General features: G+C 71.0%; 50 protein-coding genes. 17 read left to right on the top strand and 33 right to left on the bottom strand.

Annotated features, from left to right (window positions below; all coding sequences use genetic code 11):
* Positions 1–222, bottom strand: a 222-nt coding sequence (locus FPZ12_RS31260; RefSeq protein ID WP_279537840.1) for an acetyl-coenzyme A synthetase N-terminal domain-containing protein, incomplete at its 3' end; no start/stop codon positions are given.
* A gap of 134 nt (positions 223–356) precedes the next feature.
* On the opposite strand from FPZ12_RS31260, the gene FPZ12_RS31255 reads away from it, so the two are divergent.
* Genes FPZ12_RS31255 through FPZ12_RS31240 form a run of 4 tightly spaced genes read left to right on the top strand, consistent with a single transcriptional unit; the run spans position 357 to position 4,240 of the window.
* Positions 357–1,400 carry a sensor histidine kinase gene (locus FPZ12_RS31255; RefSeq protein ID WP_144757304.1) on the top strand — a complete coding sequence of 348 codons (1,044 nt, stop codon included), beginning with the start codon at positions 357–359 and terminating at the stop codon, positions 1,398–1,400.
* A gap of 22 nt (positions 1,401–1,422) precedes the next feature.
* Positions 1,423–2,187 carry a LytR/AlgR family response regulator transcription factor gene (locus FPZ12_RS31250; protein ID WP_144757306.1) on the top strand — a complete coding sequence of 255 codons (765 nt, stop codon included), beginning with the start codon at positions 1,423–1,425 and terminating at the stop codon, positions 2,185–2,187.
* Complete coding sequence (locus tag FPZ12_RS31245; RefSeq protein WP_144757308.1) at positions 2,184–2,534, top strand: hypothetical protein; 351 nt, start codon at positions 2,184–2,186, stop codon at positions 2,532–2,534. The genes FPZ12_RS31250 and FPZ12_RS31245 overlap by 4 nt, the downstream gene beginning before the upstream one ends.
* The gene (locus tag FPZ12_RS31240) at positions 2,531–4,240 is read left to right on the top strand and encodes a sodium/solute symporter (protein ID WP_144757310.1); all 1,710 of its coding nucleotides are present in this window, start codon (positions 2,531–2,533) and stop codon (positions 4,238–4,240) included. The genes FPZ12_RS31245 and FPZ12_RS31240 overlap by 4 nt, the downstream gene beginning before the upstream one ends.
* A 340-nt stretch (positions 4,241–4,580) precedes the next feature.
* Here the strand turns inward: FPZ12_RS31240 and FPZ12_RS31235 are convergent, their stop codons facing one another.
* Positions 4,581–5,192, bottom strand: coding sequence for a TetR/AcrR family transcriptional regulator (locus tag FPZ12_RS31235; protein ID WP_144757312.1), 612 nt, complete (start codon positions 5,190–5,192; stop codon positions 4,581–4,583).
* 128 nt (positions 5,193–5,320) lie between these two features.
* On the opposite strand from FPZ12_RS31235, the gene FPZ12_RS31230 reads away from it, so the two are divergent.
* The 4 genes from FPZ12_RS31230 (at position 5,321) to FPZ12_RS31215 (ending at position 8,478) form a co-directional block, all read left to right on the top strand.
* A complete protein-coding gene (locus FPZ12_RS31230) occupies positions 5,321–6,073 on the top strand; it encodes an SDR family oxidoreductase (RefSeq protein ID WP_144757313.1) in 753 nt (250 codons plus the stop codon).
* Complete coding sequence (locus FPZ12_RS31225; RefSeq protein ID WP_144757315.1) at positions 6,070–6,855, top strand: SDR family oxidoreductase; 786 nt, start codon at positions 6,070–6,072, stop codon at positions 6,853–6,855. Before FPZ12_RS31230 ends, FPZ12_RS31225 begins: the two co-directional genes overlap by 4 nt.
* A gap of 64 nt (positions 6,856–6,919) precedes the next feature.
* Positions 6,920–8,020: an epoxide hydrolase family protein gene (locus FPZ12_RS31220; protein ID WP_144757318.1), complete on the top strand. Its 1,101-nt coding sequence runs from the start codon at positions 6,920–6,922 to the stop codon at positions 8,018–8,020.
* Between the two features lie 5 nt (positions 8,021–8,025).
* Positions 8,026–8,478, top strand: a complete 453-nt coding sequence (locus FPZ12_RS31215; protein WP_144757320.1) for a nucleoside deaminase — start codon at positions 8,026–8,028, stop codon at positions 8,476–8,478.
* 180 nt (positions 8,479–8,658) lie between these two features.
* On the opposite strand, the gene FPZ12_RS31210 is transcribed toward FPZ12_RS31215, so the two are convergent.
* The 9 genes from FPZ12_RS31210 to FPZ12_RS31170 form a co-directional block, all read right to left on the bottom strand.
* Complete coding sequence (locus FPZ12_RS31210; RefSeq protein ID WP_144757339.1) at positions 8,659–8,868, bottom strand: hypothetical protein; 210 nt, start codon at positions 8,866–8,868, stop codon at positions 8,659–8,661.
* A gap of 114 nt (positions 8,869–8,982) precedes the next feature.
* Positions 8,983–9,636, bottom strand: a complete 654-nt coding sequence (locus tag FPZ12_RS31205; protein ID WP_144757341.1) for a TetR/AcrR family transcriptional regulator — start codon at positions 9,634–9,636, stop codon at positions 8,983–8,985.
* On the bottom strand, positions 9,633–10,463 hold the full coding sequence (locus tag FPZ12_RS31200; RefSeq protein ID WP_144757322.1) for an SDR family oxidoreductase: 831 nt from the start codon (positions 10,461–10,463) through the stop codon (positions 9,633–9,635). Before FPZ12_RS31200 ends, FPZ12_RS31205 begins: the two co-directional genes overlap by 4 nt.
* A gap of 259 nt (positions 10,464–10,722) precedes the next feature.
* A complete protein-coding gene (locus tag FPZ12_RS31195; RefSeq protein ID WP_144757324.1) occupies positions 10,723–11,880 on the bottom strand; it encodes an acyl-CoA dehydrogenase family protein in 1,158 nt (385 codons plus the stop codon).
* Between the two features lie 3 nt (positions 11,881–11,883).
* Complete coding sequence (locus tag FPZ12_RS31190; protein ID WP_144757326.1) at positions 11,884–13,758, bottom strand: acetyl/propionyl/methylcrotonyl-CoA carboxylase subunit alpha; 1,875 nt, start codon at positions 13,756–13,758, stop codon at positions 11,884–11,886.
* Positions 13,759–13,763: 5 nt separating this feature from the next.
* The gene (locus FPZ12_RS31185) at positions 13,764–15,362 is read right to left on the bottom strand and encodes an acyl-CoA carboxylase subunit beta (RefSeq protein ID WP_208026087.1); all 1,599 of its coding nucleotides are present in this window, start codon (positions 15,360–15,362) and stop codon (positions 13,764–13,766) included.
* Positions 15,359–16,498, bottom strand: a complete 1,140-nt coding sequence (locus FPZ12_RS31180; protein ID WP_243770116.1) for an acyl-CoA dehydrogenase family protein — start codon at positions 16,496–16,498, stop codon at positions 15,359–15,361. The genes FPZ12_RS31185 and FPZ12_RS31180 overlap by 4 nt, the downstream gene beginning before the upstream one ends.
* Positions 16,495–18,180: an acyclic terpene utilization AtuA family protein gene (locus FPZ12_RS31175; protein WP_144757330.1), complete on the bottom strand. Its 1,686-nt coding sequence runs from the start codon at positions 18,178–18,180 to the stop codon at positions 16,495–16,497. Before FPZ12_RS31175 ends, FPZ12_RS31180 begins: the two co-directional genes overlap by 4 nt.
* Positions 18,177–18,965: a TIGR03084 family metal-binding protein gene (locus FPZ12_RS31170; protein WP_144757332.1), complete on the bottom strand. Its 789-nt coding sequence runs from the start codon at positions 18,963–18,965 to the stop codon at positions 18,177–18,179. The genes FPZ12_RS31175 and FPZ12_RS31170 overlap by 4 nt, the downstream gene beginning before the upstream one ends.
* Positions 18,966–19,054: 89 nt before the next feature.
* Between FPZ12_RS31170 and FPZ12_RS31165 the strand changes: the two genes are divergently transcribed.
* From FPZ12_RS31165 to FPZ12_RS31150, 4 genes are all read left to right on the top strand, one after another.
* Positions 19,055–19,873, top strand: coding sequence for an enoyl-CoA hydratase-related protein (locus FPZ12_RS31165; protein ID WP_144757334.1), 819 nt, complete (start codon positions 19,055–19,057; stop codon positions 19,871–19,873).
* Positions 19,874–19,937: 64 nt separating this feature from the next.
* Positions 19,938–21,389 (top strand): cytochrome P450, encoded by a 1,452-nt coding sequence (locus FPZ12_RS31160; protein WP_243770115.1) that lies wholly within the window; start codon positions 19,938–19,940, stop codon positions 21,387–21,389.
* Between the two features lie 162 nt (positions 21,390–21,551).
* Complete coding sequence (locus FPZ12_RS31155) at positions 21,552–23,399, top strand: EAL domain-containing protein (RefSeq protein ID WP_243770114.1); 1,848 nt, start codon at positions 21,552–21,554, stop codon at positions 23,397–23,399.
* A 10-nt stretch (positions 23,400–23,409) separates the two neighbouring features.
* Entirely contained in the window at positions 23,410–23,865 is a 456-nt protein-coding gene (locus FPZ12_RS31150; RefSeq protein WP_144757337.1) for a peroxiredoxin, read from the top strand.
* Between the two features lie 143 nt (positions 23,866–24,008).
* Here FPZ12_RS31150 and FPZ12_RS31145 read toward each other — a convergent pair whose 3' ends face one another.
* The 3 genes from FPZ12_RS31145 to FPZ12_RS31135 form a co-directional block, all read right to left on the bottom strand.
* Complete coding sequence (locus tag FPZ12_RS31145; RefSeq protein WP_150980569.1) at positions 24,009–24,551, bottom strand: GNAT family N-acetyltransferase; 543 nt, start codon at positions 24,549–24,551, stop codon at positions 24,009–24,011.
* 100 nt (positions 24,552–24,651) lie between these two features.
* Positions 24,652–25,803, bottom strand: coding sequence for an LCP family protein (locus FPZ12_RS31140; protein ID WP_144755408.1), 1,152 nt, complete (start codon positions 25,801–25,803; stop codon positions 24,652–24,654).
* A gap of 99 nt (positions 25,804–25,902) precedes the next feature.
* Positions 25,903–26,583, bottom strand: coding sequence for an alpha/beta hydrolase (locus FPZ12_RS31135; RefSeq protein WP_144755405.1), 681 nt, complete (start codon positions 26,581–26,583; stop codon positions 25,903–25,905).
* Positions 26,584–26,633: 50 nt separating this feature from the next.
* Between FPZ12_RS31135 and FPZ12_RS31130 the strand changes: the two genes are divergently transcribed.
* The gene (locus tag FPZ12_RS31130) at positions 26,634–27,338 is read left to right on the top strand and encodes a sugar isomerase domain-containing protein (RefSeq protein ID WP_144755402.1); all 705 of its coding nucleotides are present in this window, start codon (positions 26,634–26,636) and stop codon (positions 27,336–27,338) included.
* 1 nt (position 27,339) lies between these two features.
* Here FPZ12_RS31130 and FPZ12_RS31125 read toward each other — a convergent pair whose 3' ends face one another.
* Positions 27,340–29,205, bottom strand: coding sequence for an ABC transporter ATP-binding protein (locus FPZ12_RS31125; RefSeq protein WP_144755399.1), 1,866 nt, complete (start codon positions 29,203–29,205; stop codon positions 27,340–27,342).
* A 146-nt stretch (positions 29,206–29,351) separates the two neighbouring features.
* Here FPZ12_RS31125 and FPZ12_RS31120 point away from each other — a divergent pair, with 146 nt between their 5' ends.
* Positions 29,352–30,659 (top strand): glycosyltransferase 87 family protein, encoded by a 1,308-nt coding sequence (locus FPZ12_RS31120; protein ID WP_144755396.1) that lies wholly within the window; start codon positions 29,352–29,354, stop codon positions 30,657–30,659.
* Here the strand turns inward: FPZ12_RS31120 and FPZ12_RS31115 are convergent.
* The 4 genes from FPZ12_RS31115 to FPZ12_RS31100 form a co-directional block, all read right to left on the bottom strand.
* The gene (locus FPZ12_RS31115; protein ID WP_005437638.1) at positions 30,637–30,846 is read right to left on the bottom strand and encodes a helix-turn-helix domain-containing protein; all 210 of its coding nucleotides are present in this window, start codon (positions 30,844–30,846) and stop codon (positions 30,637–30,639) included. The genes FPZ12_RS31120 and FPZ12_RS31115 overlap by 23 nt on opposite strands.
* 268 nt (positions 30,847–31,114) lie before the next feature.
* A complete protein-coding gene (locus FPZ12_RS31110) occupies positions 31,115–32,743 on the bottom strand; it encodes an ABC-F family ATP-binding cassette domain-containing protein (protein ID WP_144755393.1) in 1,629 nt (542 codons plus the stop codon).
* Between the two features lie 122 nt (positions 32,744–32,865).
* Positions 32,866–33,543, bottom strand: a complete 678-nt coding sequence (locus FPZ12_RS31105) for an acVLRF1 family peptidyl-tRNA hydrolase (protein WP_144755391.1) — start codon at positions 33,541–33,543, stop codon at positions 32,866–32,868.
* Positions 33,540–35,102: a deoxyguanosinetriphosphate triphosphohydrolase family protein gene (locus FPZ12_RS31100; RefSeq protein WP_144755389.1), complete on the bottom strand. Its 1,563-nt coding sequence runs from the start codon at positions 35,100–35,102 to the stop codon at positions 33,540–33,542. The genes FPZ12_RS31105 and FPZ12_RS31100 overlap by 4 nt, the downstream gene beginning before the upstream one ends.
* A gap of 23 nt (positions 35,103–35,125) precedes the next feature.
* On the opposite strand from FPZ12_RS31100, the gene FPZ12_RS31095 reads away from it, so the two are divergent.
* The gene (locus tag FPZ12_RS31095; protein ID WP_144755386.1) at positions 35,126–36,160 is read left to right on the top strand and encodes a lycopene cyclase family protein; all 1,035 of its coding nucleotides are present in this window, start codon (positions 35,126–35,128) and stop codon (positions 36,158–36,160) included.
* A gap of 106 nt (positions 36,161–36,266) precedes the next feature.
* On the top strand, positions 36,267–37,976 hold the full coding sequence (locus tag FPZ12_RS31090) for a GGDEF domain-containing protein (RefSeq protein WP_243770113.1): 1,710 nt from the start codon (positions 36,267–36,269) through the stop codon (positions 37,974–37,976).
* Here the strand turns inward: FPZ12_RS31090 and FPZ12_RS31085 are convergent.
* The 14 genes from FPZ12_RS31085 to pdxS all read right to left on the bottom strand — a co-directional run bounded on the left by FPZ12_RS31085 (position 37,964) and on the right by pdxS (position 51,120).
* Positions 37,964–38,380: a hypothetical protein gene (locus FPZ12_RS31085; RefSeq protein ID WP_144755378.1), complete on the bottom strand. Its 417-nt coding sequence runs from the start codon at positions 38,378–38,380 to the stop codon at positions 37,964–37,966. The genes FPZ12_RS31090 and FPZ12_RS31085 overlap by 13 nt on opposite strands.
* 35 nt (positions 38,381–38,415) lie before the next feature.
* Positions 38,416–39,189, bottom strand: a complete 774-nt coding sequence (locus tag FPZ12_RS31080; RefSeq protein ID WP_144755375.1) for an enoyl-CoA hydratase/isomerase family protein — start codon at positions 39,187–39,189, stop codon at positions 38,416–38,418.
* Between the two features lie 23 nt (positions 39,190–39,212).
* The gene (locus FPZ12_RS31075; RefSeq protein WP_424923660.1) at positions 39,213–41,528 is read right to left on the bottom strand and encodes a RelA/SpoT family protein; all 2,316 of its coding nucleotides are present in this window, start codon (positions 41,526–41,528) and stop codon (positions 39,213–39,215) included.
* A 205-nt stretch (positions 41,529–41,733) separates the two neighbouring features.
* Positions 41,734–42,252, bottom strand: coding sequence for an adenine phosphoribosyltransferase (locus tag FPZ12_RS31070; RefSeq protein ID WP_144755369.1), 519 nt, complete (start codon positions 42,250–42,252; stop codon positions 41,734–41,736).
* A gap of 2 nt (positions 42,253–42,254) precedes the next feature.
* Entirely contained in the window at positions 42,255–43,490 is a 1,236-nt protein-coding gene (gene secF, locus FPZ12_RS31065) for a protein translocase subunit SecF (RefSeq protein ID WP_144755366.1), read from the bottom strand.
* Positions 43,491–43,492: 2 nt separating this feature from the next.
* On the bottom strand, positions 43,493–45,070 hold the full coding sequence (gene secD, locus FPZ12_RS31060) for a protein translocase subunit SecD (RefSeq protein WP_144755363.1): 1,578 nt from the start codon (positions 45,068–45,070) through the stop codon (positions 43,493–43,495).
* Between the two features lie 130 nt (positions 45,071–45,200).
* On the bottom strand, positions 45,201–45,605 hold the full coding sequence (yajC, locus tag FPZ12_RS31055) for a preprotein translocase subunit YajC (RefSeq protein ID WP_144755360.1): 405 nt from the start codon (positions 45,603–45,605) through the stop codon (positions 45,201–45,203).
* Positions 45,606–45,711: 106 nt separating this feature from the next.
* Complete coding sequence (ruvB, locus tag FPZ12_RS31050; protein WP_144755357.1) at positions 45,712–46,773, bottom strand: Holliday junction branch migration DNA helicase RuvB; 1,062 nt, start codon at positions 46,771–46,773, stop codon at positions 45,712–45,714.
* A gap of 9 nt (positions 46,774–46,782) precedes the next feature.
* Entirely contained in the window at positions 46,783–47,379 is a 597-nt protein-coding gene (gene ruvA / locus FPZ12_RS31045) for a Holliday junction branch migration protein RuvA (protein WP_144755355.1), read from the bottom strand.
* Complete coding sequence (ruvC, locus tag FPZ12_RS31040) at positions 47,376–47,960, bottom strand: crossover junction endodeoxyribonuclease RuvC (RefSeq protein WP_144755352.1); 585 nt, start codon at positions 47,958–47,960, stop codon at positions 47,376–47,378. The genes ruvA and ruvC overlap by 4 nt, the downstream gene beginning before the upstream one ends.
* An 89-nt stretch (positions 47,961–48,049) precedes the next feature.
* Entirely contained in the window at positions 48,050–48,574 is a 525-nt protein-coding gene (locus FPZ12_RS31035; RefSeq protein ID WP_144755349.1) for a DUF4262 domain-containing protein, read from the bottom strand.
* An 87-nt stretch (positions 48,575–48,661) separates the two neighbouring features.
* Positions 48,662–49,411 carry a YebC/PmpR family DNA-binding transcriptional regulator gene (locus FPZ12_RS31030; RefSeq protein ID WP_144755346.1) on the bottom strand — a complete coding sequence of 250 codons (750 nt, stop codon included), beginning with the start codon at positions 49,409–49,411 and terminating at the stop codon, positions 48,662–48,664.
* 97 nt (positions 49,412–49,508) lie between these two features.
* Positions 49,509–50,126 (bottom strand): pyridoxal 5'-phosphate synthase glutaminase subunit PdxT, encoded by a 618-nt coding sequence (gene pdxT / locus FPZ12_RS31025; protein ID WP_144755343.1) that lies wholly within the window; start codon positions 50,124–50,126, stop codon positions 49,509–49,511.
* Positions 50,127–50,205: 79 nt separating this feature from the next.
* The gene (gene pdxS, locus FPZ12_RS31020; protein ID WP_144755340.1) at positions 50,206–51,120 is read right to left on the bottom strand and encodes a pyridoxal 5'-phosphate synthase lyase subunit PdxS; all 915 of its coding nucleotides are present in this window, start codon (positions 51,118–51,120) and stop codon (positions 50,206–50,208) included.
* Between the two features lie 220 nt (positions 51,121–51,340).
* Between pdxS and FPZ12_RS31015 the strand changes: the two genes are divergently transcribed.
* Positions 51,341–53,464, top strand: a complete 2,124-nt coding sequence (locus FPZ12_RS31015; protein WP_144755336.1) for an elongation factor G-like protein EF-G2 — start codon at positions 51,341–51,343, stop codon at positions 53,462–53,464.
* The last annotated feature ends 269 nt before the right edge of the window (positions 53,465–53,733 follow it).

Below are 53,733 nucleotides of genomic sequence, written 5' to 3'. Positions count from 1 at the left end.
GCCCACGAACCACTTCGCGAACGGCGCCCCCGACCAATCCAGCACCCGGGACCACTTCGTATCCCACGACAACCGCTCCGCCTGCTCCGCCCAAAACGCCTCACGATCGGCGTCTGCCCGGCCGTACGATTCAGCCTTTTCGTTGGCGTTCGCGGCAAATCCCTCCGGCGGGGGAAACGTCCGGTTTTCCGTCAGCAGGTTCGACAGAGCGTCGTTGGTCATGCGGCGCAAGATAAGCCCGTCTTGTGCCGGTCGTCACGATGTCCACGACGGACGGTAGCCGAACCGGGACGAACGGTTGACGAGCGTCGGCCTACAATCGATGACCGACCGTCGGTGAAGATGAGGTGGGTGGGATGCTGGTCCGCCTGGGCAACCGGACGAAGGACGCGACGCCGCAGGTCCTCGCCGCGGCCCGCCGGATCACCCGGGACCTGCGCGACGGCACGGGTTCGATCCGTGCCCGCCGCGCGCTCCGCCGCATCCGCCGGCTCCTCGGCGCCGACGCCGCCGGTTTCGCCGATCTGTCCGGCACCACCACCTGGATCGGCCCGGTGCCCGACGAGCCGGTCGTCGCCGCGCTCGTCCACGATGCGCTTCATTCCGAGGCGACGCAAGAGAAATCCCCGCTCATCGCGGTGCCGCTGCGGATCAGGGACGAACTGGGCGGGGCGCTGCTGGTGTCCGGCCGGGTCTCCTCCGCCGCGGTGCGCGAGGCGGCGGCGCTCGTCGGGCACGCCGTGGAGCGGGGCAAGCTGGAGGCGTCGGCGGACCAGGCCGCGCAGGCCGAACTCCGCGCGCTGCGGGCGGAAATCTCGCCGCACTTCGTCTACAACGCACTGACCGTGATCTCGTCGCTGGTGACGTCCGAACCGGACAGGGCGCGCGAGCTGATGCTCGATTTCGCCGACTACACCCGTTACAGCCTGGCCAAGCACGGCGAGTACACGATGCTCGCCGAGGAGTTCCACGCCATCGAGACCTACCTGGCCCTGCAGAAGGCGGTGCTCGGCGAACGACTGCACGTCCAGGTGCGGGTGGCGCCCGAGGTGCTCGCCGTCGCGGTGCCGTATCTGGTGCTGGAACCGTTGGTGGAGAACGCGATCCGGCACGGCATCGAGCCGAGGGCGGGCACCGGCACCGTAGGGGTCCGCGGCGAGGCGGAGGGCAACGACTGCGTGATCAGCGTCGAGGACGACGGGGTAGGAATGGATCCCGCGCTCGCGGCCAAGATCCTCGCCGGGGGCGAGTCCGGCGACAGCCTGGGGCTGGCCAATGTGGACCGTCGGCTCCGGACGGTCTACGGCCCCTGGTTCGGCCTGGTGGTCGAAACGGCGCCGGGCGCGGGATGCAAGGTCGTGGTGCGGGTGCCCCGCTTCCAGCCTGGAGTGATGCCGTGAGTGAGCTGGCGAAGGAGGACCGATGAGCCTGCGGGTGCTCGCGGTCGACGACGTGCCGCCCGCGCTGGACGAGCTGACCCGGATGCTGCGCGCGGCCCCGGAGGTCGGTGAGGTGACCGCCGTGCACGACCCGCTCGCGGCGGTGAAGTCGTTGCGGGCGGGCGGGTTCGACGCCGCGTTCCTCGACATCGCGATGCCGGGGCTGGACGGGCTTGAACTGGCGGGGCTGCTGTCGCGGCTGGCTCAGCCGCCCGCGGTGGTGTTCGTCACCGCCTACGACGAGCACGCGGTAAGCGCTTTCGGCGTGGGCGCGGTGGACTACGTGCTCAAGCCGATCCGCACCGAACGGCTCGCCGCCGCGCTGGCGAAGGTGAACCGGATGGTGCTCGCGCTGCGCGCCGAGGCCGCGGGCGTCACACCGTCCACAGTGGACGCCATGCCCGCGCTCGCGGTGGAGTCGGGCGGGCGCACCAGCTACGTGCACCGCGACGACGTCCAGTTCATCGAGGCGCGCGGCGACTACGTGCGGCTGCACACCCGGCGCGAGGTGCACGAGGTGCGGATGCCCATGTCCCGCCTGGAGGAGTACTGGGAGGAACGCGGTTTCGTGCGCAGCCACCGGGGTTTCCTGGTGAACCTGCACGCGGTCCGCGAGCTGCGCAGCGACTCCGTCGGCGGGGTCCTCGCGCACACCGCGGCCGGGGACGTGCCGGTCAGCCGCCGCCACGCCCGCGAGTTGCGCGAGCGCCTGCTGCAGGCGGCGCAGCGCGGAGAGCTCGGCCGGTGACCCGCACCCGCCGCGTGGCTGTCACCAGTCCGCAAACGAGGCTCGCGCACGCGCACCGCCGCGCGGGCGGGCCCTGGCGCGTGCCGCGCATGGAGGCCACGGAAACCGCCCGTGCGTTCGACGCCTACCGCAGGCAACGCCGTCCGGCCCTGATCACGCTGGCCGTCACGGCGTTGCTGTTGTGCGGGCTGCCCGTGGTGTTCCGGCTGCTCCCCGGGCTCGATCACGTGCGGCTGCTGGGTTTCCCGTTGTCGTGGCTGATGCTCGGGGTGCTGCCGTTCCCGGTGATGGTGCTGCTCGCGGTGTGGCAGCTGCGCCGCGCCGAGGAGATCGAGGACGACCGGTGATCGCGGTCATCGCGGTGCTGCCGGTGGTGCTGGCGACCCTGCTCATCGGCGTGCGCGGGGTCGCGGCGATGCGCACCACGTCGGACTTCCTGGTGGCGTCACGGCGGATCTCGCCCGTGCTGAACTCGGCCGCGGTGTCCGGCGAGTACCTCTCCGCCGCCTCTTTCCTCGGCGTGGCCGGGCTGGTCGTCAAGGACGGCATCGGATCCCTCTGGTACACCGTGGGTTTCACCGCCGGGTACCTCGTGATGCTGGCGCTGATCGCGGCCCCGATGCGGCGTTCGGGCGCGCTCACCGTGCCCGGGTTCGCCGAGGCGCGCCTGGCTTCGGCCACGCTGCGCCGGCTGGCCGCGGTCACGGTGCTGGTGATCGGCGTGCTGTACCTGATCCCGCAGTTCCGCACGGCGGGCCTCGTGCTCAGCGCGGTGAGCGGCACGCCGTACTGGGTGGGCGTGGTGATCGCGGGTGCCGCGGTCAGCGTCACGCTCGCGCTCGGCGGGATGCGCGCGGCGACGTACGTGCAGGCGTTCCAGTTCGTGCTGAAGCTGGTGCTGCTGGTGGTTCCCGCGCTGTGGCTGGTGATCACCGTCGGCCCCGCGGTGCGCGCGGAAGCCGTGCACCCGGTGGAGTTTTCGCGGTTCGGCAAGGACACCGCGGTCACCTTCGAGGTCGACGTGACGCTGCGCCTGACCGAGCCGACCCCGATCCGCTCCTCCGACGGCACCCTGCGCGTGTACCCGCCGGGCGAGCTGTCGATGGGCTCCGGCGAGCGCGTCACCTTCCCCGCCGGGGCGCCGGTGCCGACGGCGGACGGCGGGCGGCTGCCGGGCGCGCCGGGGTGGGAGCGGCCGCTGCTGGACATCGGCGGCAGCGGGTACCCGCTGCTGAGCACGCTGGCCGTGCTGATGGCGACCGTGCTCGGCACGATGGGCCTGCCGCACGTGCTGATGCGCTTCCACACCAGCCCGGACGGCCGGGCCGCGAGGCGCACCGCGGCGATCACCATCGGGCTGCTGAGCGTGTTCTACCTCGTGCCCGGCGTGTACGGGCTGCTGGGGAAAGTCCTTGTGCCGCAACTGTATTTGACCGGGGCGACGGACACCGCGGTGGTCGCGCTGCCGAGCCAGGTGGACACCGGGTGGGCGGGCACCACGTTCACCGCGCTGCTCACCGCGGGCGCGTTCGCCGCGTTCCTGGCCACCTCGCTGGGGCTCCTGCTCGTGGTCTCCGGCGCGACGGCGCACGACCTGATGTCCGGCGGCCTGCGCACGCTGCGGACGGCGGTGCTGGTCACCGCCGCCGGGGTCGTGCTGCTCGCGCTGCCCGCCGCCCCGATCGACGCCGACGTGCTCGTCACGTGGGCGTTCACCGTGGCCGCGGCCACCTTCTGTCCCTTGCTGGTGCTGGGAATCTGGTGGTCGAGGCTGACCGCGCCGGGCGCCATCGCGGGCGTGCTGACCGGGCTGGTGTCCGTCTCGGCGTCGATCCTGCTGGCGCTGTCCGGCCCGCCGCTGCACGGCTGGGCGGAGGTGCTCGTCGCCCGGCCGGCGCCGTGGGCGGTGCCGCTGGCTTTCGCCGTGATGGTGCTGGTTTCCCGGCTGGGGCGGCCGCCGTCGTGGTCGCGCGCCGCGATGTTGCGGCTGCACCTCGGGGAAGGCGTGCCCCGGGAAGTCCCCGTGCCCCGGGCGCCACTCGGCCACGGGTGACGCCGGGGCCACGGTGGCCGCCCCGTCCCCATGTCGGCCGCCCGCGGCGGTGTGTTGGCCACCCGCGGCGGTGTCTTGGCCGCCCAGGGCGGTGTCTTGGCCCTCCGCAGCGCGCCACCCCGGACCCGCCGACACGGGATTCGCCACCGCACCGACGGAAACGGCCAACACACGTGCAGAAACAGCCAACACACCAACCGGGGCGGCCAACACGCGCGCGGGAACGGCCAATACACCGACCGGGGCGGCCAACATGCGAGTGGGGTGGGGCGGTCCGCCGGACCACCCCAGGGGAGGTGAGCGACCGCTTAGTATGTGCGGTAGCGTGGGCCTCGTGAGGTCAGGCAGTGGCGCCGAGCATGCGCAGCACGAGCTCGCCGTACTCCTTGGCGAGCGCTTTCGGCGTCTTGCCGATCCGGTCGCTGTACCAGCGCGCCACGTCCACGCCGAGCGAGAGCACCGCGCGGGCCGCCGTGCGCAGGTCGCCCACGGAAAGCTCGCCCTGCTCCACGCCCTCCGCGATCACCTCCCGCATGTGCTGCTCGATGCGCCGCCGCAGGTCCGCGACCACCGCGTACTCCTGTTCGGGCAGCGCCTGCAGCTCGTACTGCACGACGCGCGCCACCGTGTGCCGCCGCGCGTGCCACGAGACGAAGTCCTCCACGATCTTGCGGATCCGCTCCTTCGCGGGCTCGTCCCGCTTGGCCACGCTCTCGACGAGGGTCAGCGTCTGCTCGTGCCCGCTCTTGCTGATCGCGAACAGCAGCGCGGCCTTCGACGGGAAGTGCACGTACAGCGCGGCCGGGCTCATGCCGGCGGCCGCGGCGATGTCCCGGGTGGTCGTGGCGTGGTATCCCCGGCTCGCGAAGGATTCGACCGCGGCCAGCATGAGCCGCCGTGCCGCTTCGGGCTGGACGTCGGGCCAGAGTTCGGCCGACAGCGAGATGGTCATCGCGCGATCCTCCCAAGATCGAACCGCGTAGCGGCGGACTTGCCGCGCCGCTCGTCACCACGGCGGCCGGGCCTTGCACAGTGTAAGCGGGCGCTTAGCCGCGCCGGGCATCGGAGGAGAGAAGCACAGTGAACTCGTTCAAGGACCGCGTCGCGATCGTCACCGGGGCGAGCCGGGGCATCGGCCTCGGCATCGCCCACGAGCTGGTGCAGCGGGGCGCGAAGGTGTGCATCACCGCGCGTAAACCCGAGCCGCTGGCCGAGGCCGTGAACGAGCTCGGCGGGCCGGGCGTGGCGATCGCCGTGCCGGGCAAGGCCGACGACCCGGCGCACCAGCAGGAGACGGTCGCGAAGACCATCGAGACCTTCGGCAGCCTCGACATGCTGGTCAACAACACCGGCATCAACCCGGTGTTCGGCCCGATCGCTGACGTCGACCTCGAGGCCGCGGCGAAGATCCTCGCGGTCAACGTGCTGGCGCCGCTGGCCTGGACCAGGCTCGCGCGCGACGCCTGGCTGGGCGAGCACGGCGGCTCGATCGTGAACGTCGCTTCGATCGCCGGGCTGCGGGCCTCGCCGGGCATCGGCATGTACGGCGTGTCCAAGGCCGCGGTGATCCGGATGACGCAGGAGCTCGCGGTCGACCTGAGCCCGGGCATCCGCGTCAACGCCGTGGCGCCCGCGGTGGTCAAGACCAAGTTCGCCACCGCGCTGTACGAGGGCCGCGAGGCGGAGGTCTCGTCGGCATACCCGCTCAAGCGGCTCGGCGTGCCCGAGGACATCGCGGGCGCGGTCGCCTTCCTGCTCTCCGACGACGCCGGCTGGATCACCGGGCAGACCCTCGTGCTCGACGGCGGCGTGACCCTGGGCGGTGGCCTGTGAGCCTCGAGCTGAAGGGCGCCGGGGTCGTCATCACCGGGGGCGGCGGCGGGATCGGCGGCGCGCTGGCGCGGAAGTTCGCGGCGCGGGGCGCCCGGGTGATCGTGGCCGACCTCGACGAACAGGGCGCGGCCCGCGTCGCCGGGGAGATCGGCGGCAGCTGGATCGCCGTGGACGCGGCGTCCGAGTCCGGGGTGGAGCAGCTGATCACCACGGCCCGCGCCGAGCTGGGCACGATCGATCTGTTCTGCGCCAACGCGGGCGTCGCCCCGCACGGCGGCCCGGAAGCGCCCGAGGACCAGTGGGCGAAGGCGTGGAACGTCAACGTGATGGCCCACGTGCGGGCCGCGAAACTGCTGCTGCCGGACTGGCTGGAGCGCGGGCGCGGGCATTTCCTCGCCACGGTTTCGGCCGCCGGCCTGCTGACGATGCTGGGCTCGGCGCCGTACTCGGTGACGAAGCACGGCGCGCTGGCGTTCGCGGAGTGGCTGCGGGCGACGTACCAGCACCGCGGGATCACGGTGCAGGCCGTGTGCCCGCAGGGCGTGCGCACGAACATGCTCGCCGGCACGGGCACCGGCGGCGAGATGCTGATGGCCGCGTCGGCGATCGAGCCGGAGCAGGTGGCCGACGCCGTGCTGGATTCCTTGTCCGACGGGCGTTTCCTCGTGCTGCCGCATCCGGAGGTCGCGGACTACTACGCGGCGCGCGCGACCGAGCCGGACCGCTGGCTCGGCGGGATGAACAAACTGCAGCGCAAGATCGAAGAGGCCACCGGGGCCTGAAAAGCCGGAACCGGGCCCGGTTTGCGGTCCGGTTCCGGCCGCTAGTGCCCCTAGGGTCGGTGGTATGAGCGAGATCAGCCCGTTCCGCATCGACATCCCGCAGGCCCAGCTCGACGATCTGCACGCGAGGCTGGACCTGACCCGCTGGCCCGACGAGCTGCCCGGCGTCGGCTGGAGCTACGGCGTCCCCAAGGGTTATCTCCAGGGGCTCGCGCGCTACTGGCGCCACGACTACGACTGGCGCGCGCAGGAGCGGCTGCTGAACGGGTTTCCGCAGTACACCACCGAAATCGACGGTCAGCGGGTGCATTTCCTGCACGTCGGGTCCTCGCGCGCGGACGCGCTGCCGCTGATCATCACGCACGGCTGGCCCGGTTCGGTCGCGGAGTTCCTGCGGATCATCGAGCCGCTCGCGGCGGACTTCCACCTCGTGATCCCCTCGATCCCCGGGTACGGATTCTCCGGCCCCACCACCGAAACCGGCTGGAACTCGGCACGCGTGGCCCGCGCCTGGGCCGAGTTGATGCGGCGCCTCGGCTACGAGCGCTACGCGGCGCACGGCGGTGACTGGGGCGCGGTGATCTCGCGGGAACTGGGGCGGGTGGACGCCGAGCACGTGGTGGGCGTACACGTCACGATGGTGCTGGGCCGGTCGTCCGGCGCCGAACTGACCGAGGACGAAAAGCTGCGGCTGGCCGGGCGTGAGCGTTACCAGCGGGAGCTTTCCGGCTACAGCGCCGTGCAGTCGCAGCGGCCGCAGACGCTCGCGTACGCGCTCACGGATTCGCCGGCCGGGCAGCTCGCCTGGATCGTGGAGAAGTTCCTGGAGTGGACCGATTCGCGGAACGTGCCGGAGGACGCCGTCGACCGGGATCAGTTGCTCACCAACGTGATGCTGTACTGGCTCACCGGGACGGCGGGCTCGTCCGCCCGGCTGTACAAGGAATCCGCGGCGGTCTGGGTCCGGCGCGCGGAGCCCTCCCCCACCCCGATGGGCGTGGCGGTGTTCCCCCGCGACCTCGTGCTGCCCATCCGGTCGCAGGCCGAGCAGGCGAACAACATCGTGCGCTGGACGGAACTCGACCGCGGCGGGCACTTCGCCGCGATGGAGGTGCCGGACCTGCTCGTCGGCGAGCTGCGGGAGTTCTTCGGCTCGCTACGCTGAGGCGCATGAGCCTCGATCCCGCGCCCCTGCTCGCCGTCGCCCGCGAAGAAGCCCTGCTCGGCAAGTCCGAGGGCGGTGTCCCGATCGGCGCCGCACTGTTCACTGTGGACGGTGAGCTGCTCGGCCGCGGGCACAACCGGCGCGTGCAGGATGACGATCCCTCGATGCACGCGGAGACGGCCGCGTTCCGCAACGCCGGGCGCCGCCCGCACTATCGGGACACGGTCATGGTGACCACGCTGTCGCCGTGCTGGTACTGCAGCGGGCTGGTGCGGCAGTTCGCGATCCCGCACGTGATCATCGGCGAGGCGCGGACGTTCTCCGGCGGCCACGACTGGCTCGCCGTGAACGGCACCGGCATCACGGTGGTCGACGACCCGGAGTGCGTGGCGTTGATGGAGGAGTTCATCGCCGCCCGCCCCGAGCTGTGGTTCGAAGACATCGGCACAAGCGAGTAGCGGAGCGGGCGTGGCCCCGGACGCGAGCGGCCGTTCGTGAGCAACGTACCGGCCGCGCGCCCCGCTCAAGCAGCTACAGACACCCGCGCCCGGCAGCCGTCAACTCAGCCGTGCCGCCATCGCCCGCCATACGGACATAGCCACCGTCGGCCAGGGCAGCCATGGGCCAGGGCACCCCGCTCAAGCAGCTACCGGCACGCCCAGCACCGCGCGCCCGGCAGCCGTCAGCTCGGCGGCGGTGCCGTCGTCCGCGAGGCGGATATAGCCACCGTGGGCGAGGGCGTGCGCGGTCATCTGGTCGCAGCACGGCACGCCGTCGATGAACAGGTCGGGTTCGCAGCTGCTGGACATGCGCGCACGGCCCTCCGCGACTGCTCTCAGCATCGACATCGCGCGATGCGATAGCTCCTCGGCCACCGTAATCATCCCCTCGGGTGAACTTGCCTGCACTGAGTTATCGCTCATTGCTCCATTAGTGTTAGCTACTAGAGCAGAGTGGCTTCGTCAACGTGAGATACCCGTGACTTGGCGCTCAGTGGGACGCTCGTCCCCCTCGCCGGGTTCCGGCAGGCTCGTCCCCAGTACCCGCGCCCACTGCCGCACGATCCGGCGGCGGCGCTTCGTGTCGTCGGTGAGCAGGTTCGCCAGGCCGAGCCCGCGCGCCAGATCGAGGGTGGCCTGGACCAGCTCCCGCACCCCGGGATGCGACTCGTCCACGCCGAGCAGCTCCAGCGCGACCCGGTGCGCCTCCCGCCCGACCTGTGCCTCGAGCGGCGCGAGCGTGGCGCGCAGGGCTTCGTCGGCCGAGGCCACCACCCACAGGTGCAGCGCCGCGCGGAACATCGGGCCGGCGTACAGGTTGAGCAGCATGTCCACGACCGGCTCGATCCGCGACTCCCCCGCGGGCAGCTCGGCCGCCTGCCTCCGCAGCTGCGCGACCTGGACCTCGCCGACGTACTCGACGGCCGCGGTCACGAGGTCCTCGCGGGTGCGGAAGTGGTGCTGCGCCGCCCCGCGCGACACCCCCGCGCGCCGCGCGATAACGGTGACGGTGGTGCCGCTCCAGCCCAGCTCGCCGAGGCATTCGACGGCCGCCTCGATCAGCCGCCGCCGCGTGGTGCGGCTGCGCTCCTGCTGGGGTTCGCGGGGCGTGCTCAGGACGGCTCCACCCAGAAGTCCAGCCGCAGGTCCTCCTCGCGTTCGCACAGCCGGTACTTCGCGAAGTCGGTGACCCCTTCGGCGGCGAGCACCTCGTCGTCGATGTAGAAGTTGCCGGTGGCGTCGCGGCTGGGTTTGGTGAGGATCGCGTACGCGGCGTCGGCCATGATCTCGGGGGTGCGCGAGTAGTTCGCCAGCTCCGCGCCGACGACGTTGCGGATCGCCGCGGTGTCGATTGTGGTGCGCGGCCACAGCGAGTTCGCCGCGATGCCGTCCTTGCGCAGCTCCGCCGAGAGGCCGACGGTCACGAGGCTCATCGAGTACTTCGCGATGCTGTAGGCGAGATGCCCGGCCTCGAACCATTTCTCCTCGAGGCTGATCGGCGGGGACAGCGTGAGCACGTGCGGGTTCGCGCTCCGGCGCAGGTGCGGGATCGCGAGCTTCGACAGCAGGAACGAGCCGCGCGCGTTGATGTCCTGCATCAGGTCGTAGCGTTTCATGCTGACCGACTCGGTCGGGCTGAGGTCGATGGCGCTGGCGTTGTTCACGACGATGTCGATCCCGCCGAAGGTCTCCACGGTCTTCGCGACCGCGGCCGCCACGACGTCGTCGTCCCGGACGTCGCCGAGGATCGGCAGCGCGTGCCCGCCCGCGTCCTCGATCGCCTTCGCGGCGGTGTGGATCGTGCCGGGCAGCTTCGGGTGCGGTTCCGCCGTTTTGGCCAGCAGCGCGACATTCGCCCCGTCGCGGGCCGCGCGCACGGCGATCGCCTCGCCGATCCCGCGGCTGCCGCCGGACATGATCAGGGTCTTACCGGACAGGGACATCGTCACTCCTAATAGGACTGTTTGAGAAGCGGCGGAGCCGCTTGTTGTGGGCCGCCAACCGGCACCGCCGGGGGTTCTGAGACGGTTCCTGGCGAGGACAGCTCCGACGCCGTGAAGGCACTGTCGCGCGAAGCGTGTCCGCCAGGGGTGGCGGCCGGGCTGGCGGGTGGGAATTCATCAGAAGGAGATCCCGGAGTCAGGGACCGTCTCAGGTTCCCCTACCCGCACCGCCACGCAAGCCACCTTCACCTCATCACTCCTAATAGGACTTGGGGAGGCCGAGGCTGTGCTGGGCCACGAAGTTGAGCACCATCTCGCGGCTGACCGGGGCGATGCGGCCGACGCGCACGGCGCCGAGAAGCGAACCGAGCCCGTATTCCGAGGCGAGCCCGTTGCCGCCGTGCACCTGGACGGCCGTGTCGACGGCCTTGATCGCCGCCTCCGCCGCCGCGTACTTGGCCATGTTCGCGGCCTCGCCCGCGCCGAAGTCGTCACCGGAGTCGTAGAGCGCGGCGGCCTTCTGGGTCATCAGCTTCGCCAGCTCCAGCTCGATCTTCACCTGCGCCAGCGGGTGCGCGAGGCCCTGGTGGCTGCCGATCGGCGCCTTCCACACGCTGCGTTCCCTGGCGTACGCGACGCCCTTGTCCAGCGCGTACCGGGCCACGCCGACGGAGAACGACGCGCCCATGATCCGCTCCGGGTTCAGCCCCGCGAACAGCTGCGCCAGCGCCGCGTCCTCCGAGCCGACGAGTGCGTCGTAGGGCAGCCGCACGTCGTCGAGGAACAGCTGGAACTGCTTGTCCGCCGAAATCAGGTCCATCTCGATCTGCCGGTACTCGAACCCGGGCGTGTCGGTGGGCACGACGAACAGCGCGGGCTTGAGCTTGCCGGTCTTCGCCTCCTCCGTGCGCCCGACGACGAGCACCGCCTCGGCCTCGTCCACGCCCGAGATGAACACCTTGCGCCCGTTGAGGATCCAGTCGCTCCCGTCGCGGCGGGCGGTGGTGGTGATGCGGTGGGAGTTCGAGCCCGCGTCCGGTTCCGTGATGGCGAACGACATCCGCAGCTCACCGGTGGCGAACCGCGGCAGCCAGCGGGTTTTCTGCTCGTCGGTGCCGTACCGGGCGATCACGGTGGCGCAGATCGCCGGGGACACCACCATCAGCAGCATCGGCGTGCCCGCCGCGCACAGCTCCTCGCACACCGCGGCGAGATCGCCGATCCCGGCGCCACCGCCGCCGTACTCCTCCGGCACCGACACGCCGAGGTAGCCGAGCCGGCCCGCCTCATCCCACAGTTCCGTCGTTTTCCCGCCGCCCCGGGCGAGTTTCGTGTACCACTCGTGGCCGTAGCGGCGGCCGAGGTCGCCCACCGCCTTGCGCAGCGCCTGCCGTTCCTCGGATTCGGTGAAGCTCACGGGTCACTCCTTCGTCACGACGGCGAGCACGGCGCCGACTTCGACCTGCTGTCCGGCGGACACGGGCAGCTCCGCGACCACGCCGTCGGCGGGCGCGGTGATCTTGTGTTCCATCTTCATGGCCTCCAGCCACAGCAAGGGATCCCCGGCCGCGACGGACGCGCCGGCCTCGACCGCGATCCGCAGCACCGTGCCCGGCATCGGCGCCACCAGCGAGCCGGCCGCGAGCGCCTGGCCCGGCTCGGTGAACCTCGGAACCGGTGTCAGCGAGACCGTCCCGACGCAGACGAGACCGGGATACCTTGCCACGTCGAAGTTCCGGCGCACCCCGTCGACGTCGAGAACCACGCGCGCCGGCGTCGCCGACACGAGCGTGATGTCCGAGCCCTCGACTTTGCCGTCGCGGTACGCGACCTCGTACTCGTTGTCCCCCACTGTGTAGCGCTTGGTCTGGGGTACCGACGGCACGTTGCGCCAGCCCGCCGGAAAGCGCCTTCCGGCACGGTTGGCCGCCGCGTCCGCGAAAGCCGCGGCCACCGCCGCGAGCCGTTCGTCGCCCAGCGGCGTGGAAAGCGCTTCCAGGCCGTGCCGGTCGAAGAACGCCGTGTCGATGTTCCCCGCCAGGAACTCCTTGTGGCGCAACACATTCACCAGCAGGTCCCGGTTCGTGCGCACCCCGTGCACCCGCGCCCCCGCCAGCGCCCCGGCGAGTTTGCGGGCCGCCTCGGCGCGGTCCGGCGCCCACGCGATCACCTTGGCCAGCATCGGGTCGTAGTGCACGCCGATCACCGAACCGTCCGCGACGCCGCTGTCCACCCGGACGTCGCCCGGCACCTCGAACCGGCGCAGCGTGCCCGTCTGCGGCTGCCAGCCCGCGGCCGGATCCTCGGCGTACAGCCGGACCTCGATCGCGTGCCCGGACGGCGCGGGCGGCTCCGCGGGCAGCGCGTGCCCCTCGGCGACGCGGATCTGCGACGCGACCAGGTCCAGCCCGAAGACCAGCTCGGTCACCGGATGCTCCACCTGCAGCCGGGTGTTCATCTCCAGGAAGAAGAACTCGCCGTCCGCCGTGGCCAGGAACTCGACCGTACCCGCGCCGACGTAGCCGATCGCCTTGGCCGCCTTCGCCGCCGCGTCGGACAGTTCGGCGCGCATCTTCGCGTCGACCAGCGGCGACGGCGCCTCCTCGAGCACCTTCTGATGCCTGCGCTGGATCGAGCATTCACGTTCGCCGACCGTCCACACGGTACCGTGCTCGTCGGCCAGCACCTGGACTTCGATGTGCCGCCCGGTTTCCAGGTACCGCTCGCAGAACACCGTCGGATCGCCGAACGCCGAAGCCGCCTCGGCGCGGGCGCTGTCCACCGCGTCCGCCAGTTCGTCCAGCGAGCGCACCACGCGCATCCCGCGCCCGCCGCCGCCCGCGGAAGCCTTGATCAGCACCGGCAGCTCCGCCTCGGTGACCGACGCGGGGTCCAATTCGGACAGTACCGGCACACCGGCGGAGGCCATGATCCGTTTGGCCTCCACTTTGGACCCCATCGAGGCGATCGCGGCCGGGGGCGGCCCGATCCAGGTCAGCCCGGCGTCGAGTACCGCCTGGGCGAACCCGGCGTTCTCCGAGAGGAATCCGTAGCCAGGGTGCACCGCGTCCGCGCCGGTCGCTTTCGCCGCCGCGACGAGGAGATCCGGCCGCAGGTAGGTGTCCGAAGGCGCGTCGCCCGGCAGCCGGACGGCGGCGTCGGACTCGGCGACGTGCGGGGAACCGGCGTCGGCGTCGGAGAACACCGCGGCCCGCGCGATGCCCAGCCCGGCGCAGGTGCGGAAGACGCGGCGGGCGATCTCGCCCCGGTTCGCGACCAGAATGCTGGTGATCATCGCCCTCACATCCGGAAGACGCCGAAGCCGTCGGCGCCCCTGATCGGTCCATTGTGGATCGCGGACAGGCTCAGCCCGAGCACCGTGCGGGTGTCGCGCGGGTCGATGATCCCGTCGTCGTAGAGCATCCCGGACAGGAACATCGGCATCGACTCGGCCTCGATCTGCTGTTCCACCATGGCACGCATGGCCTTGTCGCCCTCTTCGTCGTAGTCCTGGCCGCGCCCCGCGGCGGCCGCACGGGCGACGATGGAGAGCACGCCGGCCAGCTGCTGCGGCCCCATCACCGCGGACTTCGCGCTCGGCCACGCGAACAGGAACCGCGGGTCGTAGGCCCGCCCGCACATGCCGTAGTGCCCGGCGCCGTAGGAGGCGCCCATCAGCACGGAGATGTGGGGCACCTTCGAGTTCGACACCGCGTTGATCATCATCGCGCCGTGCTTGATGATGCCGGCCTGCTCGTACTCCTTGCCCACCATGTAGCCGGTGGTGTTGTGCAGGAAGATCAGCGGCGTGTCGCTCTGGTTCGCCAGCTGGATGAACTGGGTGGCCTTCTGCGATTCCTCGCTGAACAGCACGCCCTGGGCGTTGGCGAGGATGCCGACGGGATAGCCGTGCAGGCTCGCCCAGCCGGTGACGAGGCTCGGGCCGTAGAGCGGTTTGAACTCGTCGAAGTCCGAGCCGTCCACCACCCGCGCGATCACCTCGCGCGGGTCGAAGGGCACCTTGAGGTCGCCGGGCACGATGCCGGCGAGTTCTCCGGCGTCGTAGCGCGGTTCCTCGTAGTCCGGTTTCGGTTCGGGGCCGAGCTTGTGCCAGTTGAGCCGTTTGACGATACCGCGCCCGAGCCGGATCGCGTCGTGTTCGTCGGCGGCGAGGTAGTCGGCCAGGCCGGACTTGCGGGCGTGCATCTCCGCCCCGCCCAGCGACTCGTCGTCGGACTCCTCGCCGGTGGCCATCTTCACCAGCGGCGGCCCGCCGAGGAACACCTTGGCGCGTTCCTTGACCATCACCACGTAGTCCGACATGCCGGGCAGGTACGCGCCGCCCGCCGTGGAGTTGCCGAAGACCAGCGCGATCGTGGGGATCCGCGCGGCCGAGGCGTTCGTCAGGTTGCGGAAGCTGCGCCCGCCGGGGATGAAGATCTCCTTCTGCGTGGGCAGATCCGCGCCGCCGGACTCGACGAGGTTGATCGACGGCAGCCGGTTCTGCGCCGCGATCTCCGCCGCCCGCAGCGCCTTCTTCAGCCCGGACGGGTTGGTCGCGCCGCCCTTCACGGTCGGATCGTTGGCGGTGATCATGCACTCGACGCCCTCGACCCAGCCGATCCCGGCGACCAGGCTGCCGCCGACCTGGTAGTTCGTGCCCCACGCGGCCAGCGAGGACAGCTCCAGGAACGGGGAGTCCTCGTCCAGCAGCAGCTCGACCCGCTCCCTGGCCAGGAGCTTGCCGCGGTTGCGGTGCCGTTCGACGTACTTCTCCCCGCCACCCGCGATGACCTTGGCGTGCTCGGCCTCCAGCTCGCCGAGCTTGGCCAGCATCGCGTCGCGGTTCGCGGCGTACTCCGCGCTCGAAGCGTCCACTGTGGACCGGATGACGCTCAACCCGTGTACCCCAATCGTTTCGCGGCCAGGTTGGTCAGGATCTCGGTGGTGCCGCCGCCGATGCCGAGGATGCGCACGTCGCGGTAATGCCGTTCCACCTCGGATTCGCTCATGTAGCCGAGCCCGCCGTGCAGCTGCACCGCCTCGCTGACCACCCATTCGGCCGTTTCGACGGCGCTGTTCTTGGCGAAGCAGGCCTCGGCGATGCAGTCCTCCCCCGCCACGTAGCGTTCGGCGACGTGCCGCGTGTACACGCGGGCGAGGTCGGTCTTCCGGGCCATCTCCACGAGTTTGTGCTGCACGACCTGCCGCGAGATCAGCGGCCTGCCGAAGGTCTCGCGCAAGCGGCACCAGTCCAGCGTCAGGTCCAGCGCGCGCTGCGCCGTCGCGTAGGCCTGCACCGCAAGAGAAACCCGCTCGGTGACGAACTGGGTGGCGATCTGGACGAACCCGCTGTTCTCCGGCCCGACGAGGTTCTCCACCGGCACCTTCACGTCCACATAGGACAGTTCGGCGGTGTCCGAGCAGTGCCAGCCCATCTTCTCCAGCTTGCGGCTCACCGTGAACCCGGGCGTGTCCCGCTCGACGACCAGCAATGAGATGCCGTGCGCGCCGGGCCCGCCGGTGCGCACCGCGGTGGTGACGAAGTCGGCCCGGCAGCCGGAGGTGATGAAAGTCTTGGCACCGTTGACGACGTAGTGGTCGCCTTCACGGCGGGCTGTCGTGCGGATGCCCGCGACGTCGGAGCCGCCGTCGGGCTCGGTGATCGCGAGCGAGCCGATCAGCCTGCCTTCCAGCGTCGGCCGCACCCAGCGCTCGATCTGCCGTTCGTCCCCGGCCGCGACGATGTGGGGCAGCGCGATTCCGTTGGTCAGCAGCGAAGCGATGAGCCCGCCGGAGCCGCCGGCGTACAGGATTTCCTCGGCGACCGTGAGCGCGTCGAGGTAGTCGCCGCCACCGCCGCCCGCGCTCTCCGGGAAGGACACGCCCAGCAGGCCGATTTCCCCGGCCTTGCGGTGGAGTTCGCGTGGCAGCTCACCGGCGCGCTCCCACTCGCCGAGCCGCGGCAGCACCTCGGCCTCGACGAACCGGCGCACCGTCTTGCGCAGCGCCGTCCGTTCGGGGGTTTCGATCACAACAGCTCCTCGGGGACATCGGCGTGGCGGGCGCGCAGCCATTCGCCGAACGCCTTCGCCTGCGGGTCGAACCGTGCCTGCGACGCGACTCCCTCGCCGAGCAGCCCGGTGACCACGAAGTCCAGCGCCCGCAGGTTCGGCAGGACATGGCGGCGGACCGGCAGGCCGGCGGTTTCGGGCAGCAGGCGCCGGAACTCCCCGACGGTGAGGGTGTTCGCCAGCCAGCGCCAGGCCGCGTCGCTCCGTGCCCACACGCCGAGGTTCGCGTCACCGCCCTTGTCGCCACTCCTGGCGCCGATCACGCGGCCCAGTGGCGCACGCTTCGTCTTACCGGCCAAGGGTTCCGGCAACGGAGGATCATCCACATCGGACAGTTCCCGCGTCTCTTCGGCGGGCGCGATGTCCACCCGCCTGCCGTCCGGCAGCACCGCGATGTGCGGCACCTCGCGAGCGTCCACATAGGACGCCGTGTACACCCCGAACGGCGAAGCGTCCGAAGGCGGTGCCGTGACGTGGAACCCGGGATAGCTCGCCAGCGCCAGCTCGATGCCCGCGCCGCTGAACGCCCGTCCGGCCACCTTCGGGTCCGGATCCTTGACCGCGCAGTGCAGCAGCGCGCTCGCCCGCTCCTCGGTCTCGGCGTCCTCGTGGTCGGTACGCGCGAGCGTCCACCGGATCTCGGCCGGCGGGTTGTCCTTCAGCGAGCCCTCCAGCTGCTCGCGCACGAGCGCCGCTTTCGCGTCGATGTCCAGCCCGGTAAGCACGAACGTCGTCTCGTTGCGGAAGCCGCCGAGCCGGTTGAGACACACCTTCAGCGTGGGCGGCGGCGGTTCGCCCTTCGTGCCGCTGATCCGCACCCGGTCCGGGCCGTCGTGGGCCAGCGTCATCGTGTCGAACCGGGTGGTCACGTCCGGCCCGGCATAGCGCGCGCCGGTGATCTCGTAGAGCAGCTGGGCGGTCACCGTGCCGACGTCGACCACTCCCCCGGTGCCGTCGTGCTTGGTGATCACGCTCGACCCGTCGGACTCGATCTCCGCGACCGGGAAGCCGGGCACGCCGAGGCGGTGCTCGGTGAAGAACGCGTAGTTGCCGCCGGTGGCCTGCGCGCCGCACTCGATCACGTGCCCCGCGGCGACCGCTCCGGCGAGCGCGTCGTAGTCGTCGCGGGCCCAGCCGTAGTGCGCGGCGGCCGGGCCGACGATCAGCGAGGCGTCGGTGACGCGCCCGGTCACCACGACGTCGGCGCCCGCGTTCAGGCACTCCACGATGCCCCAGGCACCGAGATAGGCATTGGCGGTCAAGGGTTTCCCGAGGTTCAGTTCGTCCACACGGGACAGTAGGTCGTCGCCCTCGACGTGCGCGACCGCGACGTCCAGGCCGAGCTTCCCGGCCAGCTCGCGGATCGCCGCCGCCAGCCCGGCCGGGTTCAGCCCGCCCGCGTTGGTGACGATCCGCACGCCCTTTTCCTTGGCCAGCGCGAGGTTCTCCTCCAGCTGGCGCAGGAACGTCTTGGCGTAGCCGCGATCCGGGTCCTTGAGCTGGTCCCTGCCGAGGATCAGCATGGTCAGCTCGGCGAGGTAGTCGCCGGTCAGGACGTCGAGCGGGCCGCCGGTCAGCATCTCCCGCACGGCGGAGAACCGGTCGCCGTAGAACCCCGAAGCGTTGCCGATGCGCAGCGTCATGCGAACTGGCCCGCCTTCCGCCCGTTCCCGGGAGGACCCGCGAAGGCCTGCGCGATCCGCAACCACTCCTCCGCGTCGGGCCCCCGCGCGACCAGATCGGTGTCCGCCGGATGACGCCGCTGGGTGATCACGAAACAGAAGTCGGCCGCGCTGCCGGTGACGCGCTGGGCGGCGTCCTCGGGGCCATAGGTCCACAGCTCGCCGTCCGGCGCGCGCAGCTCCACCCGGAACTCCTCGGCGGGCGGGGCGAGCGAATGCAGGGCGAACGAGAAGTCCCGGGTGCGCACGCCGAAGCGCGCGATGTGGCGGATCCGCGCGGTCGGCGCGCGCCGCAGGCCGAGCGCGTCGAACACGTCCTGCCCGTGCGCCCAGGTTTCCATCAGCCGCGCGGTCACCATCGAGGCCGCGCTCATCGGCGGGCCATACCAGGGGATCTTGGTGCCGTCCGGCGTGGCGCCCAACGCCTCCGCCAGCGCGGCACGCCCGTCTCGCCACTCCGCGAGCAACTGGTCGCGCGGTGTCTCCGCACCCTCCATCGCGCCCTGGTGAGCGAAGTCGTCCTCGTTCAGCAGAGCCCGCTTCACCTCGTCCGGGAACTTCTCGGGGGTCCGCACGGCGATGAGCGCCTTGGCGTCGGTCCACGCCAGGTGCGCGATCTGGTGGCGGATCGCCCAGCCCTCGGCCGGGGTCGGGGTGTCCCACGAGACGTCCGGCCGCGCGACCAGATCGTCCAGGGACTGGCTTTCCGCGGCAAGATCACCCAGGATCGGTCCCAGATCCACCACTGCACCCGCCTCCTCGCGCCGTCACGCCGAGGGTGGCACCGCCGCCAAGAAAAATCAAGCACGCTTGATTGTTTTAGCCGGGAGGACCGTTGGACCACACCGAGATCACCTACGCCGTCGAGGGGCCGATCGCCACGGTCACGTTGAACCGCCCGGACGCCCGCAACGGTTACACCGTGCGGATGTCCGACGAGCTGGCCGATGCCTTCGACCGGGCCGACTCGGACGAGGCCGTGCGTGCCGTCGTGTTCACCAGCGCGGGTGAGGACTTCTGCGTCGGCGCCGACCTGTCGCAGGGCGGCGGGTTCGAGGTGTCCGGCGACGACTGGCAGGAGCCCGCCGGCCGCTGCTCGAAGCGGATCTTCGAGATGACCAAACCGGTGATCGCCGCGATCCGGGGCGCGGCCGTGGGCGCCGGGCTGACGATCACGCTGTCGGCGGACTACCGGCTCGCGGCCACCGGCTCGAAGTTCGGGCTGGTGTTCACCCGCCGCGGCATGTTCCCCGAGGGCGGTTCGGCGTGGTATCTCCCGCGGCTGGTCGGGCTCGGCCGGGCGCTCGACTGGATGGTCAGTGGCCGGATTTTCGGGGCGGAGGAAGCGAAAGCGGCCGGCCTGGTGCACGAGCTGCACGAACCCGGTGAGCTGCTGGACAAGGCCTACGCGCTCGCGCGCGAGATCGCCGAGAAGACGTCCCCGGTGTCGGTCGCGGTGACGCGGCAGCTGCTGTACCGCCTCGCCGCAGCCGACTCGCCCTACCCCGCGCACCAGCTCGACTCCCGGCTCACCGCCCTGCTTCCGCAGCACGCCGACGCCGTCGAGGGCGTGCTGGCGTTCCTGCAGAAACGGCCTCCGGAGTTCCCACTGCGGGTGGACCGCGATCTCCCGGACTTCCTCCCCTGGAACTGACAACGGGCCTTGCCAGTTGACCCGCGGGGCGGCAACCTGGATGGGGACGCTGCAAGGAGGCATCGTGACGATCCGCGACCGGGTTCCGCCCCTCACGTCGATCCCGCTGCCGAAGGCCGTGGACCGCAGACTCCTCGGCAAGCGCTATCCCGTGCGGGAACTGGCTTCCCCGCCGCCCGGCAGCGGGCTGAAGCCTGTGCTCGGCGACGCCGGGGCCCCGTTGCTCGGGCATTCGCTGGACTCGATGCGCTTCGGCGTGGACTTCGCGCTGCACCGCTACGAAACCTACGGCCCGGTGTCGTGGATGGGCTCGCTCGGCACGAAGATCGTCGTCCTCGCCGGCCCCGAGGCCACGCAGATCGCCTTGGTGAACAAGGACAAGGTGTACTCGCAGGCGGGCTGGCGCTTCTTCATCGAGCGGTTCTTCCACCGCGGGCTGATGCTGCTGGACTTCGAGGAGCACCACCTGCACCGGCGGATCATGCAGGAGGCCTTCACCCGCGACAAGCTCGCCACCTACGCGCGCGAGTTCGGGCCGACGCTGCGGGCGGGCATCGCGGAGTGGGGCGGCCAGGACAGGCCGCGGCTGTACTGGGCGCTGAAACGGCTGACGCTGGACGTCGCCACCCGGGTGTTCATGGGCATGCCGAGCGGGCCCGGCGCCGCCAAGATCAACCGCGCCTTCGTCGACTCCGTGCGCGCCGCCACGGCGATCGTGCGCGTCCCGGTGCCCGGCGGGCGCTGGGCCGCCGGGCTGTCCGGCCGCAAGGTACTGGAGCGCTACTTCGCGGAAAACCTTCCCGCCAAACGGAATTCGCCCGGCGACGACCTGTTCTCCGCGCTGTGCCACGCCACCGGCGACGACGGCGAGCGGTTCAGCGACGACGACGTCATCAACCACATGATCTTCCTGATGATGGCCGCGCACGACACGACGACCATCACCAGCACCGCCGCCGCGTACCACCTCGCGAAGCACCCGGAGTGGCAGGAACGCGCGCGGGAGGAGTCCCTCGCGCTAGGCGACGAACCACCGGGACTGGCCGAGCTGGACCGGCTGAAAACGCTGGACCTGGTGATCAAGGAGTCGCTCCGGCTCACCGCGCCGGTGCCCTCGCTGCCCCGGAAAGCGTTGCGGGACACCGAGGTGCTGGGCTACCACATCCCCGCGGGCACCCTCGTCAGCGTCTCCCCCAACACCAACCACTTCTCGCCCGAACACTGGAGCAATCCACGTTCGTTCGACCCGGAGCGCTTCGCCGAGGGCCGCCGCGAAGACAAGTCGCACCGCTACGCGTGGATGCCCTTCGGCGGCGGCGCGCACAAGTGCATCGGGCTGCATTTCGGCATGTTCGAGGTGAAGGCCGTGCTGCACGAAATGCTGCGCGCCCACCGGTGGTCGGTGCCCTCCTCGTACCGGATGCGCTGGGATTACGTATCGTTGCCGGTACCTGTCGATGGGTTACCTGTGCACCTCGCCGCGCTCGACCGCGGTAGCCAGAAATCTCACGAATAGTGACCACATCTACACTGATCATCACTCGTTCAGCCGGTAGACAGTGCCTGCCCGGAAGTGATGGCGTGACATGACCCCGGGCCGGTACCCCCACCACGAGAGCCCCGAGACGCTCTTGTGGCGGCTGACCTGGCTTTTGTCCGTACGTTAATGAGGTGAAGCGTGCCGGAACCTGGTGGGGCGCCAGGGTTGGCGGAGGTCGTCCAGCGCTGGGCGGCACGGCTGGTGAACACGGATGGGGTAGCACTTCCCCAGGAGAAACTGGAAGAGATCCTGACCGGCGTCGCGCACGACGCCGCCGCCAAAGCGGAAGCCGCTCGCGAAGCGGCCAGCCGCCGGTTTACCGCGCTCTTCGCGGGCGCGCCGGTCGGCATCGCGCTCGCGGGGCCGGACGGCGACGTCGTGGAGGCCAACGCGGCGCTGGGCCGGTTCCTCGGCCGCAAACCGGAAGAGCTGCGCGGGCTCGAACTCTCCGCGCTCGGCTTCGAGCGGCGGGACCAGATCGTCCTCGCCGACGGGCTGGAGGAGATCGAGGCGACCGACGCCGACCACTTCGTGCACCGGGTCCAGCTCGGGCACGCCGACGACACCGGGGTGTGGGCGGACGTCACCATCGCTTCGCTGCCCGGCGACCGCCCCGGCACGACGTATCCGGTGCTGATGGTCAACGACGCCAACGAGGTTTTCGACCTGCAGGAGGCGCTGCGCCGGCAGAGCGTGCACGACAGCCTCACCGGGTTGTCCAACGCTTCCCGGTTCAAGGTGCAGCTGGAGGGCGCGTTCACCCCGTCGGCCCGCGACCAGGTCGCCCTGGTGTACCTGGACATCGACGGGTTCAAGGTGATCAACGACGGCCTCGGCGCCGGCTACGCCGACGAGGTGCTGCGCGGCGTGGCCCGCAAACTCGAGTCGGTGTTCACCGAGTACGACGCGCTCGTCGCCCGGCTGCCCGGTGACGGGTTCGGCGTGCTGCTGCGCGGGCAGCTCAAACCGCAGAACGTGATCAAGCTCGTCGAGGACGCGCTGGCCGAGCTCGCCGAGCCGATCTACCTCGGCGACGCCGGGGTCGGTGTCAGCGCGAGCGTCGGCATCGTGGTCCGCGACGTCGCCGACGGCGGGCCCGAGGACCTGCAGCGCGCCGCCGAGATCGCCTTGCACCGCGCGAAAGAAGCGGGCAAGGCGCAGTGGATGCTGTTCGACCCGGAGCTGGACGCGCGCGACCGCACGCGCTACCGGCTCGGCGCGGAAATGGCCGGCGCGCTGGAAAGCGGCGAGTTCTCGCTCGTCTACCAGCCCACGGTGAAGCTCGACGGATCCCGCAGGCTGGCCGCCGTGAACGCCGGGCTGCGGTGGAACCACCGCGAACTCGGCGAGCTGGACTCCCCCGAGTTCTACCCGCTCGCCGAAACCACCGGAATGACGCTGGCGCTGGGAAAATGGCTGCTGGCCGAGTCGCTCAAGGCGGCCGCGCGCTGGCGCGCCGAACACGGCGACGCCGCGCCCGACGTCTGCATCCGGCTGCCCGGCAGGCTCGCGATCGACCCGGACCTGGTGCGCCTGGTGAAGGAGCAGCTCGACCGGAATGCCTTGCCAGCCAAGGCACTCCGGCTGTGCACGGACAGCGCTTCGCTGCTCGACACGCGTGGTGAGGTGCTGGAGTCGCTGTCGGTGCTGGCCGACATCGGCGTGAAACTGGTGCTGACCGTGTCGGGGTCCGCGGACCTGGAGCTGATCCCGCGCCACGAGCTGAACGTGCAGCACGTGGTCCTCAGCGGCGGCGTGGTCGACGCGATCGACGACATCGACGACGAGATCGCGGTGCGGCATCTCGACCAGCTGGTGACGCGGGCCCGTGAGCTGGGCCTGCGGATCGGTGCCGAGGGCGTGCTGACCGACGAGCAGGCGGGCCGGCTCGCCGAGCACGGCGTGATCGCGGCCCGCGGGCCGTTCATCGGCATCTCGGTCACCGGCGACCACGTGGACGATCTGATCAACAGCGACGCGAACTGAGGCAGGGCGAATGCGCGAAGGCGAGCAGGTCCCCGATTTCACGCTGACCGACGACTCCGGCGAGGACCGCTCGCTGTCGGGGTTGCTCGAAGCCGGGCCGGTGGTGCTGTTCTTCTACCCGGCGGCCATGACGACCGGCTGCACGGCCGAGAGCTGCCACTTCCGTGACCTCGCGAAGGAGTTCGCGGAGGTCGGCGCGCAGCGGGTCGGGATCAGCCCGGACGCGGTCGAGAAGCAGCGGGAGTTCAGCAGCCGCAACGGTTTCGACTACCCGCTGCTGTCCGATCCGGACGGTGCCGTCGCGAAGCTGTTCGGCGTGCGGCGCAGCTTCGGGCCCTTGCTGACGCGGCGGCACACCTTCGTCATCGGCACCGACCGCACCGTGCTGGCGGTGATCAAGAGCGAACTGCGGATGGCCGTTCACGCCGACAAGGCCCTCGAAGCACTCCGCGCCCACGCGGCTTAGGTCCGGTTCGGGTTCAGCGGCTGCTGCCCCGGTACTCGCCGGGTCGTCCGGCCGCCCGCCCACGCGGCTTAGGTTCGCCCCTACCTGAACCGGCGGCGGCCCGGCCCGGTCCTCGCCGAGCCACGGCCGCCCGCCCGCGCGACCTAACCCCGCCCCGGCTTCAACCGCCACACCACGAGCGTGCCGGTGCTCGCCGGGCCGCCCGCCTGCCCGGCCGTGCGCGTGCCGACGCGCGTGAAGCCGAGCCGCTCGGGCACGGCGCCGCTGCGGACGTTCGCTTCGTCGTGGTGGATCTCCACACGGGTGGCGCCGATGCGGAACGCCTCCTCGGTCAGCAGCCGCGAAGCACGCGTCACCAGCCCCTGCCCGGTGGCGCTTTTGCTGAGCCAGTAACCGATTTCGAGCCCGCCCCCGCCGATCCGGGTCATCAGCCCGCACCCGCCGGCGAGCTCGCCGCCCGCGCCCAGGATCGCGTACTCGAAGGCATCGCCCACCCGCCACTGCCGGTCCGTCCGGGTCAGGAAGTCCACGGCGTCGGCCTCGCCGTAACCGGCCACGGCCCACGGCAGGAAGGCACCGATGTGGTCCAGCGACCCGGTGACCGCGCGCTCGAGCGCCGCGGCATCGCCCGCGCGCCAGCGCCGCAGCGTCACCACGCCGTCGGTCAGGTATTCCGCGGGTCGCACCCCTTCATCGTGCCCGGGCGCGCGGATCTTCGCACCGGGTTTTCCCACGGCGGCGCCGCATGGCCGCGGCGCCGCCACGAGTGGTACAGACCAGCCCCGGCTAGTTGGTGATCACGCTCGCCGGGATCTCGGTGTCGTTCTTGAGCGCGTCGAACAGCTGCTTGGACTTCGTCTTGTCCCAGTTCTCCGCCGAGCTCGAGGTGACCGGCACGGTGGTGGTCGTGACCCCACCGTCGGAGATCCCGCGCATGTTCCACGCCAGCGCCAGCAGGTTCTGCAGGTGGTCGCCGGAGTCCATGGTCAGCGCGTCGGGCGCCGAGGACAGCAGCGGGAACAGGTCGAACGGGTTCAGCAGCGTCCCGGGCGAGGCGATCTGGCTGGCCAGCGCGCCGATGAACTTGCGCTGGTTCTCCACCCGGTCGAGGTCCGACCGCGGGGTCGCGTCACTGTGCCGCATCCGCACGAAGCCCAGCGCGTGCGCCCCGTCCAGCTTCTGGCAGCCCGCCGGGATCGTGATGTTGGTGTAGTCGTCGTGCATCTCCTTGTCGATGCACATGTCCACGCCGCCGATCGCGTCCACGATGTTGGCGAACCCGCCGAAGCCGATCTCGGCGTAGTGGTCGATGTGCAGGCCGGTGGCCTGCTCGACGGTCTGCACCAGCAGCGGCGCGCCGCCGATCGAGAACGCCGCGTTGATCTTGGTCTTGCCGTGCCCCGGCACCGTGACCTCGGAGTCACGGGGCAGGCTGAGCAGCGTCGGCTTGGTGCTGTTGTCCGGCAGGTGCGCGACCATGATCGTGTCGGTGCGCTGCCCGCCGCCCGCCGCTGCGCTGTCGCCGGTGGCGAGCGTCTGCTCCTGCTCGGTGGTCAGCCCGTCGCGGCTGTCCGAGCCGACGATCAGCCAGTTCGTGCCGGACGCCGCCGCCGGGCGGCCGGAGTAGTCCTTGAGCGCTTCGACGCGGTTGATCGAGGAGTCGAGGTAGATCCACACCCCGGCGAGGAAGGCCACGATGACGAGCACGAGGCAGAGCAGGATCTTGCCGAACCCGAAACGCCGCCGCTTGCGGGGCGGGCCCGGCGGCGGGCCCTGCTCCCGGGGCTGCCTCGGCGGCGTCGGCGGTGGCCCGGCCGGGCGCCGCGGCGGCGGCCCCGGAGGTGCTTCGCGCCCGGGCAGCGGCATCATCTGCGCGGCTTGGTGCTGCCGTGCGCCCCTGGGCTGACGTGGTCGTTCCGGATAGCCGCCGTAGCTCATCGCGCCTCTCTCGTCCCCGATCTCGGCTCGCGTCCGCCCTAGTAGACAGCAAACCTCCCGAGGTGGGACGCCTGACTCCCCAAAAGGGTTGTTCCGGACTCAGAGAGGCAGCCGTAACCGCTGCTCGGGACGCTGTTCCCAGGCAGTGAGCGCGCGCACTCCGGCGGCGTCGAGCACGAAGTCGCGCACCAGCCTGCTCCAGGCCCCGGCCCGGCAGAGCATCGCGTGCCCTTCCGAGAGCACTTCGAACCGGGCTATGCGCGCCGCGTAGTCCTGCGCGCGCACCGCGTAGGCGTAGGACTCGGCCGCGCTGGTGATCCGGTCTCGCGTGCCGTGCGCGATCAGCACGTCGCGCTTCTTCACCGGTTCCACCGGCTCCCCCTCCGGCGTCCACGGCGCGAGCGCGCACGTCGCCGTCACCGCCGGGTCATCGGCCACGCGCAGCGCCACCCGGCCGCCGAGCGAATGCCCCACCAGGAAGACCGGCACGCCGGGCCGTTCCGCGCGGATCCGCTCCAGCGCCCAGCGGGCGTCGGCCACGGGCTGCAGATCCGGCTCGTTCCACCCGCGGACCCGGTTGCGCAGCAGCCGCACCTCGACCCCGTGCCACGCCGCCGCGGCGTGGATCGCGCGGGCGAACGGCACCATGCGGAGATACGCCAGGCCCCAGGGCCGGACCGGGTTCAGCCCGTTTTCCGCGCCGCCGTGCAGGACCAGTGCCACCGCGCGGACCGGTCCTTTGGCGTCCCAGCGGGACAGTGTCGCTTGTCGATCGGTCACATCGGCACCAACGCCCGCACGGCGCGATTTTATCCCGCTAAGGTCACCGGGTGATCGTCGATCTGGTGACCCGCGCCGTCCAGGACGCGGAAACGGCCAATGCAGAGTCCATCCCGAAGGCCGCGGAGCTGGTGCTCGCGTCGCTGCGCGCGGACGGCCTGGTGTTCTCGGCCGGCGCCGGGCACTCGCTCGCGGCGGTGGCTGAGACCTTCTACCGCGCGGGCGGGCTGGCCAGCGTCTATCCGCTCTACCACCCGGAGCTGCTCCCCCTGCACGGCGCGCGGGCGAGCACGCGGACGGAACGGCGCAGCGGCCTGGCCGCCGAGGTGCTGGCCGAGCGCGCCCCCGGTCCCGACGACGTGCTCGTGGTGTTCTCGAATTCCGGCGTGAACCCGTATCCGGTGGAGCTGGCGCACGCCGCCCGCGCCGCGGGGGCGCCGGTGATCGCGGTCAGTTCGCGGGTCTCGGTCGCGGCAGCCCCGAAGCGCGCGGCGAGCACGCTCATCGAGGAGGCCGACATCGTCCTCGACACCGGCGTCCGCCCCGGCGACGCGAGCTTCCCGCCGGAGAACCCGCGCACCGCCGCTCTGTCCACTGTGCTCAACGCGTTCCTATGGAACGCGGTGCTGGCGAGGCTCGTCTCGACGGCGGACTTCGAGGTGCCGTTGTGGCGCAGCGCCAACGTCCCCGGCGGCGACGAGGCCAACGCGAGCCTGCACGCGCGCTACTTGCCGCGGATCCCGCAACTGGCCTGACTCACGCGGCGGCGGGCTCCTCCGCGAACTGCGTGCGGTACAGCTCGGCGTAGCGGCCCTCGGCCGCGAGCAGCGCCGCGTGCGTTCCACGCTCGACGATCCGCCCGTCTTCGACCACGAGGATCTGGTCGGCGGCCCGCACGGTCGACAGGCGGTGCGCGATCACCAGCGCCGTCCGCCCCGCCAGCGCGTGGCTGAGCGCTTCGCCGACCGCCACCTCCGACTCCGAGTCCAGGTGCGCGGTCGCTTCGTCGAGCACGATCACCTTGGGCTGCGCCAGCAGCAGCCGCGCGATGGTCAGCCGCTGCCGTTCACCGCCGGAGAGCCGGTAGCCCCGCTCCCCCACCACGGTGTCGAGCCCGTCCGGCAGGCTCCGCACGAGCGCCGAGAGCCGCGCCTTCTCCAGCGCGTCCCAGATCTCGTCCTCACCGGCGCCCGGCCGCGCGTACTCGAGGTTGGCCCGGATCGTGTCGTGGAACAGGTGGCCGTCCTGCGTCACCACGCCGACCGTCCGCCGGATCGCCGGGAAGGCCAGGTCGCGAACGTCCACATCGGACAGCCGGATCGCGCCGGAGTCCACGTCGTACAACCGGGGCAGCAGCGACGCGATGGTCGACTTCCCCGCGCCCGACGACCCGACGAGCGCCACCATCTGGCCCGGCTCCGCACGGAACGAGATCCCGTGCAACACTTCCTCGCCACCACGGGTGTCCAAAGTGGATACTTCCTCCAGCGAGGCGAGCGAGTACTTCTCCGCGGCCGGATATCCGAACCGCACGTCGTCGAACTCGACCGAGACCCCGCCATCGGGCACCGTCCGCGCGTCCGGCTTCTCGGTGATCATCGGGTCCAGGTCCAGCACCTCGAAGACCCGCTCGAACGACACCAGCGCCGTCATCACGTCCACGCGCACGTTCGCCAGTGCCGTCAGCGGACTGTAGAGCCGGGTCAGCAGCAGCGCGAGCGCGACGACGGTGCCCGGCGCCAGCTGTCCCTGGATCGCCAGCCAGCCGCCGAGCCCGTAAACGAGCGCCGTCGCGAGCGCGGACACCAGGGTCAGGCTCGTCATGAACCACCGGGTCAGCATCGCCGTCCGCACGCCGATGTCGCGCACCCGCCCGGCGCGGGCGCCGAACTCGTCGGCCTCCTGCCGCGGATGCCCGAACAGCTTCACCAGCGTGGCGCCGGGCGCGGAGAACCGTTCGGTCATCTGCGTGGTCATGCCGGCGTTCAGCTGCGCGGACTCCCGCTGCAGATCCGCCATCCGGCGGCCCATCCGCCGCGCCGGCAGTACGAACACCGGCAGCAGAACCAGCGCCAGCACCGTCACCTGCCAGGACAGCGTCACCATCACCACGAGCGAGAGCGCCAGCTGGATCACGTTCGTCACCAGCCCGGACAGGGTGGCGGTGAACGTCCGCTGCGCGCCGATCACGTCGTTGTTGAGCCTGCTCACCAGCGCGCCGGTGCGGGTGCGGGTGAAGAACGCGATCGGCATCCGCTGCACGTGCTCGAACACCGCGCGGCGCAGGTCGTAGATCAGGCCCTCCCCGATGCGCGCGGACTGCCAGCGCTCGATGAGCCCAAACCCGGCGTCGGCGATCGCCAGCACGGCCACCACGACGGCCAGCCCGACCACTACACCGGCCTCGTGCCCCGCGACGATCGCGTCGACCACGCGGCCCGCGAGCACCGGCGTGGTCACCGCGATCACCGCCGAAACCACCGTCAGGGCCAGGAAAACGAGCAAACCCCGCCAATACGGCCGGGCGAACTTCGCGACCCGGCCCACCGTGCCGGGGGTCAGTCCCCGCGGCACGTCGGCCCCGCGCATCGCCGAGCCGAGCAGGCTCCAGGTGTTGTCCACCGCGTACCCTCCACCCTCCCAAAACCTCGACCTTAGTCGAGATCTTCACCACGTCATCCCAGGACAACGCCCAGTATCACCGGGAACATTCCGGAATCGAGCGCCGATTTCCGGCGGGGCACGCCGCCTCGGTAATGTTGCTGGTCATGGGTGTAGACGCGTCGCAGGACACCCGCGCCCGCACCCGCGGCCGCGGCCTCCTCGCCCGTTCACCGCTGGCGCTGGACATGATGTTCTACGTGGGCTGCCTCGCGTACGCGGTGGTGGTCGCGTTCACCTCCGAGTTCTACGGCTTCCGCATGTGGGGCGCCTTCGCCGCCGTCGGCTACGGGATAGCGGTGGCGCACACCGTGTGGCTGGCGCTCCGCCCCCGCAGGCCCGGCCCGCTCTACTCGCGCGGGTTCGGATTGGCCGCGATCGGCGTGCTCGGGATGATCGTGCCGCTCGGTTTCCTGGTGATCCGGCGGCTGACCGGCACGGACTGGCTGATCACGCCGTTCTCGTGGGCCGCGCAGCCCGAGGTGTGGGTGATCGAGCGCTCGGCGGACCTGCTGCTGCGCCACGGCACGCCGTACGTGGACATCACCGCGCTGGGCCGGGCCCCCGAGGTCAACGACTACACCCCCTACGGCCCGGTGATGTCGGTGTTCGGGCTGCCGCGGGCGCTGTTCGGCGGCACGCCGCTGGGCGACGCGCTGACCGACGCGCGGCTGATGTTCGCCCTGACCGCCGTGGCGTGCGTCTGGGTCACTCTGCGCCTGCTGGGCAGGCCCCGGGTACCCGTGCGCGCGGCCCAGCTCGCGATGGCCTGCCCGCTGACCGCGCTCACCTGGTCCGTGGCCGGGCCGGATCTCGCGATCGTCGGGCTGATGCTCGTCTCGGGCGCGCTGGCCGCACGGGACCGGCCCGTGGCCTCGGCGATCCTGCTCGCGCTGGTGCTCAGCGCGAAACTCATCGTGCTGCCGGCCGCGGTGGTGCTCGCGGTGCTGGTCGCCACCAGGCTGGGCGGGCGCGCGCTGGCCCGGTTCCTGGCCACCCTGGTGGCGGCCTGTGCCCTGCTCAACGTCCCCGTGCTCCTGGTCGACCCCAGTGCTTTCGTGGAGCACGTCTTCCGGTTCCCGCTCGGGCTCGGCGTGGTGACCTCGCCCGCCGCGAGCCCGCTGCCCGGTCATCTCCTCGCGAGCACCGGCCCGGTGGGGAAAGCGGCCGCGTTCGTCGTGCTCGGGGCGGCCGCGATCGCGATCCTGGGGTGGCTCCTGCGCCGGCCACCGGTCACCGGTTCGGACGCCATGCTGCGGATCGCCGTGGGGCTGGGAGCGTTCACACTGCTCACCCCGGCCACCCGGTACGGATATCTCGTTTATCCGCTCGTGCTGCTCGGAGCGATGCTGTGCTTTCGCCGTGCGGAGTACGAAACCCCTTCGGCGGGTCCTACTTCTTCTTCACGCGAGTAGCGCCCCCGCGCCCTCGCAACTGCACTCCCGATTCGGAAAGTACGCGGTGCACAAAACCGTACGAGCGTCCGGTCGACTCGGCCAGCGCGCGAATACTGGCACCCTTCTCGTATTTCTTCTTCAGGTCAGCGGCCAGCTTGTCGCGCGTGTTCCCGGTGATCCGCGCGCCCTTCTTCAGGTCAGCCACGTCGTTCCGCCTTCCTCCAGACAGATGATCCGGGCCTGGCGCGGCCCGCACACGCAATGATCGATCACGCGCGGCCGGAATGCCAGACGGCGGGCGAAAAACATGCCCGGGAGCCCCGATATTGGGCCATTTCGGTGTGGTTGCCTACAACAACTAAACAAACCTTTGGCCGTTTCAGCCTGCCGGCGGGAAGGAGGCAAACCCGCGACCGGGGGCCGCGCCACGTTTCCCTCGTGGCTGTTTGCCCCGGGCCGGCGGGCGAGTTACGTCAGGCCAGCTGCACCAGTTCGAGGTAATCGGCGGACCAATGATCCTCGGTGCCGTCGGGCAGCAGGATCACCCGCTCGGGTTCGAGCGCCTCGACCGCGCCCGGGTCGTGCGTCACCAGCACGACGGCGCCGGAGTAGCTGCGCAGTGCGTCGAGCACCTGCGCGCGGCTGGCCGGGTCGAGGTTGTTGGTGGGCTCGTCGAGCAGCAGCACGTTGGCCGCGCTGGAAACGAGACCGGCCAGCGCCAGCCGCGTTTTCTCGCCACCGGAGAGGGTTCCGGCCGGCTGGTCCAGCTGCTCGCCGGTGAACAGGAACGAGCCCAGCAGGTTCCGCAGCTCCTGCGCGCCGGTGTCCGGAGCCAGATGGCGGATGTTCTCCCACACGCTCGCTTCGTGGTCCAGCGTTTCGTGTTCCTGCGCGTAGTAGCCCAGCCGCAGCCCGTGCCCGGGGACGACTTCGCCGGTGTCCGGCCGCTCCATCCCGCCGAGCAGGCGCAGCAGCGTGGTCTTGCCCGCGCCGTTGAGCCCCAGCACGACCACCTTCGAACCGCGGTCGATCGCGAGGTCGACGCCGGTGAAGATCTCCAGCGAACCGTACGATTTGGACAGTCCCTCCGCGGTCAGCGGGGTGCGGCCGCAGGAGGCGGGCGCGGGGAACTTGATGTGCGCGACCTTGTCCGCCTGGCGGGTGTCGTCCAGGTTCGCCAGCATCTGCTCGGCGCGGCGGGCCATGTTCTTCGCCGCCACCGCCTTGGTGGCCTTGGCGCCGAGTTTCGCCGCCTGCTGCTGCAGGGCGCCCGCCTTCTTCTCCGCGTTCGCGCGTTCGCGGCGGCGGCGCTTCTCGTCGGTGGCGCGCGCTTCCTGGTACCGCTTCCAGTTCATGTTGTAGTGGTCCAGCTCGCCGCGCGTGGCGTCGAGGAACCACACCTTGTTCACCACTTCGCCGAGCAGCTCGACGTCGTGGCTGATCACGACGAGGCCGCCTTCGTGCGATTTGAGGAAGCCGCGCAGCCAGTTGATGGAGTCCGCGTCCAGGTGGTTGGTCGGCTCGTCGAGCAGCAGGATCGTGTCGGAGCGGCCGGACGCGCCCACGTCGGACGCCGCGAACAGGATGCGCGCCAGCTCGACGCGGCGGCGTTGCCCGCCCGACAAAGTGCGCAGTGACTGCGCCAGAATCCGTTCGGCCAGGCCGAGGTTCGCGCAGATTCGCGCAGCCTCGCTCTCGGCCGCGTAACCGCCGAGCGCGGCGAAGCGCTCCTCCAGCCTGCCGTAGCGGCGGATCGCCTTGTCCCGCGCGTTCTCGTCGACGAGCTCGGACATCGCCGTCTGCGCCTTTTCCATGTCACGCAGCAACGCGTCGAGGCCGCGGGCGGAAAGAACCCGGTCCTTCGCCGTGACGGAAAGGTCACCCTCGCGCGGATCCTGTGGCAGATAGCCGATTTCACCGCCGTGGCGGACCTCGCCCGCGTAGGGCTGGCCTTCGCCCGCGAGGACCTTCAGCGTGGTGGTCTTGCCCGCGCCGTTGCGGCCGACGAGGCCGATGCGGTCGCCGGGCTGGATGCGGAGGGTGGTGTCGGCGAGCAGGATGCGCGAGCCGGCGCGCAGCTCCAGGCCGGTGGCCGTGATCAAGAGAACTCCCGGGAAAGGGGGGTGGACGTGGACAGCACTCGACGGCCCGGCCCTCGGCCGGGCCGGAAGCTACTCCAGCTGGATGTCCACGAGGCCCAGTGTACGGATCACCGTCCGGCGATTTACCGGCCGGTGGCGGGACTCACCCCGTCACGGATCACGACGGGCACGTCGCGGGCCCGTTCGGCCGCCTCGCCGAGCACCGACCGCCGGGGTTCAGGGACGTCCAGAACACGGTGCGAGGCAAGGGAAAACACCGGCTCCAGCCGGTGGTCGGCACGCAGCTGGTCGAGCACCTTGCGGTCCCCGCCCAGCACCACCGCGGCCAGCTCGCCCGCGCGCGGGACGAGCACCTCGAAGATGTCGTCGGCCGCGTCCTGGACGGCCGCCCGCGCCTGCCCCTCCCGGCGGCGCGCGAACCGCTGCTGCGACCAGCCGCCCGCGGCGGAGCGGCCGTGCACGTGGTGCCGGTCGGTGCGGGACACCAGTACCTTGCCGCCCTCGGCGATCCCGATGCTGTGCGCGCCGAGGCGCGCCAGCACCAGCCCGATCCGCCGCGGCCGTTTCGCTTGCACGACAAGGCGAATGGTAGGCGGACCGGACCCTTCCAGCGGCGGGAACGGCACTTCCGCCGTCGCCGTCGTTCCGTTGCGCGCGGTCACCACGACTTCGGTCGCGCTCGCCGCCGTGTCCTCGATCCCGCCGTTGCGCTCGGCGAAGCGGTCGAACCAGCCCGAAAGCCGCTCCGGCGCCACCTCGACGATCCGCCCGCCCCCGGCGGCTTCCCGTGCCTTGCTCACAGCACGAACGAATCGGACCAGGGCTGCGACGAGCGGCCCGACATCGCGTCGAGCAGGGTCACGGCCTGTTTGTCGGTCAGGGAGGCGACGAAGTCCACCACCGCGCGGCCCCGCGCGAGCCCGTCCACCTGGTCGGCGCCGGTGACCGGTTCACCGGTCGCGCCGACGAGGACTTCCGGCGCCGAAGCGGCGAGCCCCGTGTATTCCGAGCGCGCGAGCTCGACGAGATCGTGCAGGCGCCGCGGCAGCCTCGACTCCTCGTCGCGGTCGGCCAGCCACGCGTCCAGCGCGTCCACCAGATTGGTCACCAGACTCGCCTGTCCTCGTTGGTGCAGCGCCAGTTCCGGGCGCAGCAACACGAAGCGGCGGTGCACGAACTTGAGCACCTGCACCTCGTGCCACTGCGCCTGGCGCAGGGTCACGTGCCCCGAGCGGGTCGTCGGCGACTCCACGACGACCATCCCGTCCACCAGCCGCGTCGTCCACCGCGCCGAGAACTCCGCGGTCGCCTGCTCGGACTCGGTGGAGCCGTCGAATCCCTGGGCCAGCAGCCCGTCCACGAGATCGCGGCGCACCCGCCCGACCGCGGCGGCGAACGCGTCGTCGTCGACGATCCACGCATCGCGCGCGTGCATCCGGCGGCGCAGCAGTTCGAGCGAACGGCCGGGCCGTCGCTCCTGCCCGGCGAGGGTCGCATTGTCCATTTGCGCCAGCTCCAGCGCGCCGCCGAGCCAGCCGGTCAGCTCCGCCGCGACGGGCGCGTGCTGCAGCACGCCGATTCGGTGGAAATCCTGCAAATCGTGAATCGCGTACGCGATATCGTCCGCGGTATCCATCACCGAAGCCTCGACGGTCTGCTGCCAGGGCTCGATTATCGAGACGTACGGGGCCCGCGCTTGTTCGAAATCGTCCAGTTCCGTCGAATAGACGCAGAATTTCGCCGAACCGGTGCCCGGGGCGTCGCCGGGCTCCGCGGCTCCGCGCGGCGGGTTGGGCATTTTCGACGGGTGCGGGTCGGGCCGGTGCAGGCGCGCCCACGGATACTTGAGCACCGCCGCGCGCACCGCGGCCGTCAGGTCGAGCCCGACGCCGGAGGGACCGCGCACGTCGGTGGTGGTCAGGATGCGGAAGGTCTGCGCGTTGCCCTCGAACCCGTCGGCGAGGCCGAACCGGTGCCGGGCGATCCGGTCCAGCACCTGCTCCCCCAGGTGCCCGAACGGCGGGTGGCCCAGGTCGTGCGCGTACGCCGCGGCCTGCGCGACGACGGGGTCGAGCCCGCCGAGTTTGCCCACCAGCTCGGCCGAATCCGCCGAGGCCAGCAGCCGGTCGGCGATCGCTCTCGCCACCTGCGCCACCTTCAGGCTGTGCGTGAGCCTGTTGTGCAGCAGGCCGGAACCGGCGGCGCTGACCACCTGCGTGACCCCGCCGAGGCGCGCGAAGAACGGGGACACCACGATCCGGTCGCGATCGGCGCGGAACGGGTTGTCCGCGAGATCCGACCAGGTCGTGGCCGCCTCGGCCGCGGCGTCACGGCGTTGCGCCCGGAGATCGTTGTGCATGGCGGTAACCGTATCTTCCGTACATGCCTGACGTGGTCGTCGCGGGCTCCGGGCCCGCAGGCTGGGCGCTGGCCTCGGCGTGCGCCCGGTCCGGCCTGCACACGGTCCTCCTGGCGCCGCGGCCGTGGGCGCCCTGGCCGGCGACGTACGGGCTCTGGCGTGACGAGCTTCCCGGGCTGCCGGAGGAGGCGATCGCCGCCGCGCCCGCGCGCACGCTCGCCTTCGGCACCTCGCACCACGTCCTCGACCGCCAGTACGTCGTGCTCGACAACGACGGGCTCCGCCAGTGGCTCACCGACCCGGGCGTGGAGGTGCGCGAAGGGCGGCTGGGCGACGTCGCGGCGCCGGTGGTCGTGAACGCGACAGGCGGCCGGGGCCGCGGCACGGAGCAGACCGCGTACGGGCTGGTGGTCGCGGACGCCGGGGAACTCGTCCCGCCGGACACCGCGATCTTCATGGACTGGTCGCGGGCTGCCCGCGAGCCGAGCTTCCTCTACGCCCTCCCGGTCCGCGACGGCGTCCTGCTGGAGGAGACCTGCCTGGCCCGGAAACCGGGACTGCCCCTGGATCTCCTGGCCGCCCGGCTCAGGCACCGCCTCAACCGGGCCGGCATCCCCCTCGAGGGGCGCGAGGAGCTGGTCCGCATCCCTCTCGACACCCCGCGCCCGCGCACGCTCGCCTTCGGGGCCGCCGCCGGTCTCGTCCACCCCGCGACGGGCTACTCGCTCGCGACGGCGCTGCGGCTCGCGCCCGCCGTCGCCGCCGCGATCGCCGACGGCCTCCGCGTGAGCCCAGCTCACGCTGTGCGCGCGGCCCGGCACGAGATGTGGCCCCCGGCCGCGCGGGCCGTTCACGCGCTCCGGAGATTCGGGCTGCGGGCGCTCCGCGAGATGCCGGGCGAGCTCCTCCCGGAGTTCTTCGAGGTCTTCTTCGGGCTTCCGCCACGGTTACAGTCCGCGTTCATTTCGGGACACACAGATGTCGCAGGAACGGCGATGGCTCTGGTGGAGGTGTTCAAGACCTCCCCCGGACGACTACGGAGAGTTCTCATATCGTGAGAGTCGACGTGCCGATTAGCCCGTTCTAGGGAACTCTGGCAGCTGCCCGATGAACATCAGTCGACATCCGTGGAGAAATCCGGGGACCACCAGCGAGGATGTGCACGTGAGCGCAGCCCCGAACGCGGTTCGATTCGCCTTCCAGCCGCTGTACAGCCTGCACACCGGCGGCATCGTGGCGCTCGAAGCACTCGCCAGGCCCGGGAAGGGCTCGGTGCAGGAGCTGCTCGACCGCGCGATGAGAGAACGCAGGCTCGCCGAGGTGGACATCTCCCTCGCCGCCAGAGCCGTGCGGACCGAGGCCGACCACGAGACGCTTCTCCCCCTGCACCTGAACCTGACCGCGCCCACCGCGGCCGCCCCGGAGTCGGCGTTCGACCCGCTGCTGGACTCGCTGGCCCGCATCGGCAGGCGCCCGCGCGAGGTCGTGCTGGAGATCGGCCCGCCGTTCTCGCACGTGTGGCCCGAGCAGCTGCTCGCGGGCCTGACCCGGCTGGGCGAGCTGGGCTTCCGGCTCGCCTTCGACGGGCTCGGCCGCGCCGACCTGCCCTTCACGCTGCTGGCCGCCGCGCCGGTGGACGTGCTCAAACTCGACCGCAGCGTGCTGCGCAGGCTGCCGGCCGACGCCGGGGCCATCGCCGTGGTCGAATCGCTGCTGCACTTCACCTCACGGACCAACCGGCGGCTGGTGGCCACCGGAGTCGAGCAGGAGGCGCAGCTGACGGCGGTGCGCAAACTGGGGGTGCGCATCGCCCAGGGCAATCTGTTCGCCCCGGCCTCCGACGGCGTGAACTGGACGAACCTGCTCACCCCCGCCACGCCGGAACCCGACGAGCGGGTGGTGCCCGGCCCGCTCACCGCGCCCAAGGTGCGTGACTTCCTGCGCCCCGCCAGCACCCTGCCCGAGGACGCCACCTGCGACGACGTGCGCACCGCGCTCGCGGCGAGCGACGCGCCGTCGGGCATCATCGGCGTCGACGAGCACCACTGTCCACAGTGGTCGGTCGACCGGACCCGGTTCCTGGTCTCGGTGACCGGGCCGTACGGGCACGCGCTGCACGCCAAGCGCCCGGCCGCCCGGCTGGCCGACTCGCCGCACGTGATCAACGCCGAGGCGAGCGCGCTGGAATTCCTGGAGCTGGTCACGGACGCCGACTGGGGCCGCACCGGGGACGACGTGGTCGTCGTCGACGAGGACGGCACCTGCCTCGGCGTGGTGCTGGTGAACGAGGTCGTGCGCGGGGTCGCCGAGGCGAAGGTCGAGGAGGCCGCCGCGCTCAACCCGCTGACCAGGCTGCCCGGCAGCGAGACCGTGGCCAAGGACGTCGACCGGCGCATCGCCTGCCGCGAGCCGTTCGTCGCGGCCTGGCTGGACGTCGACTCGTTCAAGCAGGTCAACGACAACGCCGGGTTCGCGGCCGGGGACGACCTGATCCGCGCGCTCGGGCGCACGCTGACCGATCTGAGCGGCCGCCTGCGGCGGATGACGGTCAGCCACGTCGGCGGGGACGACTTCCTCATCGCCTGCGACGTGGACGAGATCAGCACCATCGCCGGTGCCCTGCTGGACACGCCGTGGTCGGCCGAGGGCCTGCCGGTCACGGTCTCGCTGGCGACCCTGGTCTGCGCCACCTCGACCATCTCGTCGTACCGCGAGGCGTCCCGGCTGCTGGCGCCCCTGAAGAAGCGGGCGAAGGCCGTGCCCGGGTCGAGCTGGGTGCTGGCGCGCCCCAACTCCGAGCGGGTCGAGGTGCTGCGCGGCCGGTCCGCCGCGCCGCAGCCGCCCCGGCAGCAGCGACTGGATCAGCCGGCCTGAGGCAGCCCGCGCGCCGCCCGGTTCCGACCGTCCACAATGGCCACAGTGGTCAGCACGACGATGCAGAGCGCGTCGAAAACGACCGTATACCAAGGAACCTCGGCGCGCAGGTCCACATCGGACAGGATCAGCGCGAGGAACGTGCCCTTGCCCAGCACGGCGGCGATCGCGGCGGGCACGCGCGCGGGCCGGTGGAACGCGGCCCACACGATCATCGCGCCGAGCAGCAGCTGCAGCATTCCCCTATGTTGCAGCAGGGCGAGCGTCATCGGTTCGGGATCGGTCACGCCGTAGCTCGTTTCGAGCACCGAGGCGTCGGCCAGCGCGAGCACCGGCAGCATCGTGAGCACGCCCAGCAGCACGAGCAGGGCGCGCGGCAGATTCTCTCCACGGAGGGCGGTCATGCGGCCAAGGTAACGAGCCGCGGCTGAGGCCCGCCTCAGCGATGGGTGAACTTCGGCGCGCGCCGCTCCAGGAAGGCCGCGACGCCCTCGGCGTAGTCCTCGCCGTGCAGGGCCGCCGAGCGGATCTCCTCCACCTCCGCGTCGGATTCCTCTTGTCCCGCAAGGATCTTCCCGATGATCCGGTTCATCCCGCGGATCGAGGACTGCGACCGCGCGCACAGCGTCTCCGCGAACGCCGCGACCTCTTCGTCCAGGCTGGCGAAAACGTCGTTGAGCAGACCGATTTCGCGGGCCCGCCTGCCGTCGATCAGCCGGCCGGACAACAGGAAGTACCGCGCGTGCGCCGGGCCGATCAGCGAAACCAGCTGCCGGGTGGAGAGGAAGTCGTACACGATGCCGAGCTTCGCCGGGGTGATCCCGAACCGCGAACCCGGCTCCGCGAACCGGAAATCGCACGCGACCGAGAGCTGGCAGCCGCCACCGATGCAGTTTCCGCGGATCTTCGCGACGGTCGGCTTCCGCATCCCCGACAACGCCGTGACCGCGCCCTCGACCGCCTTGTCGTAGGCGGCGGCACCGTCCGCTGTGGACCGCAGCTCGCGGAACTCGCTGATGTCCGCGCCCGCCGAGAAATCCTGTCCGGCGCCGGTGAGCACCAGGACCTTCAGCGCCGGGTCCGCCTCCACGCCGGCCACGATCTCCGGGATCGCCGACCACATCCCGTGCGTGATCGCGTTCTTCTTCTCCGGCCGGGCGAAGGTCAGCGTCCCGACCTCGCCCTCACGCGCGAACTCCAGCCCATCCACCATGGACCGAACCCTAGCGTCCCCGCTCAGGACGCCGACGTGACGCGGTACACGTCGTACACGCCCTCGACGCCGCGCACCACCTTCAGCACGTGCCCGAGGTGCTTGGGATCGCCCATCTCGAACGAGAACCGGCTCACCGCCACCCTGTCCCGCGACGTGGTGACCGACGCCGACAGGATGTTGACCTTCTCGTCGGCCAGCACCTTCGTCACGTCCGAAAGCAGCCGGTGCCGGTCCAGCGCCTCCACCTGGATCGCGACCAGGAACACCGAGTTCTCCGACGGCGCCCACTCGACCTCGACCAGCCGCTCGGGCTGGCTGCGCAGGTCCTCGGCGTTGGTGCAGTCCGTGCGGTGCACGCTCACGCCGCCGCCGCGCGTGACGAACCCGAGGATGTCGTCGCCCGGCACCGGGGTGCAGCAGCGCGCGAGTTTCGCCCACACGTCCCCGGAATCCTTGACGATCACGCCGACGTCGTTGGACCCGCGGCGGCGGGTGACCGTGGACGGGGTGGCCCGCGCGGCCAGCTCCTCCTCGGCCTCCTCGACCCCGCCGATCAGCGCGACGAGCCGCTGCACGACGTGCTTGGCGCTGGTGTGGCTCTCCCCCACCGCGGCGTACAGCGAGCTGATGTCCGGGTGCCGCAGCTCGGCGGCGAGCGCGCCCATCGACTCCGCGGTGACCAGGCGCTGCATCGGCAGCCCGACCTTGCGGATCTCCTTGGTGATCGCGTCCTTGCCCGCCTCGATCGCCTCGTCGCGGCGCTCCTTGGCGAACCACTGGCGGATCTTGGCGCGCGCCTTGGGCGAGCGGGCGAACTGCAGCCAGTCCCGGCTCGGGCCCGCCGTCTCCGCCTTCGACGTGAAGATCTCGACCACGTCGCCGTTTTCGAGCTTCCGCTCCAGCGCGACGAGCCTGCCGTTGACGCGGGCGCCGATGCAGCGGTGCCCGACCTCGGTGTGCACCGCGTACGCGAAGTCGACCGGGGTGCCGTCGACCGGCAGCGTGACCACGTCTCCCTTGGGCGTGAACACGAAGATCTCGCGGGCGGCCAGCTCGTAGCGCAGCGAGTCGAGGAACTCGCCCGGGTCCGCCGCTTCCCGCTGCCAGTCCAGCAGCTGCCGCATCCAGGCCATCTCGTCGATGTCGACGGAGGCGCCGCTGTGCGTGCCCTTGGTTTCCTTGTAGCGCCAGTGCGCGGCGATGCCGTACTCGGCGGTGTGGTGCATTTCGTACGTGCGGATCTGGACTTCGAGGGGTTTGCCCTCCGGCCCGATCACCGTGGTGTGCAGGGACTGATACACCCCGAACCGCGGCTGCGCGATGTAGTCCTTGAAGCGGCCGGGCATCGGCTGCCACAGCGCGTGCACCACGCCCATCGCGGCGTAGCAGTCCCGCACGTCCTCGACCAGGATCCGCACGCCGACCAGGTCGTGGATGTCGTCGAGGTCGCGGCCGCGGACGATCATCTTCTGGTTGATCGAGTAGTAGTGCTTCGGCCTGCCCTCGACCTTCGCGGTGATCCGCGAGTTGCCCAGGCTCAGGTTCAGCTCGTCGATCACCTTGCGCAGGTAGATGTCGCGCGAGGGCGCCCTGTCCGCGACCAGGCGGACGATCTCGTCGTACTTCTTGGGCTGCAGGATCGCGAACGCGAGGTCCTCCAGCTCCCATTTGACGGTGGCCATGCCCAGCCGGTGCGCCAGCGGGGCGAGGACCTCGAGGGTCTCCTTCGCCTTGCGTGCCTGCTTTTCCGGCGGGAGGAAGCGCATCGTGCGCATGTTGTGCAGCCGGTCGGCCAGCTTGATCACCAGCACGCGCGGGTCGCGCGCCATCGCGATGACCATCTTGCGGATCGTCTCGGCCTCGGCGGCCGTGCCGAGCTTGACCTTGTCCAGTTTGGTCACGCCGTCGACGAGCTGGGCGACCTTGTCGCCGAAGTCCTCCGACAGCTGCTCCAGCGAGTAGCCGGTGTCCTCCACCGTGTCGTGCAGCAGCGCGGCCACCAGCGTGATGGTGTCCATGCCCAGCTCGGCGAGGATCGTGGCCACCGCGAGCGGATGCGTGATGTACGGGTCCCCGGACTTACGCCGCTGCTCGCGGTGCAGCTCCTCGGCCACGTCGTAGGCGCGCTGGAGCAGGCTCAGGTCGGCGTTCGGGTGCAGCTCGCGGTGGATCGCGGCCAGCGGCTCGAGTACCTGCTTGACCGAGGCCGCCCGCTGCGCGGTGATCCGCCGCGCGAGCCGCGCCCGGACCCGCCGGGTGGCCGACGGCGCCCTGGTCGCGCCCTGGTGCGTCAACGCGTTTTCGTGGGGCGCCGCCGAATCGAGCTCTTGGCTCAACCCCCACCTCCTCTTCGCGTGACCTCTCCGGACAACAAGCGTAACCCGCCTGCGCCGGATGGCGTCGCGGTGATCCGCAAGGTGCGTTGTGTGGCGGGCACCCGCGCCCAGCGGTCGCCTCCGCTTCCGCCGGGCCGATCACCCCGCTTCGCTATCCCTGATCAGGAAAACACCCGCGGGACCGCCACCATTCCCCGGCCCCGGTTCAGGCGGCCTGGAGCGCGCTCACCTTCCGGCCGGCCAGCACGGCGCGGCCGTCGAGACCGGCGAGCTCCAGCACCACCGAAATCCCGGACACCGAGGCACCGGCCTCTTCGAGCAGCCGGCACGCCGCGTCGACCGTGCCGCCCGTGGCCAGCACGTCGTCGACCACCGCGACCCGGCTGCCCGGCGCGACGACGCCGGCGGGCAGCTCCAGCGAAGCCGTGCCGTACTCGAGCGCGTACTCCACGCGGCCCGCGACCGAGGGCAGCTTGCCGGGCTTGCGGACCAGGACCACGCCGAGCCCGCGGGCGTAGCCGACCGCGGCGGCGAGCATGAACCCGCGCGCCTCGACCGCGGCCAGCAGCTCCACGTCCGGCTCCACCGTGGCGGCGAGCGCGTCGGTGACCGCCTTGAACCCGTCGGCGCTGGCGAACAGCGGCGACAGGTCGCGGAACAGCACGCCAGGCTCGGGGAAATCCGGGATCTCGGCGATCAGGCCCAATGCGGCGTCGAGATCCATGCTCAGCGCTTCTTCTTGCCCGAAGGCCGCCCGCGCCGCGGGTTGGACTTCGATTGCTTCGGCGTCCTCGACGGGACACTGGCCGCCGCCGCGTACGCCTTCTCCTTACGGAGCTCGGCGGCCAGCGCGTCGTCGTCCGAGGCGTCGAAGTCGTCCTCCTCCGCCTGACGCTCGGCGGCCTTGCGGGCCAGGTTCGCGCGGCGCTGCCGCACCCGCTCCGCCTGCTGCTTGAACTTCGGGTCACGCATCTTGAAGTCCACCAGCAGCGGCGTGGCCAGGAACAGCGAGGACATCACGCCGGCGAGCATGCCGGTGAGCTGGACCAGCGCCAGGTCCTGCAGCGTGCCGGAGCCGAGCAGAATATAGCCCACGATCAGCAGCCCCAGCACCGGCAGCAGCGCGATGACCGAGGTGTTGATCGAGCGCATCAGCGTCTGGTTCAGCGCCAGGTTCGCCGTCTCCGCGTAGGTGCGCCTCGTCAGGCCGAGGATGCCGCGCGAGTTCTCCTTGACCTTGTCGAACACCACCACCGTGTCGTACAGGGAAAAACCGAGAATCGTCAGCAGGCCGATCACCGTGGCGGGCGTGACCTCGAAGCCGACGAGCGAGTAGATGCCCGCCGTGACCACGATGTCGTGGATCAGCGAGATCAGCGCCGCCAGCGCCATCCAGCGTTCGAAGTAGATCGCCAGGAAGATCGTCACCAGCACCATGAACACGCCGAGCGCGATGAATGCCTGGCGCGAGATCTCCCCGCCCCACGACGCGCTCACCGCGCTGTCGCTGATCGCCTGCTCGCTGGGCTGCCCGTTGCTGCCGATCGGCTGGAGCTGCTGGAACAGCGCCTGCTTCACCTTCGCGACGTCCGTCTCCGGCAGCGTCTCCGAGCGGATCTGCACCGTCGCGGCGCTCCCGACGCCGACCGTCTGCGCCTCGGCCGCCTGCTTGCCGAGCGCGTCGGCGAACACGCGGGTGGCGTCGTCGGACGTGATCGTGCCGTGCGCGCCGTGCGCCGGCAGCTGGATCTGGGTACCGCCCTCGAACTCGATGCCAAGGTTGAACCCCTTGATCCCCATCGACGCGACGCTGATCAGCACCAGCGCGATGAAGAAGAGGTACCACCGTTTGCGCTTGCCTACGATGTCGAAGGCGCCGGTGCCGACGTAGAGCCGGTGGAGGATGCCGCCTTCGTTCTTCTTCGGCGAGGCCTGGGCGCCGTGGCTTTCCGCGCTGGACATGCTCACGCCTCCTTACCGGCCGCGGCGGCCTTGCGGGCCGACCGGCGTTCGGCGGCGAGGGTCTGCACCCCGCCGAGGCCGGTGAGCTTCGGGTTGGACAGGAACTTCGACCGCGAGGCCAGCGCCACCAGCGGGTGCGTCACCAGGAAGACCACGACCAGGTCCAGCACCGTGGACATGCCGAGGGTGAACGCGAAGCCCTGCACGTCGCCGACCGCGATCGCGTACAGCACCGCCGAAGCCAGGAACAGGATGGCGTCGGAGGCCAGGATCGTGCGCCGCGCCCGCTGCCAGCCGCGCGGCACCGCGGACCGGAAGGTTCTGCCCTCCCGTATCTCGTCCTTCAGCCGTTCGAAGAACACGACGAAGGAGTCCGCGGTGACACCGATGGCGATGATGAACCCGGCGACGCCCGCGAGGTCGAGGCTGAACCCGATCCACCGCCCGAGCAGCACCAGCACCGCGTAAACGACCGCGCCGGACAGCGCAAGCGAGATGATCGTGAGCACGCCGAGGAGGCGGTAGTAGAACAGGCAGTACAGGAACACCAGCAGCAGGCCGATCCCGCCGGCGATCAGGCCCGCCTTAAGCGAGGCGAGGCCGAGGGTGGCCGAAACCGTGGTGGCGTCCGAGGACGTGAACGACAGCGGCAGCGAGCCGTACTTCAGGATGTCGGCCAGGTCCTTGGTCTGCTGCTGGGTGAAGTTGCCGCTGATCTGCGTGTTGCCGTCGACGATCGCGCTCTGGATCGCGGGCGCGGAGACCACCTGCGTGTCCAGGGTGAACGCCGTCTGCGTCTGCGCCTGATAGTGCTTCGTGGTGAAGTCGGCCCAGGTCTGGCGCCCGGCGTCCTTGAAGGTCAGGTCGACCGTCCAGCCCGCCTTGCCCTGCGCCGGCGGCGAGGAGACCGCGCTGTCGATCTCGGTGCCTTTGAGGAACACCGGCCCGAGCAGGTACTTCGTGGTCCCGTCCTGGCTGCAGGTCATCAGCGGGAGGTTCGGGTCGTCGTTACCGCTCAGCGGGTCCTGCGTGGAGCAGGTGAACGCGGCCAGCGCCTGCTGCGCCGTGGCGCCCGCGGCGATGTCGTCCCCGGTGCCGGTCATCAGCGCCGGATCCTGGCGGGTGGCCTTGGCCTGCTGGATCTGCTGCGTGGACTGGTCGTCGGTGGTGCCGGCCGGTGGCGGGGTGGGCGCGGCCGTGGCCTGCGCCGAGTCCAGCACCTGGCGGAAGTTCAGCTGCGCGGTCTGGCCGAGCTTCTTGGCCTGGTCGCCCTGCTCGCCGGGCACCGTGATGACGATGTTGTTGCCGTCGAGGAGGACCTCGGCGCCGCTGACGCCCATCCCGTTGACGCGCTTCTCGATGATCTGGCGCGCCTGGTTCAGCGAGTCCTTCGTCGGCGCGGAGCCGTCGGGGGTGCGCGCGCTGAGCGTGACGCGGGTGCCGCCCTGCAGATCGATGCCCAGTTTGGGCGTCGGCTTGCCCCCGCCGGTGAAGAACACCAGCACGTAGAGCACGACCACGATCAGGGCGTAGATGATGAGATAGCGTCCCGGGCGGATCCGCCCGGCCGGTGGTGCCACGGTTGTGGTTCTCCTCGGGAAAAAGGGGTCTGCGGCGCTGGTAGGACCGGAACCCTACTCGGTCCCGGGTGAGCGCAGCGTGTTGCCCCCGGCGCCGTTCCGGAGGGCGCCAGGGGCCGGGCGATGGCCCTTACTTCTTGCCGTGCTCGAGCGGCGGCGCGATCTGCGGACCGGCCTTCTCTTCCTCGGCCGGCGCCTCGGTGATGGCCTCGGCCGAGGTGGCCGGGGACTCCTCCGGGGACTCCTCGGTCTCGTCCTCGATCTCGTCGACCGGGGGCGCGACCTTCTCCCGCACCGCCTGCCGCAGCCACGTGGTCACCACGCCGGGCGCGATCTCGATGTCGATCGAGGTCTCGTCGCTGGTGTCGGCCACCGTGCCGTAGAGGCCGGAGGTGGTCATCACGCGGTCGCCCTCGGACAGGCTGGTCTGCAGGTTCTTCTGCTCCTGCGCCGCCCGCTTCTGCTTGCGGCTCCCCATCACCAGCGGGATCGCCACGACGAGCATGAGGAGCAACGGCAGGAAAAGCTGATTCATGATTCTCCATTCGGCGAGCGCCACGCGCGCGCCTAATTGTCCGGATGTGCTCTTTCGAGTGTGCCAGGTGCCACCGCTGTTCTCACCACCCGCCGCTGACGTGCCTCTAGTCGAACAGCGGCGGCTGGTCCATCCGGCCGTAGCCGGGTGGGGGCGCGAGGCCCAGGTGCTCCCACGCGGTCGCGGTGGCGACCCTGCCCCGTGGAGTCCGGGCGAGCATACCCGCGCGCACGAGGTAAGGCTCACAGACCTCCTCGACCGTAGTCGCCTCTTCACCGACCGCCACGGCCAGCGTGGAGATCCCGACCGGGCCGCCGCCGAACGAGCCGACCAGCGCGCTCAGCACCGCCCTGTCGAGCCGGTCCAGGCCCAGCTCGTCCACGTCGTAGACCGCGAGCGCGGCGCGGGTGACCTCGTAGGTGATGCGGCCGTCGGCGCGGACCTCGGCGTAGTCGCGCACGCGGCGGAGCAGGCGGTTCGCGATCCGGGGCGTGCCGCGGGAGCGGCGGGCGATCTCGGCGCTGGCGCGCCCGTCGACCTCGATGCCGAGGATCTTCGCCGCGCGCGTGACCACCTCGTCGAGCTCGTCGTCGGCGTAGAACTCCATCTGGCCGGTGAAGCCGAAGCGGTCGCGCAGCGGCCCGGTCAGCGCGCCGGACCGGGTGGTGGCGCCGACCAGGGTGAACGGCGCGATCTCCAGCGGGATGCTGGTGGCGCCCGGGCCCTTGCCGACCACCACGTCGACCCGGAAGTCCTCCATCGCGAGGTACAGCATTTCCTCGGCGGGGCGGGCGATGCGGTGGATCTCGTCGATGAACAGCACGTCGCCCTCGGCGAGGTTGGACAGCATCGCGGCCAGGTCGCCCGCGCGCTCCAGCGCCGGGCCGGAGGTGATCCGGATGGCCGCGTCCAGCTCCGCGGCGACGATCATCGCGAGGCTGGTCTTGCCGAGCCCGGGCGGGCCGGACAGCAGCACGTGGTCCGGGGGCACCCCGCGCCGCCGGGCGCTCTCCAGCACCAGTTCGAGCTGTTCGCGCACGCGCGGCTGGCCGACGAACTCGGCCAGTTTGCGGGGCCGCAGCGACGTCTCGACCTCGCGCTCGCCGGTCTGCGGCAGCGCGGACAGGGTCTCGTCCGGGTCGAAGTCGGTCACGCTTTCATCGTGCATGCCGTGGCCCTACCGCTTGCGGCCGAGGGTGGTCAGCGCGGCGCGCAGCACCGTGGGCGTGTCGGCCTCCCCGGCGTCGGCCAGCACCTTTTCCACCGCCTGCTCGGCCTGTTTGGCCGCGAAGCCCAGCCCGGTAAGCGCTTCCACGACCTCGGCTCGCACGGCGGAACCGGCCACGGGCAGCGCTTCCCCGCTCGTGCCCGCGACGGCGGTGACCTTGTCCCGCAGCTCGAGGCTGAGCCGTTCCGCGCCCTTGCGGCCGATGCCGGGAACCTGGGTGAGCACGGTGATGTTGCCTTCGGCGAGCGCGGTGCGCAGCTTGTCCGGTTCGAGCACCGCCAGCGCCGCCAGCGCGAGCCGCGGGCCGATGCCGGAAACGGTCTGCAGCAACAGAAAGAGCTCGCGGGCCTCCGCGTCGGCGAACCCGAACAGGGTCAGCGAATCCTCGCGGACGACCAGCGCGGTGTGCAGCCGGGTGCGTTCGCCGCGGCGCAGCGTGGCCAGGGTGGCGGGCGTGGCCTGTACCGCGAAGCCCACCCCGCCGACCTCGACGACCACGTGGTCCAGCCCGACCGACAGCACTTCGCCGTGCACCGACGAGATCATCGGGCCGCTCCCTTCGTTTTCGCCGTCTTCGCCGCAGCGGCCAGCCGGGCCCGGTGCTTCCGGGCGAGTTCCGCCGCCCTCGCTTCGGCCTCCGCGAGGCGCTGCCGCATCGGCTCGCGCCACAGGTGACAGATGGCCAGCGCCAGCGCGTCCGCCGCGTCGGCCGGGTTCGGTTTCTCCACCAGGCCGAGTAATCGCGTCACCATACCGGTGACCTGCGACTTGTCCGCGCGGCCGGACCCGGTGACCGCGGCCTTGACCTCGCTGGGGGTGTGGAACACGACCGGCAGCCCGCGCCGGGCGGCCGCGAGCGCGACCACTCCCCCGGCCTGCGCCGTGCCCATCACCGTGCGCACGTTGTGCTGGCTGAACACGCGTTCCACCGCGACGGCGTCGGGCCGGTAGCGGTCGAGCCATTCCTCGACGCCGTCGGAGATGCCGAGCAGCCGGATCGCCAGCGACGCGTCCGCCGGGGTGCGCACCACGTCCACCGCGACACAGCTGACCTTCCGCCCCGTGCCGCCGTCCACCACGCCGAGCCCGCACCGCGTCAGCCCGGGGTCGACACCGAGCACTCGCACCAGATCTCCTCCTCACCGAACACCAGTTCGGAGGCTACCGGTCCGGCGGGCCGCGACGGCGCAGGACGCGCCGGGGCCGCGAGTGTCCTTTATGGACCGTCGACGCCCGGGGTCCAGCTTTCCGGCCTGCCGCTGTCGGTCAGCACCGGCTGCCATTCGGCGAAGCCCTCGGGCGCGTCCGCGTCCCACGGCCAGTGGTGGCCCTCGGGGGTGGCGACGATGATCTGCACCGCGGGGAAGTCGCCGTCCGGGTAGACGAGGAAGGCGCTGCCGAAGTACTCCGGGTAGTGCCCGGGGTGCACCTGCTCGAACGTGACCGGAACGCCCTCGAAGAAATCGTCGTACACGCGGCCGGGGACGAACGGGTCCCCGGTGGCCGCACGGTCCACATAGGCGTCGAGCAGGACCTGCGCCATCTGCTCGGGCAGCCCGACCACGACGGCCTCGGGAACCTCGTGCATCGCCCACACGCACGCGGTGAAGCAGTAGCCGGATCCCTTGTCGTCACGGGGAACCGAGATGACCGCATTGCCCCGCCGTTCCGCCTCGGCGACGATCCAGTCGAGCAGTTCCTGTTCTTGCGAGGCGAGGGCTTCGGTCGTCACGGCGGTCATTCTGCCGCAACGCCGCCCGAGATCCCAGGCTCCCCCGCAAAAAAATCCCGATGTGCTTGGCACACCGGGATTTTTCCGTCTTGTGGGTCAGCCGACTTCGGCGAGGACCTCGTCGGAAACGTCAAAATTCGCATACACGTTCTGGACGTCGTCGCAGTCTTCGAGCGCGTCGATCAGCTTGAAGACCTTCTTCGCGCCGTCCGCGTCGAGCGGCACGCTGACCGACGGCAGGAAGGTCGGGTCCGCCGACTCGTAGTCGAAACCGGCCGCCTGCAGCGCCTTCCGCACCTCGACGAGATCCGTGGCCTCCGAGACGATCTCGAACTGGTCGCCGAGATCGTTGACCTCCTCGGCGCCTGCGTCGAGGACCGCCATCAGGACGTCGTCCTCGGACAGGTCGTTCTTCGGCATGATCACCACGCCCTTGCGGGTGAACAGGTACGCGACCGAACCCGGGTCGGCGAGCGAGCCGCCGTTGCGGGTGAGCGCCGTGCGCACCTCCGACGCCGCGCGGTTGCGGTTGTCGGTGAGGCACTCGATGAAGACCGCGACGCCGTTCGGGCCGTAGCCCTCGTACGTGATGTTCTGCCAGTCGGCGCCACCGGCCTCTTCACCGCCGCCACGCTTGCGCGCGCGCTCGATGTTGTCCTGCGGGACGGAGTTCTTCTTCGCCTTCTGGATGGCGTCGTAGAGCGTCGGGTTGCCGTCCGGGTCGCCACCGCCGGTCCGCGCGGCGACCTCGATGTTCTTGATCAGTCTCGCGAACAGCTTGCCACGCTTGGCATCGACGGCGGCCTTCTTGTGCTTAGTGGTGGCCCACTTGGAGTGGCCGCTCATCTCGTCTCCATATTCTCGTCGCTGAGGAGGCCCCGTGGTGGCCACTGTGACACCCCGAACCGGGAGTGGCCGCTCATCTCTCCTCCATCTAATCGTTCTACGCGTCACGCACCATGCGGACGAACAGCTGGTGCACGCGCTCGTCCCCCGTGAGCTCCGGGTGGAAGGCGGTGGCGAGCACCGGCCCCTGCCGGATCGCGACGATCCTAGCGGCAGCGTCCCCGGCGCCGGCGGCGTCCGGCACCCTGGCCAGTATCTCCACCCCGTCCCCCGCCTTCTCCACCCAGGGGGCGCGGATGAAGACGGCGTGCACGGCGGGGCCTTCCAGGCCCGCGAAGTCCAGGTCGGCCTCGAAGGAGTCGACCTGCCGCCCGAACGCGTTGCGCCGGACGATCACGTCGAGCCCGTCGAGCTGGCGCTGGTCCGGGCGGCCGTCCAGCACCTGCCTGGCCAGCAGGATCATCCCCGCACAAGAACCATAGACCGGAAGCCCGCCGGCGATGCGCCCGCGCAGCGGTTCCAGCAGCTCGAAGGTCTCGAGCAGGCGCGACATCGTGGTGGATTCGCCGCCCGGCAGGACCAGGCCGTGCAGCCCGTCCAGCTCGCCGGGCCGGCGAACCGGCCGCGGTTCGGCCCCGGCCCGTTCCAGCAGCGCGGCGTGCTCCCGCACGTCACCCTGCAGGGCGAGTACCCCGATCACCGGTTTCGCCGTCATCCGTCCTCTTCCGGGTAAGAGCCGGGTCCCGCCTTCACTCCGAAGGCGGGACCCGGCGGCTCGATCAGGTGGACTGTGGTCACCAGCCGCGTTCGGCCAGGCGGTGGGGTTCGGGGACGTCGTCGACGTTGATGCCGACCATCGCCTCGCCGAGGCCGCGGGAGACCTTCGCGATCACGTCCGGGTCGTCGTGGAAGGTGGTGGCCTTGACGATCGCCTCGGCGCGTTTGGCCGGGTTGCCCGACTTGAAGATGCCCGAGCCGACGAACACGCCCTCGGCGCCGAGCTGCATCATCATCGCCGCGTCGGCCGGGGTCGCGATGCCGCCGGCGGTGAACAGCACGACCGGCAGCTTGCCCTTCTCCGCGACCTCGCGGACCAGCTCGTACGGCGCCTGCAGCTCCTTCGCGGCCACGTACAGCTCGTCCTCCGGCAGCGACGTCAGGTGCGCGATCTCGCCGCGGATCTTGCGCATGTGCGTGGTCGCGTTGGAGACGTCGCCGGTGCCGGCCTCGCCCTTGGAGCGGATCATCGCCGCGCCCTCGTTGATGCGCCGCAACGCCTCGCCGAGATTCGTGGCGCCACAGACGAAGGGCACGGTGAAGGCCCACTTGTCGATGTGGTTGGCGTAGTCGGCCGGGGTGAGCACCTCGGACTCGTCGATGTAGTCCACGCCGAGCGACTGCAGCACGCGGGCCTCGACGAAATGCCCGATCCGGGCCTTCGCCATCACGGGGATGGACACCGCGCCGACGATCCCGTCGATCAGGTCCGGGTCGCTCATCCGCGCGACGCCGCCCTGGGCACGGATGTCGGCGGGCACCCGCTCCAGCGCCATCACCGCGACCGCGCCGGCGTCCTCGGCGATCTTGGCCTGGTCGGCGGTGACCACGTCCATGATCACCCCGCCCTTGAGCATCTCGGCCATGCCCCGCTTGACACGCGCGGTACCGCGCTCGGGCACGGGGGAACCAGTGGGCTGAACTTCGGTCACTTCGGAGGCCTTTCGGAGCGGGCGAACCAGGTGCGACCTCCAGTTTAGGTCCGAATGGACCGGCGTCCTGAGCCAATGCGGCCCTATTCCGGAAGGCCACTTTCCGGGGCGGCCCGCGCAGTCGGGTTACCTGGTGGACGCGGGGTTGCCCGCACGTGGCCGACAGGTGTGTGATCGGAGGCACACCCGTTACCGACATCGACGTCCCGGGAGGCCTGTGATGGCCGAAAAGCAAGTGAGGAACGGCGATTCCGGGGCCGCGGTCGCTGTGGACGACCCGCGCAAGGTGCGCAACGTCGTCCTGGTCGGCCCGTCGGGATCCGGCAAGACCACCCTCACCGAGGCCCTGCTCGCCGTGTCCGGCGCCGTGAGCAGGGCCGGTTCCGTCGTGGAGGGCACCACGGTCTGCGACCACGATCCCGCGGCCGTCCGCCAGCAGCGCTCGGTGGGCCTCGCCGTCGCCCCCGTCCTGCACGACGGGGTCAAGATCAACCTGATCGACACGCCCGGGTACGCCGACTTCGTGGGCGAACTGCGGGCCGGCCTGCGCGCCGCCGACGCCGCGCTGTTCGTGGTGTGCGCGGCCGAAGGCGTGGACGAGACGACGGTCGCGCTGTGGGAGGAATGCGCCGCGGTGGGGATGCCGCGCGCGGTGGTCGTCGCCCGGCTCGACCACCACCGCGCGGACGCGACCGCCGAGATCGCCGCCTGCCAGGAGGCGTTCGGGGCCGGGGTGCTCCCGCTGTACCTGCCCGCGAGCGGGACCGAGCCCGGGCTCGTCGGGCTGATCACTCAGCGCCTGTACGACTATTCGAAGGGCTACCCGCCCACGCTCGGCGACCCGGACCCGGCGGACCTGGACCGGATGACCGAGGCACGCAACGAGCTCATCGAGGGGATCATCGCCGAGAGCGAGGACGAAACCCTGATGGACCGGTACCTCGCCGGTGAGGAGATCTCCGAGGCCACGCTGATCTCCGACCTGGAGACGGCCGTCGCGCGCGGCACGTTCCACCCGGTCATCCCCGTGTGCGCGACGACCGGGCTCGGGCTCGCCGAGGTGCTGGACGGGATGGCGCGGGCGTTCCCGTCACCCGTGGAGCACCGGCTGCCGGACGTGAGCGCGGTGGACGGTTCGCCGCACGCGAGCCTGACGGCCGACCCGGACGGGCCACTGGCCGCCGAGGTCGTCCGCACCGCCGTGGATTCTTATGTGGGAAGGGTTTCACTGGTCCGCGTCTTCTCCGGGACGCTGCGTCCCGAGCGGCCGGTGCACGTGTCCGGGCACGGGCTCGCCGAGCGCGGCCACGAAGACCACGACGCGGACGAGCGCGTCGCGCACCTGTACTCGCCGCTGGGCGCGAACCTGCGCGAGGTGCCCTACTGCGTGGCGGGCGACCTGTGCGCGCTGACGAAGATCGGCTCGGCGGAGACCGGGGACACGGTGTCCTCTCCGGACGAACCGCTGCTGATGAAACCGTGGAGCATGCCCGAGCCGTTGCTGCCGGTGGCGATCGTCGCGCACAACCGCAGTGACGAGGATACGTTGGCGCGCAACCTTTCCCGGCTCGTGGCGGGCGATCCGACGCTACGCCTGGAGCGCAACGCCGAGACGAACCAGCTCGTGCTGTGGTGCATGGGCGAGGCGCACGCGGACGTGGTGCTGTCCCGGCTGCGGGCCGGGGGCGCCGAGGTCGACACCGAGCCGATCAAGATCAGCCTGCGCGAGACGTTCGCGGCCCCGGCGAAGGGGCACGGGCGGCACGTGAAGCAGTCCGGCGGGCACGGCCAGTACGCCGTGTGCGACATCGAGGTGCAGCCACTGGAGCGGGGCGCGGGGTTCGAGTTCGTCGACAAGATCGTCGGCGGCGCGGTGCCGCACCAGTTCATCCCGAGCGTGGAGAAGGGCGTGCGGGCCCAGCTCGAAAAGGGCCTCGTGGATGGGCATCCGGTGGTCGACGTGCGCGTGACGCTGGTCGACGGGAAGGCCCACAGCGTCGACTCCTCCGACGCGGCGTTCCAGATGGCCGGGGCACTGGCGCTCAAGGAGGCCGCGGCGAACGGCCGGATCACGCTGCTGGAGCCGCTGGACGAGGTGCTGGTCCGGCTGCCCGACGACCACCTCGGCAACGTGCTGGGCGACCTGTCCTCGCGGCGGGGCCGGGTGCTCGGCACGGAGTCCGCGGGCGGCGGGCGCACGGTGATCCGGGCGGAGGTGCCGGCCACGGAGCTGCTCCGGTACGCCACCGACCTGCGCTCGCTGACGTCGGGCACGGCGACGTTCACGAGACGGCACGCCCGCTACGACCCGATGCCAGAAGGAGCGGTGAAGACCGGCGGCTGACCCCGCGGCCCGCGCTGCGGCCCGCGGCCCGCGCCCGGAAACGGCCACCACACCAACGAGGGCGGCCAACACACCCCCGCCGCCAGCCGACACACGCACCGGAACGGCCAATACACGCACCGGAGCGGCCAACATGCCGGTGCGGGCGTGTTGGCCCGCGGCGGTGGCGTGTTGGCCGTTCGTGTTCGCGTGTTGGCCCTGGGCGGCGGTGTGTTGGCCCTGGACGCGGATTGGTTGGCTTGCGGCGCGGGTGTGGGTGGGCCCGGGTG

The organism is Amycolatopsis acidicola (genome assembly GCF_007713735.2).
Lineage (GTDB): Bacteria > Actinomycetota > Actinomycetes > Mycobacteriales > Pseudonocardiaceae > Amycolatopsis_E > Amycolatopsis_E acidicola.
Note: the sequence above shows the minus strand (reverse complement) of the source record. Positions and strands in the feature narration are given on the sequence as shown.

Bases quoted from the DNA above. Each gene is read 5' to 3' on its own strand.
- FPZ12_RS31255 (WP_144757304.1), top strand. From the start codon at position 357: ATGCTGGTCCGCCTGGGCAACCGGACGAAGGACGCGACGCCGCAGGTC.
- FPZ12_RS31250 (WP_144757306.1), top strand. From the start codon at position 1,423: ATGAGCCTGCGGGTGCTCGCGGTCGACGACGTGCCGCCCGCGCTGGAC.
- FPZ12_RS31235 (WP_144757312.1), bottom strand. From the start codon at position 5,192: ATGACCATCTCGCTGTCGGCCGAACTCTGGCCCGACGTCCAGCCCGAA.
- FPZ12_RS31220 (WP_144757318.1), top strand. From the start codon at position 6,920: ATGAGCGAGATCAGCCCGTTCCGCATCGACATCCCGCAGGCCCAGCTC.
- FPZ12_RS31215 (WP_144757320.1), top strand. From the start codon at position 8,026: ATGAGCCTCGATCCCGCGCCCCTGCTCGCCGTCGCCCGCGAAGAAGCC.
- FPZ12_RS31210 (WP_144757339.1), bottom strand. From the start codon at position 8,868: ATGTCGATGCTGAGAGCAGTCGCGGAGGGCCGTGCGCGCATGTCCAGC.
- FPZ12_RS31200 (WP_144757322.1), bottom strand. From the start codon at position 10,463: ATGTCCCTGTCCGGTAAGACCCTGATCATGTCCGGCGGCAGCCGCGGG.
- FPZ12_RS31190 (WP_144757326.1), bottom strand. From the start codon at position 13,758: ATGATCACCAGCATTCTGGTCGCGAACCGGGGCGAGATCGCCCGCCGC.
- FPZ12_RS31175 (WP_144757330.1), bottom strand. From the start codon at position 18,180: ATGACGCTGCGCATCGGCAACGCTTCGGGGTTCTACGGCGACCGGTTC.
- FPZ12_RS31150 (WP_144757337.1), top strand. From the start codon at position 23,410: ATGCGCGAAGGCGAGCAGGTCCCCGATTTCACGCTGACCGACGACTCC.
- FPZ12_RS31140 (WP_144755408.1), bottom strand. From the start codon at position 25,803: ATGAGCTACGGCGGCTATCCGGAACGACCACGTCAGCCCAGGGGCGCA.
- FPZ12_RS31120 (WP_144755396.1), top strand. From the start codon at position 29,352: ATGGGTGTAGACGCGTCGCAGGACACCCGCGCCCGCACCCGCGGCCGC.
- FPZ12_RS31100 (WP_144755389.1), bottom strand. From the start codon at position 35,102: ATGCACAACGATCTCCGGGCGCAACGCCGTGACGCCGCGGCCGAGGCG.
- FPZ12_RS31095 (WP_144755386.1), top strand. From the start codon at position 35,126: ATGCCTGACGTGGTCGTCGCGGGCTCCGGGCCCGCAGGCTGGGCGCTG.
- FPZ12_RS31085 (WP_144755378.1), bottom strand. From the start codon at position 38,380: ATGACCGCCCTCCGTGGAGAGAATCTGCCGCGCGCCCTGCTCGTGCTG.
- FPZ12_RS31080 (WP_144755375.1), bottom strand. From the start codon at position 39,189: ATGGTGGATGGGCTGGAGTTCGCGCGTGAGGGCGAGGTCGGGACGCTG.
- FPZ12_RS31070 (WP_144755369.1), bottom strand. From the start codon at position 42,252: ATGGATCTCGACGCCGCATTGGGCCTGATCGCCGAGATCCCGGATTTC.
- secF (WP_144755366.1), bottom strand. From the start codon at position 43,490: ATGTCCAGCGCGGAAAGCCACGGCGCCCAGGCCTCGCCGAAGAAGAAC.
- yajC (WP_144755360.1), bottom strand. From the start codon at position 45,605: ATGAATCAGCTTTTCCTGCCGTTGCTCCTCATGCTCGTCGTGGCGATC.
- ruvB (WP_144755357.1), bottom strand. From the start codon at position 46,773: ATGCACGATGAAAGCGTGACCGACTTCGACCCGGACGAGACCCTGTCC.
- ruvA (WP_144755355.1), bottom strand. From the start codon at position 47,379: ATGATCTCGTCGGTGCACGGCGAAGTGCTGTCGGTCGGGCTGGACCAC.
- FPZ12_RS31035 (WP_144755349.1), bottom strand. From the start codon at position 48,574: ATGACCGCCGTGACGACCGAAGCCCTCGCCTCGCAAGAACAGGAACTG.
- FPZ12_RS31030 (WP_144755346.1), bottom strand. From the start codon at position 49,411: ATGAGCGGCCACTCCAAGTGGGCCACCACTAAGCACAAGAAGGCCGCC.
- pdxT (WP_144755343.1), bottom strand. From the start codon at position 50,126: ATGACGGCGAAACCGGTGATCGGGGTACTCGCCCTGCAGGGTGACGTG.
- FPZ12_RS31015 (WP_144755336.1), top strand. From the start codon at position 51,341: ATGGCCGAAAAGCAAGTGAGGAACGGCGATTCCGGGGCCGCGGTCGCT.